The sequence below is a fragment of the Winogradskyella ouciana genome, from assembly GCF_009709615.1.
Taxonomy (GTDB): domain Bacteria; phylum Bacteroidota; class Bacteroidia; order Flavobacteriales; family Flavobacteriaceae; genus Winogradskyella; species Winogradskyella ouciana.
The window spans coordinates 173014-215216 of record NZ_WJYA01000009.1 but is presented as its reverse complement, the minus strand read 5'-3'; the positions used below and the strand labels follow the sequence as shown (position 1 = coordinate 215216).

General features: G+C 34.2%; 35 protein-coding genes and 2 tRNA genes (1 of these 37 running past the window's edge). 19 read left to right on the top strand and 18 right to left on the bottom strand.

Features of this window, described 5'->3' with window-relative positions; all coding sequences use genetic code 11:
• Window positions 1–84 precede the first annotated feature (84 nt).
• Window positions 85–1098, top strand: coding sequence for a PorP/SprF family type IX secretion system membrane protein (locus tag F1003_RS14845; protein WP_155090216.1), 1014 nt, complete (start codon window positions 85–87; stop codon window positions 1096–1098).
• 49 nt (window positions 1099–1147) lie between these two features.
• On the opposite strand, the gene F1003_RS14840 is transcribed toward F1003_RS14845, so the two are convergent.
• Window positions 1148–2314: a vWA domain-containing protein gene (locus F1003_RS14840; protein ID WP_155090215.1), complete on the bottom strand. Its 1167-nt coding sequence runs from the start codon at window positions 2312–2314 to the stop codon at window positions 1148–1150.
• Between the two features lie 5 nt (window positions 2315–2319).
• A complete protein-coding gene (locus F1003_RS14835; protein ID WP_155090214.1) occupies window positions 2320–3351 on the bottom strand; it encodes an SIMPL domain-containing protein in 1032 nt (343 codons plus the stop codon).
• Between the two features lie 220 nt (window positions 3352–3571).
• Between F1003_RS14835 and F1003_RS14830 the strand changes: the two genes are divergently transcribed.
• Genes F1003_RS14830 through F1003_RS14820 form a run of 3 tightly spaced genes read left to right on the top strand, consistent with a single transcriptional unit; the run spans window position 3572 to window position 7004 of the window.
• Window positions 3572–5746 carry a tetratricopeptide repeat-containing sensor histidine kinase gene (locus F1003_RS14830; protein ID WP_162306991.1) on the top strand — a complete coding sequence of 725 codons (2175 nt, stop codon included), beginning with the start codon at window positions 3572–3574 and terminating at the stop codon, window positions 5744–5746.
• 1 nt (window position 5747) lies between these two features.
• Window positions 5748–6482, top strand: coding sequence for a LytR/AlgR family response regulator transcription factor (locus F1003_RS14825; RefSeq protein WP_155090212.1), 735 nt, complete (start codon window positions 5748–5750; stop codon window positions 6480–6482).
• Between the two features lie 6 nt (window positions 6483–6488).
• Window positions 6489–7004, top strand: a complete 516-nt coding sequence (locus F1003_RS14820) for a gamma carbonic anhydrase family protein (RefSeq protein WP_155090211.1) — start codon at window positions 6489–6491, stop codon at window positions 7002–7004.
• A 12-nt stretch (window positions 7005–7016) separates the two neighbouring features.
• On the opposite strand, the gene murI is transcribed toward F1003_RS14820, so the two are convergent.
• From murI to F1003_RS14780, 8 genes are all read right to left on the bottom strand, one after another.
• Window positions 7017–7796: a glutamate racemase gene (gene murI, locus F1003_RS14815; RefSeq protein WP_155090210.1), complete on the bottom strand. Its 780-nt coding sequence runs from the start codon at window positions 7794–7796 to the stop codon at window positions 7017–7019.
• A 63-nt stretch (window positions 7797–7859) separates the two neighbouring features.
• Window positions 7860–8405 carry an OmpH/Skp family outer membrane protein gene (locus tag F1003_RS14810; protein WP_155090209.1) on the bottom strand — a complete coding sequence of 182 codons (546 nt, stop codon included), beginning with the start codon at window positions 8403–8405 and terminating at the stop codon, window positions 7860–7862.
• Window positions 8406–8436: 31 nt separating this feature from the next.
• Window positions 8437–9525, bottom strand: a complete 1089-nt coding sequence (locus F1003_RS14805; RefSeq protein ID WP_306461435.1) for an OmpH family outer membrane protein — start codon at window positions 9523–9525, stop codon at window positions 8437–8439.
• Window positions 9526–9678: 153 nt separating this feature from the next.
• Window positions 9679–12264: an outer membrane protein assembly factor BamA gene (bamA, locus tag F1003_RS14800; protein ID WP_155090208.1), complete on the bottom strand. Its 2586-nt coding sequence runs from the start codon at window positions 12262–12264 to the stop codon at window positions 9679–9681.
• Window positions 12236–12976: an undecaprenyl pyrophosphate synthase gene (uppS, locus tag F1003_RS14795; protein WP_155090207.1), complete on the bottom strand. Its 741-nt coding sequence runs from the start codon at window positions 12974–12976 to the stop codon at window positions 12236–12238. The genes bamA and uppS overlap by 29 nt, the downstream gene beginning before the upstream one ends.
• Window positions 12977–13666: a type IX secretion system protein PorG gene (gene porG, locus F1003_RS14790; RefSeq protein ID WP_155090206.1), complete on the bottom strand. Its 690-nt coding sequence runs from the start codon at window positions 13664–13666 to the stop codon at window positions 12977–12979.
• 99 nt (window positions 13667–13765) lie between these two features.
• The gene (locus F1003_RS14785; RefSeq protein WP_155090205.1) at window positions 13766–14644 is read right to left on the bottom strand and encodes an NAD kinase; all 879 of its coding nucleotides are present in this window, start codon (window positions 14642–14644) and stop codon (window positions 13766–13768) included.
• 1 nt (window position 14645) lies between these two features.
• Window positions 14646–15302, bottom strand: coding sequence for a CBS domain-containing protein (locus F1003_RS14780; protein ID WP_155090204.1), 657 nt, complete (start codon window positions 15300–15302; stop codon window positions 14646–14648).
• A gap of 91 nt (window positions 15303–15393) precedes the next feature.
• Between F1003_RS14780 and F1003_RS14775 the strand changes: the two genes are divergently transcribed.
• From F1003_RS14775 to clpX, 7 genes are all read left to right on the top strand, one after another.
• Window positions 15394–16107 carry a pyridoxine 5'-phosphate synthase gene (locus F1003_RS14775; RefSeq protein WP_155090203.1) on the top strand — a complete coding sequence of 238 codons (714 nt, stop codon included), beginning with the start codon at window positions 15394–15396 and terminating at the stop codon, window positions 16105–16107.
• Complete coding sequence (locus tag F1003_RS14770; RefSeq protein ID WP_155090202.1) at window positions 16104–16868, top strand: alpha/beta fold hydrolase; 765 nt, start codon at window positions 16104–16106, stop codon at window positions 16866–16868. Before F1003_RS14775 ends, F1003_RS14770 begins: the two co-directional genes overlap by 4 nt.
• 19 nt (window positions 16869–16887) lie before the next feature.
• Complete coding sequence (locus F1003_RS14765; protein ID WP_155090201.1) at window positions 16888–17961, top strand: energy transducer TonB; 1074 nt, start codon at window positions 16888–16890, stop codon at window positions 17959–17961.
• 15 nt (window positions 17962–17976) lie between these two features.
• The gene (locus F1003_RS14760; protein ID WP_155090200.1) at window positions 17977–18324 is read left to right on the top strand and encodes a phage holin family protein; all 348 of its coding nucleotides are present in this window, start codon (window positions 17977–17979) and stop codon (window positions 18322–18324) included.
• A gap of 81 nt (window positions 18325–18405) precedes the next feature.
• The gene (tig, locus tag F1003_RS14755; protein WP_155090199.1) at window positions 18406–19728 is read left to right on the top strand and encodes a trigger factor; all 1323 of its coding nucleotides are present in this window, start codon (window positions 18406–18408) and stop codon (window positions 19726–19728) included.
• Between the two features lie 86 nt (window positions 19729–19814).
• Complete coding sequence (locus F1003_RS14750) at window positions 19815–20489, top strand: ClpP family protease (protein WP_155090198.1); 675 nt, start codon at window positions 19815–19817, stop codon at window positions 20487–20489.
• A gap of 83 nt (window positions 20490–20572) precedes the next feature.
• Window positions 20573–21802 carry an ATP-dependent Clp protease ATP-binding subunit ClpX gene (gene clpX / locus F1003_RS14745; RefSeq protein ID WP_155090197.1) on the top strand — a complete coding sequence of 410 codons (1230 nt, stop codon included), beginning with the start codon at window positions 20573–20575 and terminating at the stop codon, window positions 21800–21802.
• 264 nt (window positions 21803–22066) lie between these two features.
• Here the strand turns inward: clpX and F1003_RS14740 are convergent, their stop codons facing one another.
• On the bottom strand, window positions 22067–23275 hold the full coding sequence (locus F1003_RS14740; RefSeq protein ID WP_155090196.1) for a carboxypeptidase-like regulatory domain-containing protein: 1209 nt from the start codon (window positions 23273–23275) through the stop codon (window positions 22067–22069).
• A 145-nt stretch (window positions 23276–23420) separates the two neighbouring features.
• A complete protein-coding gene (locus F1003_RS14735; protein ID WP_155090195.1) occupies window positions 23421–24938 on the bottom strand; it encodes a GH3 auxin-responsive promoter family protein in 1518 nt (505 codons plus the stop codon).
• Between the two features lie 103 nt (window positions 24939–25041).
• On the opposite strand from F1003_RS14735, the gene F1003_RS14730 reads away from it, so the two are divergent.
• Window positions 25042–25833, top strand: a complete 792-nt coding sequence (locus F1003_RS14730) for a DUF2797 domain-containing protein (protein ID WP_155090194.1) — start codon at window positions 25042–25044, stop codon at window positions 25831–25833.
• Between the two features lie 58 nt (window positions 25834–25891).
• Here the strand turns inward: F1003_RS14730 and rpsU are convergent, their stop codons facing one another.
• The 4 genes from rpsU to F1003_RS14710 form a co-directional block, all read right to left on the bottom strand.
• Complete coding sequence (rpsU, locus tag F1003_RS14725; RefSeq protein WP_008269492.1) at window positions 25892–26086, bottom strand: 30S ribosomal protein S21; 195 nt, start codon at window positions 26084–26086, stop codon at window positions 25892–25894.
• Between the two features lie 101 nt (window positions 26087–26187).
• On the bottom strand, window positions 26188–27051 hold the full coding sequence (locus F1003_RS14720; protein ID WP_155090193.1) for a sigma-70 family RNA polymerase sigma factor: 864 nt from the start codon (window positions 27049–27051) through the stop codon (window positions 26188–26190).
• A 112-nt stretch (window positions 27052–27163) separates the two neighbouring features.
• Entirely contained in the window at window positions 27164–29821 is a 2658-nt protein-coding gene (locus F1003_RS14715) for an AsmA family protein (protein WP_155090192.1), read from the bottom strand.
• Between the two features lie 98 nt (window positions 29822–29919).
• Window positions 29920–30624 (bottom strand): queuosine precursor transporter, encoded by a 705-nt coding sequence (locus F1003_RS14710; RefSeq protein WP_155090191.1) that lies wholly within the window; start codon window positions 30622–30624, stop codon window positions 29920–29922.
• 71 nt (window positions 30625–30695) lie between these two features.
• On the opposite strand from F1003_RS14710, the gene folK reads away from it, so the two are divergent.
• Window positions 30696–31826: a 2-amino-4-hydroxy-6-hydroxymethyldihydropteridine diphosphokinase gene (gene folK, locus F1003_RS14705; RefSeq protein WP_155090190.1), complete on the top strand. Its 1131-nt coding sequence runs from the start codon at window positions 30696–30698 to the stop codon at window positions 31824–31826.
• A gap of 11 nt (window positions 31827–31837) precedes the next feature.
• Here folK and F1003_RS14700 read toward each other — a convergent pair whose 3' ends face one another.
• Together F1003_RS14700 and F1003_RS14695 are read right to left on the bottom strand one after the other, a co-directional pair.
• Window positions 31838–32497 carry a class I SAM-dependent methyltransferase gene (locus F1003_RS14700; protein ID WP_235898391.1) on the bottom strand — a complete coding sequence of 220 codons (660 nt, stop codon included), beginning with the start codon at window positions 32495–32497 and terminating at the stop codon, window positions 31838–31840.
• A 24-nt stretch (window positions 32498–32521) separates the two neighbouring features.
• The gene (locus F1003_RS14695; protein WP_155090189.1) at window positions 32522–33085 is read right to left on the bottom strand and encodes an RNA methyltransferase; all 564 of its coding nucleotides are present in this window, start codon (window positions 33083–33085) and stop codon (window positions 32522–32524) included.
• 212 nt (window positions 33086–33297) lie between these two features.
• Here F1003_RS14695 and mutS point away from each other — a divergent pair, with 212 nt between their 5' ends.
• The 6 genes from mutS to F1003_RS14665 all read left to right on the top strand — a co-directional run.
• Window positions 33298–35910 carry a DNA mismatch repair protein MutS gene (gene mutS / locus F1003_RS14690; RefSeq protein WP_155090188.1) on the top strand — a complete coding sequence of 871 codons (2613 nt, stop codon included), beginning with the start codon at window positions 33298–33300 and terminating at the stop codon, window positions 35908–35910.
• Between the two features lie 97 nt (window positions 35911–36007).
• Window positions 36008–36079: transfer RNA gene (locus tag F1003_RS14685), tRNA-Gly, on the top strand.
• Between the two features lie 43 nt (window positions 36080–36122).
• A tRNA-Leu gene (locus F1003_RS14680) sits at window positions 36123–36207 on the top strand.
• A 326-nt stretch (window positions 36208–36533) separates the two neighbouring features.
• Window positions 36534–38786, top strand: a complete 2253-nt coding sequence (locus F1003_RS14675) for a DUF8693 domain-containing protein (protein ID WP_155090187.1) — start codon at window positions 36534–36536, stop codon at window positions 38784–38786.
• Window positions 38787–38985: 199 nt separating this feature from the next.
• Window positions 38986–41790: a triple tyrosine motif-containing protein gene (locus tag F1003_RS14670; RefSeq protein WP_155090186.1), complete on the top strand. Its 2805-nt coding sequence runs from the start codon at window positions 38986–38988 to the stop codon at window positions 41788–41790.
• 235 nt (window positions 41791–42025) lie between these two features.
• Window positions 42026–42203: the beginning of a SusC/RagA family TonB-linked outer membrane protein gene (locus F1003_RS14665; RefSeq protein ID WP_155090185.1), read on the top strand. The gene runs 2840 nt beyond the window's last position; 178 of the gene's 3018 nt are visible here — the first part of the coding sequence; it begins with the start codon at window positions 42026–42028; its stop codon lies off the right edge, out of view.

Below are 42203 nucleotides of genomic sequence, written 5' to 3'. Positions count from 1 at the left end.
GTTCACCATTGAGTACGACGAACCGACCAACGGACAGAGAAAGGAGTTCAGAGCCCATTTTACCTTGAAACGATAATAAAGATTATGAGATTAAAAAAGTTTTGTTTAGTAGCATTTACAGCTTTAGTAGCAAATTTTAGTTTTGCCCAAGAAGGAATGCCAATTTATTCGGATTATTTGACGGATAATTATTATTTAATACATCCTTCTATGGCTGGTGTAGCAAATTGTGCTAAAGTTAGATTAACAGCTAGACAGCAATGGTTTGGTGTCGATGATGCACCAAGCCTGCAAACTCTGAGTGTAAATAGTAGACTTGGAGATTCACCAGTTGGATTGGGAGGTATTATATTTAATGACGCCAACGGTTATCATTCTACAGTTGGTGGATATGCAACATTTGCGTACCATTTAATGTTTTCAAGAAACGAAATTGACTTAAACATGTTGTCATTTGGTTTAAGTGCTGGGTTTATTCAATATAAATTGGATGAAACAGATTTTTTAGCACCAGGGGAGTTTGACCAAGCTGTAGCAGGTATTGAACAAAGTGCAACTAATTTTAACGTTGATTTTGGGTTTTCTTATCATTTCTTAGACTTTTATGCACATTTTACTGCAAAAAATATTCTTGACAATGATGGCATTAACTATAATCAAAATGGCGAATTTGAATTTAAGAATTTAAGAACTTATTTAGGTTCTATGGGTTACACTTTTAGTAAGTTTGGAAGTGATTGGAGCTATGAGCCTTCTATTATGTTTATGTATAGAGACGCTACGGAAGAGTCTTCAATAGATATTAATGCTAAGGTTTATCGTGAAATGGATTTTGGTAAAGTATGGGGAGGTTTATCATACAGACGAAGTTTGGATGGTGCTGAATTTGCTAGTGGAACAGGTGTAAGTAGTCAAAAATTACAATACCTCACTCCATTTGTGGGAGTTGATTATAATAATTTTGTATTCGCATATACATATTCATACCAGGCTAATACAATTAATTTTAATACAGGAGGTTTCCATCAAATTACTTTAGGGTACAACTTTAACTGTAGACGAGAGAAATATGAATGTAATTGCCCTGCGATAAACTAATAGATTTAAAAAGGCTCAATTTATAAATTGAGCCTTTTCTTTTTTTAACCTAATCCCATATATAGTTTTTCTTATTCGCTTGGGATTTGATAGCCCTTAACATGGCGTTTTCTAATCCATTTTCAGGGCTTTTGGATTGCTTGGCAATATAATCTCTTCGCTTTTGGTTTAAATCGTTAATTGACTTTTGAAGCGCTTCTCGTTCTTTTCGTTTTTTATTAATGTAAGATTTAATTTCAGTTTTTGACTTGCCTTTCAATTCTTCCGGAAGTTGCTCTTCTTTCAAATCATCATACGAAAAACTTTTTTCTGCTTCGGCATCTACCAAATCCCAAGAACTGTTTTTGTAAAATTTAGAACTCTTACTTACAGTCCTACTTACAGCATTTGCTTTGTCATAATCCATGGCATTAGAATCTTGTTCTGCCTGTAGTTCCATTTTAGATCGACCTGCTTTTCCGTAAGCCACATAAGTTTTATTTAGTTTTTTATTGAGCTCTAAGATTTTATCATCATAAGGCGATGCTATGTGTACTGTAGACTGATTATGGTTTATAGCCATATAATCGCCATGTGTTAAGTCTGCACCATCTTTCCAATAGCTTGAAATTCCTTGATTATAATCACCACAGTAGATTGTATTAACCGTAACATCATTTTTATGTGCCAGTTTAGAAGCATCTTTATAGCTGACATTTCCCTGAGTGTAAGGCTCATTTCCGGCAATGAAAATAAACTTTAAGTCATTATCATTATTTCCCCAATCTAATTGGTTTAATGCGGTCTGAATGACTTTTCCGCAATATTCATTACCACCATTTGTGGTTAAAGAGAATAAGGATTTTGAGATTTCGTCCAGGTCGTCACTAAATGCAATGACTTGCCTAAGGTAGCCTTCATCTGCATTAAGGTTGTCGTTGCCGTATTCATAAAGTGCTATTTTAAGATCTGGACTTTCCTCTTTACATTTTGCATAAGATAATTCGTTGACAATTTGCCAAAGTTGTGCTTTAGCTTGATCTATTAACCCATCCATACTGTTACTGGTATCTAGTAGAAGTGCCACTTTTATTTCTGGTTTTTCAGTTTTTAAAGTGGTTTCAAGTTTTGTTTCTGCAACTGCAAAATTCTGTTTTTCTTGCTTGGTATTTGCGTTACAAGCCGTAAAACTTGCAATACTAACCGTAATAACGAGTGTTCTGAATAATGTTTTCATAGTTATTAATTTTTTGTGTTTAATTCTTTTACGTCAATAGTTCCGTTAGGTGAAATGACGTAGTACTTATGGTCTATTTTTGTTTTAGTGATAGGTTCCGTTTTCTTTTCTTTAGGTTTTGGTGTAAAAACCAGTTTTATATGCATACCTATTTGCACCACAGGTTCTAAAATCGATGGATTTACGACGACATCAAAAGTCTCATAAGTCAGTGGTTGATAATAATAGGAAGTTTGTTTCTTCGCTGAAGTCACGCCTTTATTTTTATCTAAAGCTTCAAAAGAAACGCTATTATAGGCTTGGTAGCTTTGATAAAAATCTTTTGGGAAATAGCAATATTTGTCATCTGCGATAGCAACATCATATTGAGATAGATCAAAACCTAGACTATTGTAATATGCTTTTTTATCTTCAATGAGCTTTAGAAGCTGATCCTGTAGATTTTTGTAAACCTCTTGAATGTTTTCAATAAAATAATCCACCTTAACCAAGTTATATACTTCACTTTTTGCACAAGCCTCGAGAATGGCTTCAAATTGATTGGTCTTGGTAAATTGAATATGAATATTCTGTTGCAACTCAAACCCCTTAGGAACTTCAGTATAGGTCTTGCTGAATAGCTTTTTGGTGACTTCAACTTCATAAACAGGTATAAAGGATATGACATCTATGGCGAAATTTTTCGGTGAAATTCCAATAGCATTCAATCTCAGTTTTATGCTATCTACGCGTTGTTTCATAAGTGCATTTGTAGTTTCTGCAGAAGGCCCAATTTGAGATAGATTAAAAATTGCCGTGTAAGTTGTAGCATTTACATTTTGAAGTGCTTTTACATCAATATTTAAAACATTGCTGGCGTGTAGCACTTTATTAATTTGTTGCAGTACCACTGGATTGTAAATAGTGGCATTTCCGGCAGACAAAATATTTTGTCTCGAAATATCTTGTGTAATTTGATTGTAATTCCCTTTGTGCTGAGCAATTGCGGTACTCCCCAAAACAAGAAGCAGCAAAACAAATAGATTGCTTTTTTTCATTATGATTTATTTTTTGATTAATGATGCCGTAAAGCTCCATGTAAAAAACAGGAAAAAAAAAGCAGAATGAGTGAATGACCTATATGGATGAGTGAAATAAATTGCCGCTTTAGTAATTAGGTCTATTTAGTAGTTTAAAAGCCCATATATTGCGTTATGCTATTTTTTGAAACCAAATAAAGTATGTAAGTTTATTCCAATTTAAAAATTGTTCACAAAAGTGAAACTAATCTATAAATACATATTCATTGTCCTTTTTTGTTTTGCGGCTTCCTTAAGTTATGGGCAAAACAAAAAAGAAGCAGTTGTCCCAGTTGAAGATGAAATATTTACCATCAGAGGTTCTGTCTATATACAAGGTTCTCGTATTCCTATAGAACAGGTGGATATTGAAGTCAATAATGGAACATATACAACAACAAATAAAGATGGAAAGTTCGTCATTAAGGCTAAAATCGGTGATCAACTTACGGTAATGCACAAGGATTTTGAAACCATATTCCATACCATAGAAAGTGGAGAACGAATAACCATTGAAGTTACTTCTGAGGATAGTTGGAGTTCCGGAAGAACGAAAACAGCCAATATTACTAAAAGATTTAATCAAATGATTGACTCTGCGGATGCCTATTTAAAGAAAGATGCAGAGAAGAGTATAAAGTTTGTGGGTGATGCTCTTAATGTCAATGTTTCTCCAAGTCAGAGTGCTGAGGCGCATGAACTTTTGGGAGATATCTATATGTATTGGAAACAGTATGACCTTGCTATTTCGGCATATAAAATTAGTATTCAGAATACGGAAATACCATCTGCAAAATTAAAATTGGCAAAAGCTTATGAGTATAACGGCGATCTTAAAGAAAGTATTTCTACTTATGGAAATCTCAACGAAAAGGATTTGTCAAACTATCAAAAAGCTCTACTGTACGAAGGTGTTGGTGATGCTAATTTAAAACTTAAAAATATACCCAAGGCAATAACATCTTACGAAGAAGGTTTGAAAATTGCCAAAAGACATTTGATAGCTCCTAAAGTAACCGACTTAAATTCTAAAATAGCACAAGCCTATAATGTAAAAGGGGACATAGTTAAAGCTAGAGGTTTTTTTGACAACTCTCTCGATTTAGCGGCTAAAGAAAACAAAAAACGCTCTGTAGAAGAAAAGATAAAAGTGGCAGAGTTTAATAGTGAAAATCAGGATTATGAGAGCGAAATAGAATTGAGAAAACAAGCATTGGAGGACATTGAGGATATTGAAAAGGATTCTATAATTCCAAACGAAAGTCCACTCACTTCCCAGAAACAAAATTATAAAATCGGAAATGCCTTGATATTACAAAACAGGAATGATGATGCCATACCGTTTTTAGAAGAAAGCAGAAAAGAGGCTGATAAAAAAGGAGACTTAGTGGTAGGTAAGGATGCCACACGAAAACTATCTGAAGCGCTTATCAAAAAAGGAGATACAGAAGAAGGCCTTGCCATGATTGAGAATTATGAAAACATAGTTGATGAATTATATGCAAAAAAGGAACAAGAAATATCTCAAGCAGCACGTTTTAGTAGAAACCTGGCAATACAACAGAACAGAATTACGGCATTAGAGAGTGATAGGGCATTATCTAGAAGCACTTATGAGTTAACCCAAGAGAAGAACAAGCGTCAACAACTAATAATTTACTCACTCATTGGTGGTTTGGTACTGCTTTTAATTACAGGCTTTATGATGTACAAATACATAAAGCAACAGCGTTTGGCGAATAATCTATTGGCTTTAAAATCACTGAGAAGCCAAATGAATCCTCATTTTATTTTTAATGCGTTAAATTCCGTAAATAGTTTTATCGCTACAAACGATGAGCGGACGGCGAACAAGTATTTATCTGATTTTTCGCATCTAATGCGCTCGGTTTTGGAGAATAGCGAAGAAGATTTTATTCCGTTAAAGAAAGAAATTGAATTATTGGACTTATACACCAAGTTAGAACATTTTAGGTTTCAAGATAAATTTGACTACTCCATTAAAGTTGATGAAAGTATCGATGTAGATGAGTTTCAAATTCCGCCAATGCTACTGCAACCTTATATTGAGAATGCAGTGTGGCATGGTTTACGTTATAAAACCGAAAAAGGACACCTTAGCATAGAGATACTTCCCAAATCTAAAAACGAAATCGCAATTGTTATAACTGATGATGGTATTGGTAGGGAGCGTTCTAAAGCCTTAAAAACGGCGAATCAAAAGAAACAGAATTCTAAAGGTATGAACAACATCAAAAAACGTGTTGCCATTTTAAACGAAATGTATAAAGACAAGGTTGATGTGACTATAGAGGACTTTCAAGATTTAACTGATGTAGGTACCAAGGTTGTAGTGACTTTAAAAAAAGATTGATATGAAATTAAGCGCCATATTAGTAGAAGACGAAGAAAAAAGTAGAGAGATTCTAAGAAATTATCTCACTAAGTATTGCCCAAATATTTCAATTGTTGGCGAAGCCGCTAATGTAGATGAAGCTTTGATTTTAATTAGAAATAATGATTTAGATGTTGTGTTTTTGGATGTAGAAATGCCTTATGGTAATGCATTTGATTTGTTGGATAAAGTAGGTAATATTGACTTTGAAACTATTTTCGTTACGGCTTATAACCATTATGCTATTGAGGCTTTAAATGCTCATGCATCGTACTATTTGATGAAGCCCATTTCCATAGATGAATTGATAAAAGCAGTGGATTATGTCACTGAAATTAGAACCAAGGAAGATGCTTTACAAGACCAGGTTTTAGTGCCAAAGACAAATTCTGTAAATGGTAAAATTACCATTCCGCAACAAAACGGATTTGAGATTTTGGAGACAGACAACATTATGTACTGTAAAGCTGATGATAACTACACAGAGATTTACCTTAACAACAACAAAAAGAAACTGGTAAGTAAAACTTTAAAGTATATTGAAGAAAGTTTAAAGGATGCCAATTTTGCTAGAGTACATAAGAGCTATCTTGTGAATGTCAATGAAATTGTTAAGTATGTAAAAGGAAAAGGGGGAAGTGTAGTGTTAAGTAATGGCAAGGAAATTATGGTGTCTGCTTCTAAAAAATCTGATTTGTTGTCTTATTTTAAATAGTAAACTATGCCAATAATAAAACCAGTAAGAGGAATACACCCACAAATACCAGAAGATTGTTTTATCGCAGATAATGCTACCATCGTTGGCGAAGTCACAATGGGCCATAATTGCAGTATTTGGTTTAATGCTGTAATCCGTGGTGATGTTCATTTTATAAAAATGGGTGATAAGGTCAATGTACAAGATGGTGCTGTTATACATGCTACGTATCAAAAATCACCAACAACCATAGGGAATAATGTGTCTATTGCGCACAATGCTATTGTACACGGCTGTACAATTCACGATAATGTACTGATTGGTATGGGAAGTATTGTTATGGATGATGCCATTGTACACTCTAACAGTATTATTGCGGCAGGCGCAGTGGTTACTCAAGGAACTATTGTAGAATCTGGTAGTATTTACGCAGGTATGCCAGCAAAAAAGATTAAGGATATTAGTGAAGAGCTAATTTCAGGTGAAATTGACCGTATTGCCAATAACTATGTGAAATATTCGGGCTGGTTTAAAGAATAGAGCATTTTTACTCTAAAAGTCTAAATAAGCAGTTTCAAATTTATTATCTAAGATAGAATTCAGCACTTCTATATTTCCATTGGAATATAATGAAATGGTGGGAGTCTTCGTCTCAAGATTCAACAAATCATTTGCCTTAAGTATAGCTTTAGTCTGTTTGGCAACTGCTAATCCAGAATCTATAATCGTAACTTTCTCAGGTAATAATTCTTTAAGTATAGGAATAAGATAAGGGTAATGTGTACAGCCTAAAACCAAATAGTCGATATTTTCATTTATCATTGGCTTTAGGTATGTCTCCAATAGTTTTTTCATTTCATCGGAATGTAATTTTCCTGATTCAATCAATGGGACTATACCATCTCCATCTTGCTCAATAACTTTAATGCCACTTGCGTAGATATCGGATGTTTTGTGAAATAAATGGCTGCTTAAAGTACCTTTGGTCGCTAAAATGCCAACAGCTTTAACTTTGCTTTTTAAAGCCGCAGGTTTTATAGCAGGCTCTATACCAATAAAGGAAGCATCATAATTGGCTCTGAGGTAATCTATAGCATTTGTTGTAGCAGTATTACAGGCCACGACTATAATTTTACAATCTTTACTCAGTAGCAATTCGGTGTTTTTAATACTGAGCTGAAGTATCTCCTCTTCAGACTTATTACCATAAGGTGCATTTCTACTGTCAGCTAAATAAATACAGTTTTCGTTTGGTAAAAGGGCATGTATTTCCTTAAAAATAGATGTACCACCAACACCAGAATCGAATATGCCAATAGATTTTTTACTCATTGTTACAAAAATAAAAAGTCGCTTTGTTAAAAGCGACTTTCTTAAAATTTATTTAGAAGGTCATTATATTTTTAAATGAGCCTTTACATCTGCCATAAGGTCTTTACCGTCTGCCATAATCAACATTGCTGAATCCACAACGTAATCAAATCCTTGAGCCCTAGCTACAGTTTGTATAGCCTTGTCAGCCTCTTCTAAGATAGGCTTAAGTAAATCAAATTCTTTCTTCTGCATGTCTTGCTGTGCATTTTGCTGAAACTGAGCGATGCTCTGCTTAATACCTTCAACTTCTTGCATACGTCTTTGGTTCTCTTCTTGCGTTTGCGCTTCTGCCTCAGAATTATACTGCTTTAATTTCGCGTCTAATTCTTTTACAGAATCCTGGATCTGAGCTTCGTAAGTTTTACCTAATTTAGTAATCTCACCTTGCGCTGCAGTGTATGCAGGCATAGCTTTTATCAATTCTTCCTTATTAATATGTGCAACATTACTTTGGGCAGATATAAAACTTGTTGCTCCAATGAAAAGTGCAGCTAATAATAGTGATTTTAAATGTTTGCTCACTTGAAATTTATTTGTTTTAGTGAGTTTGTGAATCTGTGATTTCATTTTTCTAAATTGTATTTGTGTGTTATAATTATTAATTGTTTTCTCCTTCGTTTTTCCTAGCCTTAGCTATAGAATCTCTCTTTTTTAGTTGTTTTTCACGCTCTTCACGTGCTTTTTTTCTTTCTTCTAGTATTTTTTTCTTTCGTTCTTCTAGAGCTTTTTTTCTATTTTCTCTATCTCTGGCTTTGATCTCAGCTGCTGTTAAAGGCTTCTTTGTATTTATTGAGTCCTTTTTTACAGTTGCCTTAGTCTTTGTAGTGTCAGTTTTAACTGTATTCTTAGCTTTATTGGCTGTACTGTCTTTAGCAGTAGTATTAATGTCTTCAGTTTTTTTGTTGCGTGCATCTAAAACTTTTTGGCGACGCTCATCAGCTTCTCGCTTTTTTGCAGCTCTAATAGAGTCTTGCGTTGCTCTTCTTGCTTCTAAAGCTTTTTCTCGCTCAGCACGTTTGGCAGCTAATTCTGCCTCTCTTGATGCCTTACGTTCTTCTAAAGCTTTTTGGCGTTCATCCTTTTCTTCACTAACCACAGGAACAACCTCTTCTTCCTCAAGTTCCTTAAGCTCTTTTTTGTTTTTAGCTTGGCTTCGCCTAGACGTTCTTGTAATTGTTCTTAGAACTTGTTCGCTAATATCATAACGTTCAGCAGAATAAAGCATCACTACATCAGCGGACTTATCAAATACGAAATCGAATTTTTTCGTTTCAGCGATTTGCTGAACAGCTGCAAAAATTTGATCTTGGATAGGTTCTATTAATTGGCGCTTCTGAATGATTAAATCTCCATTTGGGCCAAAACGCTTTTGTTGATAGTCTAAAATTATAGCTTCTTCAAAAGAAATATCCTCCATGCGTTCCTCATATAACTCTTTGGTTAAAAGAACACTTTCGTTTTCAAGTTCTTTTTTCTTTTGCTCTATGACACTGAGTTTTTGCTCAACCTCACTTTTCCATTGTTGAACTTTTTTATCCAACTGTGTAGAAGCTTCTTGATATTCTGGTACATTCTGTAAAATATATTCAGTATCTATATACCCTATTCTAACACCACGCTGTGCGTTAACACTAAAGCTCATTAGACCAATTACTGCCAGTAAAAAAAGAACTTTAAATTTCATCATGTTTGTTTTTGTTTTGAGACATTATCGTTGTAACCCAAACGTTTTTTATCTTATTTAGTGTTACTAATCTTCAAATTTAACGAAATATATCTTTAAAAATTTTAACACCATGATGAAATCCTCATTTAGCAATTAGAAAATATCGTGCCAAACTTAAAATTGCTGACCAATTATAAAGTGTGTTTCCCATTTTCTAGGCACAGTACCATCTGGTAAATCATCGAAAGCATGACCGAAATCTATACCCAATAAACCAAAGGCTGGCATAAAAATTCTCAACCCTACACCTGCTGATCTACGTAAGCTAAAAGGATTAAAATCCCTAAAATTATTTACAGATTGACCACCTTCTAAGAAAGTAAGCGCAAAGATTTTAGCTTGTGCTCCCAAAGTTATAGGGTAGCGTAACTCTAATGAAAATTTGTTATAGATAGAACCACCATCTGTAGAAGATAATGATTGGTTTGGGTAACCACGAAGTTGGATAACCTCTCTGCCATCTAAGGCGAAGTTTCCGAGACCGTCACCACCAACAAAGAATCGCTCAAAAGGAATAACTCCTCTATCGTTGTTGTATGCTCCTAAGAATCCAAACTCTAAACTAGGTCTTAATACCAAATCTTTATTGCCTAATTTAAAAAGAGACGTATACCAATCTGCTTTGAACTTTATTTTATAGAATTCTAACCATTTAAAGCGTTCCTGGTCAATTTCTCCGATACGTTCAAAATCATCCTGATCGGTAGGATCTAGCTGATCTCTTTCGTCCTTTAAAGCTTTATAATCTACTCCATTAACTAGTGAATAAGGAAATGAGAATTTAGCTGAGGCTGTAAAATTAGAACCTCCCGTTGGGAAGATAGGGTCTGTATATAAATTATTTCTGCTTAAGCCAATAGTATATGATAAGTTGTTAGACGTTCCGTCTCCAAAAGTAAATAAACCAGTGTTATAATTTCTAAGGTCATAATTTTGATAACTCAAGGCTTGAGACAGCGTAAAATAATCGTCTGGTTTGGCAAGTCTTGTAGCTAAGCCAACGGTAACACCGAAAATGTTAAATCGTCTACTTTTATCAGCTCTTCGTGTTTGAGAGTTGAATAAAAACTGCTTTGAATATGAAACCGATGTAGATAATTGAAACGGTTTTTTACCACCTAACCAAGGTTCGCTAAAAGAGAAGCTGTAAGTCTGAAAAAACTGACTAGCTTGCAATCTTAAAGCTAAACTCTGTCCATCACCTCTTGGTACAGGCTTATATGCTTCTTTCTTAAAAATATCCTTTATGGCAAAATTATTAAAAGATAAACCTAACGTACCAATGAAGCCACCTCCGCCATAACCACCTTGAAGTTGTATTTGGCTAGAACCCTGTTCAGCTACTTCATATTCAATATCCAATGTGCCATCAACTGGGTTAGGGTTTTTAATGTTGGGAACTAACTGTTGTGCATCAAAGAAACCTAATTGCCCTAATTCCCTTAATGTTCTAATAATTTCAGACTTACTGTAAAGTTCACCAGGACGTGTTCTTATTTCTCTGTATATTACATGGTCATTTGTAACATCATTACCAACTACTGTTACATTGTTAAAATAGGCTGGTTTACCTTCAGAGATTCTGATCTCCATATCAATAACATTACCTTCAGCACTAACTTCTACAGGGTTAATAGTAGAGAACATATAACCCGTATTTTGGTAAGCATTAGATAAACTAAGCGCATCAGGATCATTAGGATCATCGATTCGTTCTCTGAGCTCAACACCATTATAAGTGTCACCTTCTTTTATACCTAATAAATTTGACAGTTGCTGATCTGTGTATACGGTATTACCAACAAAATCAATTTTACCAAAAGTATATTTCTCTCCCTCTTCAACTTTAATGTCTAAGTTGATGTTTTTTTCATCTAAATAACTAATAGAATCTGATATTATTCTGGCGTCCCTGTAACCATTTTCTTTATAATAATCTATAACGTTTACTAAATCCTCTCTAAAGTCTTCTTCTATGTATTTTGAACGCTTTAGAACTCTAATAAAGTTTTTTTGCTTCGTATTTTTCATTGCTTTACGAAGCTTTTTATCTTTTACCTTTTCGTTACCTACAAAATTGATGTTTTTGATCTTTACCTTTTCGCCTCTGTCTATTTTAATGCGCATATTAACACGCTCTTTTTCTACAGAGTCGATAACTTCAGTTGTAATAATATCTACATCGGTATTTAAATATCCTTTCTCTTTGTATTTATCAGTAAGATAATTACGCGTAGTTGCAATAAGGTTTTCTGTTACTTTTACACCGCTTTGAAGCTTATTTTCACTTATTATCTCGGCTTTCTTATTCTTCTTAACACCTTCAATAGTTAAGTCTAAAAGTTCTGGTAAATCAATAAGGCGGATTTCTAAATCCGCAGTATTACCCTCTATATTAGTAATGTATATGTCAATACTACTAAAGAGGTTAGATTTCCATAAGGTTTTAATGGCATTCGCAATTTTTTCTCCGCCAACCTGTATTTCTTCGTCTTTTCTAAGCTTAGAATAGGCAATAATAGTTTGAGGGCTAAAATTTGTATTTCCTGTTACGGTAATGTCTTTAATCAAGTATTTTGCACCATCTTGAACCTGTGCATTACTTTTTAAGGAGATTGTAAAAAATAATACAATACAAATAAGTTTAGTAAAAGTGTTCAATACTTTATTGTTAGGTGAGTTGTTCGCTTGTTTTTCCAAATCTTCGTTCTCTATTTTGATAGTCTATGAGCGCTTCGTATAGGTTTTCCTTCTTAAAATCTGGCCATAAAATATCCGTAAAATACAATTCTGCATAGGCAATTTGCCAAAGCAAAAAATTACTTATTCTCTGTTCACCACTTGTGCGAATAAGTAGGTCAACGTCTGGTAAATTTTGCGTGTAAAGATGCTTATTTATAATGGATTCATCAATACTTTCTGTAGAAATTATATTATTTTTAACTTTAAGTGATAATTCTTTAATAACATTAACAATTTCTTCACGAGAACCATAGCTTAAGGCTAGGGTTAATGTCATGTTCTCATTATTTTTCGTCTTTTCTATAACATCTAAAAGTTCTTGGTGCGCTTTTTTTGGCAAATCGTGTAGACAGCCAATAGCTGATAGTTTTATGTTATTGTCTTGAAGGGTTTTTATTTCTTTTTTCAGGGATTTTACTAAAAGTTTCATTAATGTTTGGACTTCTAGTTTTGGTCTGTTCCAGTTCTCAGTCGAAAAGGCATAAAGAGTTAGATTTTTTATACCTAGCTCTGCACTGGCTTCAACAACTTGTCTAACGGATTTAGTGCCGCTCTCATGACCAATTACACGCATAAGGCCTTGTTGCTTTGCCCAACGTCCGTTGCCGTCCATAATAATGGCGACATGGTTAGGAAGCTTTTCTTTATTTATTTGTTCTTTAAGGCTCATTTAAAAATTACAATAGCAAGGTCTTCTGCCAAAGGTGTAAGTTAATGTAATTCCTGAAAATACATACCAATCATTGCTATTAGTATTTCCAAAACTCAATTGTTGTCTGTCTTTATTGTCTGGTACACTACCGTCTAGTTCATCAGAAAAAGTATAGCGCGCACCAATTTCTAACGCTAATATAAGATGATTGCTAATGTTGGTTTTATAACCTAGCACCATGGGAATACCATAAGCCCAACTCGATGTGTTTTCTGAAGTGTATTCGCCAGCAGGCGTAAAGTAATAATTATCGTGATTTGCCAAAGTAATACCAGAATATAAATAGGGTGTGCCTTGTATACCTATTTCGTGTAGGTTAAAGTCCCAGAACGTAAATTCCATACCAGCAGAGATTTCTAAAATACTAGTGTTGAAGTTGTAACCACGTTGTCTTCTCCTTGGATCATCTGATTTACCATCGATACCTTCTAAATCTGAAAAAATTACAGAAGCTCTAAACGAGTGTCTTGGGCTTCTATTCCATTTAAAGATGGCTCCAAACGCACCTTGGTTTGGGGAAATATAATCGGTTGCCCCAACATCTCCTATAAAATTACTCCCACCAGCAAATACACCAACCTCATAGATTTGAGCATTGGTAGTTTGGACGAAAAATATACTTATTAGAATTAGGATTAAATACCTCATAAATTTTTCAAAGTTTGCAAATATAATAATAATGATTAGCCTATAACAATTTGATGCTAATAGTCTTACAGATAAACAGAATTTGCTCGTATTTATTGCCTAATTGCGACGATCTTCACCCCAAAGTAGTTTTTTTCTTAGCGTGTCTAAAAAGGTTTCGTCTAAGCGCTCTACCATCTTAATTACAAAATCAGCTTTTTTAACGGTGACTGTTGTTGTATTTGGTAAGGTTACAATTCTAGAGTCTAAGGACATTAGAAATTGATCTTCTCGACCATCAACCCTAAAGGTAACTGTTGTATTGTCTGGTATAATTAAAGGGCGCGCACTTAAATTATGAGGTGCAATAGGTGTTAAGACAAAATTATTGGCATCTGGTGCTATTACAGGTCCGCCACAACTCAAAGAATATCCTGTTGAGCCTGTTGGAGTCGAAAGAATAAGGCCGTCTGCCCAATAGGACGTTAAATACTCATCATTGAGGTGTGTTTTTACCGTAATCATTGATGTGGTATTCTTTCTACTTAAAGCGATTTCATTTAGTGCAAAGTTGGTGTCTGTAATATCACTGTTGGTTGGCGAAGTGCTAACACTAAGCAATGAACGCTCGGATATTTTATAGTCTCCTTTAAATATTTCAGAAAGTGAAGCTTCTATCTCATCAGTTTGAATAGTCGCTAAGAACCCTAATCTACCTGTGTTTATACCAACGATTGGGATGCCCAAGTCTCGTACAAAGGTTATAGCTCTTAAAATGGTTCCGTCTCCACCTATACTTATTAGTAAATCAAAAGTATTATCTAATTCTTTGAACTTTGAAATAGCAGAACTAGTTTGAATAGCTTCATTTTGAAGTTTTAAAAAATCTTCTTCAATGTAAACACCGACCTTACGCTCTAAAAGTACATCGAGTAGAATTTCGAATGCCTTTTGAGTAGATTCTTTGGCATAATTCTGACCGTAAACTGCTATTTTCATATTACATGTTTAGGTATTTGTCAAGATATTGAGAGCGCTCTCTTAGGCTTTCGATATAAGAATCATCTTCATGACCCGATACAATATTATAGCTGTAGCGTCTAAAGGTTTGAATAATTTCATTAAGACTGGCGTTGCCAATTTTTAAAGTAATTCTTACCAAATCACTGTCCATTTTAGAGATAAATGCTCCCATCAATTTAGCATCATTGGATTCTACAATCTGACTAATTTCACTAAACGAATAATCGTGTATCCCTTTTTCAACAATTAGAATGCCTCCAGGTTCAGAAAAAAAAGGTGTTTCATTAAACAAGTGCATAATATCATTGAGCTCATAATAGCCAAGATACAGATTGTTCTTATCCAAAACAGGCATTATGTTAGAGTCGTTTTGTGCAAAAGCTTCCAATACATCTAACCAGTTAGTGGTAGGTCTCACAAAAAAACCTTCGATAGTATAATTGCAGTCCCCAATGATTTTTGCACCATCAAAACAATGGGCATCAGTTTCAGAAATACAGCCCATGTAAACTCCATCTTTCTGTATAGGAATGTGAGAATATGTCAACTGATTAAAAAGCATTTGTAAATCGCTGATTTTATCAGTAATGTTTAATGGGTTTATGTCATTTATAACTAAATCTTGTAACTGCATAATTCGGGTTTCAATATCTTGCAAATTAATCAAAAATAAGCATAATAACCCAAGATGAGTTCTGTATTTTTGTAATACAAAACCCAATGGAATGACAAAGTTAAGCGTTAATATAAATAAGATTGCTACACTTAGAAACAGCAGAGGAGGAGATGTGCCAAATGTTGTGGAATTTGCAAAAGATGTACAACGATTTGGTGCGGAGGGAGTAACGATTCACCCAAGACCAGATGAACGCCATATTCGTTACCAAGACGCTTATGATCTAAAGCCAGAAGTTTATACAGAATACAATATTGAAGGCAATCCTATCGCTAAATTTGTGGATATGGTCTTAGAAATAAAACCTACCCAGGTAACCTTGGTGCCAGATGCAGAAGATGCCATTACCTCTAATGCAGGTTGGGATACCGTAAGGCACAAAGATTTTCTTATTGATGTGATTAAGGAATTTAAGAACAATGGTATAAGGACTTCAATTTTCGTTGACCCTGATCTGCACCAAATTGAAGGAGCAAAAGAAACAGGAACAGACAGAATTGAGCTTTACACTGAGGCATATGCACATCAATATAAGTTGGGAAATAAAGAAGGTATAAAACCTTATATGGCTTGTGCAGGTCTTGCCAATGCACTTCAATTAGGCATTAATGCAGGTCACGATTTATCTTTAGATAATATCAAATACTTTAAAGAAAACATTACAGGATTGTTAGAGGTTTCCATCGGACATGCCTTAATAGCAGAAAGCCTTTACTTAGGAGCTGAGAATGTGATTAAAATGTATTTAGAAAAGCTGAAATGATTTTATACTCCAATATTATAGGTAAAGGAAAACCCTTTGTGATTTTACATGGCTTTTTGGGTATGGGCGACAACTGGAAAACCTTGGCCAGGCAATTCTCAGAATCTAATTTTGAAGTCCATCTTGTGGATCAACGCAATCATGGTCGCAGTTTTCATGCTGATGAATTTGACTATGAACTCATGGCTGAGGATCTGAAACGGTATTGTTGTGAAAATAACTTGAACGATATAGTGCTATTGGGACATAGTATGGGAGGAAAAACAGCTATGCTTTTTGCAGCAAAATATCCAGAGTTGGTAAATAAACTATTGGTTGCTGACATTTCACCTCGCTATTATCCTGTACACCACGATGCTATTTTAGAAGGTTTGAGTAGTTTAGATTTTACTGAAATTAAGAGTAGAGGTGAAGCCGATGAAGCTTTAAGTGCTTATGTCCCAGAAATGGGCACACGCATGTTTTTGCTCAAAAACTTGTATTGGGTCGAAAAAGGCCAATTGGGATTAAGAATGAATCTTGAAGTTTTAAAGGAGCAAGTATCTGAAGTTGGTGAAGCTTTGCCTGTCCATGCTACTTTTGATAAAGAGACGTTGTTTTTGCGTGGAGACAAATCTGAATATATAGGCGAAACGGACGAAACGATCATTAATAGACATTTTCCCAATTCTAAGATCGTTACCATAACAAACGCTGGTCATTGGTTACATGCTGAGAACCCTAAGAAATTTTATGATGTTGTAATGGAATTTATTCAATAAAAAATAACTAATTTTCAATATGAAAAACATTTTTATACTTACACTTTTTTTATTCAGTATTCAATCTTCAATATCGCAAAACCGACCAGATGGACCATTTAAAGATTATCATGACTCGGGCGAATTGATGTTAGAAGGTCAATATAAGGACGGTAAGCGTGTCGGTGAATGGAAAGGTTATAATAAAAACGGACAGGTTGTTAATATTTCAAGCTTTACAAAAGGGAAAAAGGATATTCCTGAGATTTCTTTTTTTGATGACGGTTCGGTAAAAAGAAAAATCGAAAAAGAAGGTGATATTCATGTAGTAAGAGAATATTATGAGTCTGGTGGTTTGTTTTATGAACGTGCCTATAAAAGCGGATACTATAAACAATTTACCGAAGAAGGGAAGTTGAAAATTGAAGCGAATTATAAAGATTTTCAGCTCTATGGTAAATGGAAATTATATGATGAAGATGAGAATTTAGAATGGAGTATCAGTTATGAAAATGGATATAGAAACGGGATGTATCAAAATTATCATAATAATGGTGAGATAAAGATTCAGGGAGTTATTCTTAATGACAGAAAAAATGGTGAAGAAAAACGTTACGATAATAATGGAAACCTAATTTGGAAGGGTTATTACGAAAATAATGAGTTTGCCAAAACATGGATTAATTATAACGAGAAAGGCAAAAAAATCAGAAAAATAAACACTAAGAAAGAAGATTTAGATATATTACCTACTGTTGTCCCAGATGGTGTGATAGAAAAATTTCCGATTTTTCCAGGTTGCGAAGACGTATTCGGAAACATGGCGAAACGTAAGTGTGCAAACCAGAGAGTAGCTGAACATATTGTTTCAAACTTTGACAAGAAAAAGATTGAAAAATTAGGGTTGTCACCCGGAAAAAAGCGCATTTATGTCATGTTTAAAATCGATAAATCAGGAACCGTTAAAGACATTCAAGTGAGAGGGCCACATCCTGAATTAGAAAACGAGGCTCAAAGAATTATAAAAAAATTACCAAACGTAGAGCCAGGTACGCAAAGAGGAGAGCCGGTAACTATGCCTTTTTCAATACCAATCGTTTTTATGGTAAATTAATAAAAAAATAAGACTATGAATTTAATAATCAGACTTTTACTAAATGCCTTAGCTGTTTTTGTTTTGGCACATATCCTAAACGGAGTAACTGTAGATGGCTATGTCGGTGCTATCATAGTAGCAGTGGTACTATCAATACTAAATTTATTGGTAAAACCGATTTTGGTAATATTTACCTTACCAATAACAATAATTACATTAGGTCTTTTTCTGTTAGTTATTAATGCCTTAATCATACTTTTGGCAGATAAACTTATAGACGGATTTGGCGTAAGTAGTTTTTGGACAGCACTTCTTTTTAGTGTTTTATTATCCATACTACAATCGTTGCTACAATCCTTCTTAAAAGAAGACAAAAAGTAACTTAAATTCAATCACTTAAAACAATTGTTGGGTTGTAAAAAATATTGTATTTTTGCAGCCCAATTTTTAGTTACAAAAATAATGAACATTACAAGAGAAGACATTGATGCATTAAATGCAGTTGTAAAAGTGGATATCGCTAAAGAAGATTATAGCGATAAAGTAGAGAAAATCTTAACGGATTATCGTAAGTCTGCTAACATTCCTGGGTTTAGAAAAGGACATGTGCCAATGGGAATGGTTAAAAAGCAATATGGTAAAGCTGTATTGGTGGATGAGGTGAACAAATTGCTTCAAGATGCATTGGGTAAATATCTCGTTGAAGAGAAGCTTGATGTTCTTGGTAATCCATTACCAAAACCACAAGATGATTTAGACTGGGATGCAGATGCCTTTTCTTTTGAGTTTGAATTAGGTTTGTCACCAGAATTCGATGTTAAGTTAAAAGGAAAAAAAGCCATTACGCATTACAATATCGTCGCGGATGATAAGATGATTGATAATCAAGTTAAGCACATCCAAAAGCAATATGGTAAGCTTATTTCTCAAACCGAAGTCACTAAAGATTCTGAAGTAACAGGAAAGTTCACTAACGAGGAAAAAGGCATTGAGAATGTAGCGACATTCACATTAGATAAATTAAAAGGAAAAACAAATCCAAAGAAATTTATTGGTGCTAAAGTTGGTGATGTTATTGAGTTAAAGACTAAAGGCTTATTTAATGACGATCATGATTTAATGACGTTCTTAAAAGTGCCTCATGATGATGCTCATGGATTAGATATCGACGTTAGTTTTGAAGTTTCTGAAATCAATGAGCGTGAGTTGGCTGATTTAGACCAAGAGTTGTTTGATAAATTGTTTGGCCCTAAAGCGGTAACATCTGTAACTGAATTGAAGGAAAAAATCAAGGAAGATTCTGAAAAGCAATTCAAACAACAAAGTGACCAAAAATTATTGAATGACGTTACTGAATATTTGGTTGAAAGCACAAAGTTTGATTTACCTGCAGAATTTCTTCAAAAATGGATGCAAACTGCTGGTGAAGAACCAATGACAGAAGAACAGGCTAAAGAAGAATATGAGAAGTCTGAAAAGAGTATGCGTTACCAATTAATAGAAGGTAAATTAATTACTGAGCATAACTTACAGGTTCAGTTTGAAGAATTGAAAGCTTACGCCATGGAAATGATAAAAGGGCAGATGGCACAGTTTGGTCAAATGAATCCTTCAGAAAAAGAATTGGAAGACATTGCAGCTCGTATACTTGGAAATCAAGAAGAGGTAAAACGCCTTTCTGAGCAGTTGATGAGCCAAAAATTATTAAACCTATATAAAACTGAAGCAAACCTTAAGACAAAGGAAATCACTTATGATGATTTTGTTAAAGAATTCTACAGTTAAGGGTTATTGAATAAATTAGTATCTTTAAGGCGTAGAACTGAAAAGTTTTACGCTTTTTTTTTAATCAAAAAACAAATTGAAATTAAATGGATTACGGAAAAGAATTCGAAAAATTCGCTATAAAGGATCAGGGTATCAATAGTAACTACTACAGCAAAATAATTGATAGCATGTACCCTTCAAATTTAACACCTAATATTATTGAAGAGCGTCAGATGAATGCCGTTGCTATGGATGTGTTTTCACGTTTGATGATGGATCGTATCATTTTTCTTGGCACTGGAGTCAATGATCAAGTTGCAAACATCATTCAGGCACAACTGTTGTTTTTGCAGAGTGCGGATGCTTCAAAGGATATTCAAATTTATATTAATTCCCCAGGCGGAAGCGTATATGCTGGTTTAGGGATTTATGACACTATGCAATTTGTGAAACCAGATGTAGCGACAATCTGTACGGGTATTGCGGCTTCAATGGCTGCAGTTTTATTGTGTGCTGGTGAGAAAGGGAAGCGCTCTGCGTTAAAACATTCTCGCGTCATGATTCACCAGGTGAGTAGTGGTACACAAGGTCAATTAAGCGACATGCAAATTGCCCTTAAGGAAACGATACGTGTAAAGGAAGAATTATATAAAATCATTGCGGACCATTCAGGCAACCCAATAGAGCAAGTAGAGAAGGATTCTGATAGAGATTACTGGATGCGATCTCAAGAAGCCCTTAAGTACGGAATGATTGATGAAGTTTTAGAACGCAAGTAATAGTATTTACTTACGACTAAAGTATTTGAAGATAAAATAATGAGAAGATTTCCATTGTTGTGGAAACCTAAATGAAATTTAAAATGGCCAAAGAAGAATTAGAATGTTCGTTTTGTGGTAGGAAAAAGCCAGAAACAAATTTGTTGATTGCAGGACTAGATGCACATATATGCGATCGTTGTATAGAGCAAGCGCATGGTATTGTTATTGAGGAGTCCAAGCAAACAGGCAATTCTGAGCTCAGTGCAGAACTGATGCTAAGAAAACCCAAAGAAATTAAAGCATTCTTAGACGAATATATAATTGGACAAGAATATACAAAGCGCGTGATGTCCGTTGCTGTTTATAATCACTATAAGCGTTTATTACAACCACCTTCTGATGATGATATTGAGATTCAAAAGAGTAATATCATTATGGTTGGGCAAACAGGTACTGGTAAAACCTTAATGGCAAAAACGGTGGCTAAAATGCTCAATGTGCCTTTGGCAATTGTTGATGCAACTGTACTTACTGAAGCAGGTTACGTTGGTGAAGATGTTGAAAGTATTTTAACACGTCTATTGCAAGCTGCTGATTATAATCTTGAAAAAGCCCAACGCGGTATTGTATTTATTGATGAAATAGATAAAATTGCACGTAAGAGTGATAACCCATCCATTACTAGGGACGTATCTGGTGAAGGTGTGCAGCAAGCCTTGTTAAAATTATTGGAAGGGACTGTAGTTAACGTACCACCAAAAGGAGGTCGTAAACATCCTGATCAAAAATTTATTGAAGTTAATACTGAGCATATCTTATTTATAGCTGGTGGAGCGTTTGACGGTATTGAACGTGTTATAACCAAACGACTCAATATGCAAGCCATAGGATATAGTACCGTTAAGGATGATACAATTGATAATGATAACATTTTACAGTATATCATACCAAAAGATTTAAAGGATTTTGGATTGATACCAGAAATTATTGGTCGATTACCTGTGTTAACTCACATGGATCCTTTAGATGCAGACACGCTTAGAGCCATTTTAACTGAGCCAAAGAATGCCATTATCAAACAATACAAAAAATTGTTTGCCATGGATGAGGTTGAATTTACCATTACTGAAGGAGCATTAAATTATATTGTAGAAAAAGCAATAGAATATAAATTAGGTGCTCGTGGATTACGCTCGCTATGCGAAGAGATATTAACGGAAGCGATGTTCGATTTACCAGGTTCTGGTGAAACCAAACTAAATGTCACCAAGGCTTACGCAGAAGACAGATTGTCTAAATCTACTTTAAAGAAGTTGAAGGCGGTGTCTTAGATTAAAAAAGTTTAATAAAAAAAGAAACCACAATCTCAAGATTGTGGTTTTTTTATTGAATTAGGATTGATTAATATAATATTGCTGGCAATATTTTATAATTATTTAATTAAGGTTTAAATAAACTTAATAGCACATTTATTTACTGCTAATATAGAGTCAACTTTTAGAGTAAAAGGCTTTTAGTTTCTTTTTTGGTTAAAGGTGTTTTAAATCTCGTTGTATGAAATTTCAATGCACTAAATGTCGTTAAATGGTTCACAACTATTTTTGGTTATAACTTACCTTAGAGGATAGTTTTAATATGGCCTTAAATTGGCTTTCCTCAGATTGAAATTTTAAAGAATAATCTTTGTAACCATCTTTAACCACCTTTAGTTGGTAGTCTTCAAAAGCTTTGATTTTAAAACTGTAAGTGGCATCATTACTTGTAACTTGTCGTTCTATCTCTTGCCCTTCACCGTTTAACAATACAACGGTTGCATTTGGTAATATTCTATCATCTTCAGTTATTACAATACCATTAAGCTCTTGATAAATTGCTCTCGACTGAAATCTATACAAGTTAAACGCATTGTTCTCATTGTCTTTGTTAGATGAGAATACGCCTTTCTTATGATCAATAAATATAAACGCCACTTCATCTTTCTCTGAATTAACAGCATACCCTAAATTTCTTGGAATTTTATAGTCCGCATTGGTCACTGTAGAAATAAATATGTCATAACCACCAATACTGTTATGTCCTTTGGAAGAGAAAAACAATTCTGTACCATCTTTGGATGTATGCGGATATTTTTCGTCTTCAGAAGTGTTAATTGTACTTCCCAGGTTTTCAGGATGACCAAGAGAGCCATCAACTTTAATTTCAGCTTTATAAATATCAAAACCTCCAAAACCAGATGACATATTAGAAGAGAAATAGAGGTGCTTTCCGTCAGATGATACATGCGGATTTTCTATAGAGTAGTCATCACTACTAATAGAAAGCTCCATTTCATTGATCCAATTACCATAAGAATCTTTTTCCAATTCGGCTTTAAATAATTTATAGTTCAAGGAATTGGTACGCGTACTTCGTGTGTAATAAATGGTATGTTCGTCTGGCGAAAAAGCAACTTGACCTTCATTGGCCTTAGTGTTTAAAATACGACTAAATAATAAAGGTTGCGATAATTTGCCATAAGCTTCAATGTCCGTGCAAAACAAATCAGTGAAAGGTTCATTGGTAACAGGATCTACTCCGTTGCCTAAACCGCCAATTTTTTTTGAGGATACCAAAACCAATTTATTTCTAAACGTGGTACAGGCAATTTCAGAATACTTGGAGTTAATTTTTGAAATATTTACAGTGTAAGTGTAGCCACTTTTGTTTCGGTCATCAACACTGTCTTTTGCAGGGTCTGTAGTATCTAATGAAGAGTAAGTACAGATCATAAGTGCCGATAACAGCACATGAATCGTAGATTTCATAACGTAGGGATAATGGATTAATAGCAATAGCAAATTACCAACAATGTTACACACCCTATGTTTTTGTCACTTTTTTTAGATAATAATCGTATTTATCCGACAATTATTAAGCAAATACTGATTTCTTCGATGAAATTAGGCAGTTTTAGACTTCATTTAGACGCAATAACTCATCTACATAGTCCCTAGAATTGGATAAACGAGGGACTTTATGTTGTCCTCCCAGTTTATTATTTTCCTTAAGCCAGTCATAGAAAAGGTTGGTTCTGGCACAGTGAATTTTTGGTTTGTTTAACGTCATATTGTTATAACGCTTGGCTTCATAATCAGAGTTTAATGACTTTAAAGCGTTATCGAATAACTCCTCAAAATAAGACATGTCCTCAGGTGGCCTTTTAAATTCAATAATCCACTCATGAGCCCCTTTTTCTTTACCATTCATAAAAATTGGAGCTGCAGTGTAGTCCACAATTTCTGCTGAGGTTCTTTTACAGACTTTCTTTAGGGCATCTTCAGCATTTTCAATAATCAATTCTTCACCAAAGGCATTGATATGGTGTTTTGTTCTGCCCGAAACTTTTATTCTATGCGGACTTAAACTCACAAAACGAATGGTGTCACCAATTTTATAACGCCAAAGTCCGGCATTTGTAGTGATAATTACGGCATAGTTTTTATTGAGTTCAACCTCACTTAAAGGAATTACCTTTTGCTCGCTTGTACCATAAGAATCCATAGGAATAAACTCATAGAAGATACCATAATCTAGCATTAGCATTAAATCACTAGAATTATTTTGGTCTTGAATAGCGAAGAACCCCTCTGAAGCATTGTAGATTTCGTAATATCTAAAATTATTTTTAGGTAATATGGCTTTGTATTGGTCTTTGTAAGGATTAAAACTGACACCACCATGAAAATAAACTTCAAGATTTGGCCATATATCAAAAATACTTTCCTTTTCTGTCTTATCTAAAACGTTATTGAGTAGAACAAGCATCCAGGAAGGCACTCCAGCAAGACTGGTTACATTTTCATTAATGGTCTCGTCAACAATGGCTTGCATTTTGGTTTCCCACTCACTCATCAGTGACACTCTACTACTAGGAGTGCTGCTGAATTCAGCCCAAAATGGCATGTTATCTATAAGAATAGCACTTAGGTCTCCAAATACGGTTCCGTTTTCTTTGTAAAGCTCCTTACTGCCGCCAAGCCGCAAGCTCTTGCCAGTAAACAATTGTGCATCTTCGTTATTGTTAAGGTACATACAGAGTAAATCCTTACTGGCTGCATAATGACAGTCTTCCAAAGAGTCCATACTAACAGGAATGAATTTACTTTTTGCATTGGTTGTACCGCTCGACTTCGCAAACCATTTAATAGGCCTTGGCCAAAAAATGTTCTGCTCACCATTTCTAGATCGTTCAATGAGCGGTTGAATAATCTCGTAATTAACAATGGGAATACGATCGTTAAATTCTGCGTAGGTTTTTATAGAGGCAAAATCATATTGTTTTCCTATTTCGGTATCCTTAGCGAATTTTAATAAGCTAAACAGTAATTCATTTTGTACTTCATTAGGGTATTTTAAAAAGAGTTCAATTTGATGGAACCGCTTTTTTAAAAACCACGAAGCAATAGAATTTACTATGGGAATTGGCATGGATTATTTATCTTTTGGCTAATTTTGAGGTGAACCCATATAAACCTTTTCTGTTTGATAAAGATTTATATAAGTTCAACGATAAAAATACTAAATTTCTTCTATGATTTATACAGGTGTTCTTACTAAAATGCAGACAGAGTTTTTAGAGCCAATACAATATTATTTGGTTTTTGAGAATGATTTTATTCATATGAATCAGTTACTGAACAAACCTATTACAATGAAACTTGTCGGTCACCAGTGTTTAAGCTGTGGTTTGGACAGGCCAATATACAGACAAGGTTTTTGTAAGACCTGTTTTTTTGACAAACCGATTGCAGGCGATTGGATTATGCGACCAGAGTTAAGTACAGCACATTTGAATAAAGAGGATAGAGATTTAGAATATGAAAAACAGGTACAGTTGCAACCGCATATTGTGTATTTGGCAAACTCAAGCAATGTAAAAGTAGGAGTCACAAGAAAAAGCCAAGTACCGACACGTTGGATAGATCAAGGAGCACATGAAGCTATTGAAATCGTTGAGGTCCCTAATCGTTATTTAGCTGGAATCACAGAAGTAGCCTTAAAAGATCACGTAGCTGATAAAACCAACTGGAGGAAAATGTTGAAGAATGATATTGAAGATGTGGATCTTATAGAATGGAGGAACAATTTAAAAGAATTCATTCCAGAAGAAGCCAAAGATTATTTTATTGAAAGCAATTCAGAAACTCATTTAAAATTTCCTGTGGATCAGTATCCTGTAAAACCTAATAGCTTAAATATAAAAAAGGAAATTAATTATTCGGGTAAACTTGTTGGGATTAAAGGGCAATACCTCATTTTTGAAGATAATAGAGTCTTTAATATTAGAGCAAATGAAGGCTTAGTAGTTGAGTTGAGTTTATAGAACAAAAAAAGAGCAATATTTCTATTGCTCTATATATGATAGGGACGTATAAAAAAAATTATACGTTCTCCGCGTCTCTTAATCCTTGGATATACTCAGCCTTCTGAATTTCTCTTCTTCTCTTAACAGATGGCTTAGTGAAATAACGAGACTCTCTTAGGTTTTGCATAATCTGCACATTTCTATGCTTACGCTTGTAACGCTTAAGAGCTCTCTCTATATTTTCTCCTTCTTTGATTTCGATTTTAATCATTATATCGATATATTTTGTTAACTAATTCTTGCAAATGGTCGGCAAATATATGCCAACTATTTGAAAATAAAAAATAATTATGTTATTAAAATAAGGAATTTTTAACCTAAATATGTCTTCAAGATTTTACTCTTGCTGGCATGTCTTAATCGTCTGATTCCTTTTTCACGTATTTGTCTTACACGTTCTCTAGTTAAATCATAAATACCACCAATCTCCTCTAAAGTCATTGGAGGTTGATCACCTATTCCAAAATTAAGACGAATGACGTCACTTTCCTTTTGGGTTAGAGTTTCTAAAGCACGCTCAATTTCAGTATTTAATGACGCTTTCATTAAATTTTTATCTGGCTTTGGAGATTCACTAGCACTTACCACATCATAAAGACTAAAAGTTTCTCCGTCCTTTAATGGTGCGTCCATAGAGAGGTGACGTCCAGAGTTTTTCATGGATTGTTTTACCTCACGTACGCTAATATCTAATTCTCTCGCAATTTCTTCTGCATTTGGAGGTCTTTGGTGTATTTGCTCTAAATGCGAAAAGGTTTTGTTGATTTTATTAATTGTACCAATTTTATTCAATGGTAATCTTACAATACGAGATTGCTCGGCCAATGCCTGTAGAATAGCTTGTCTAATCCACCATACAGCATAAGATATAAACTTAAAACCTCTTGTTTCGTCAAATCGCTTAGCTGCTTTTACCAAACCAGCATTACCTTCGTTAATTAAATCCGGAAGTTTTAAACCTTGATTTTGATATTGCTTAGCAACAGAAACAACGAACCTTAAGTTGGCTGTTGTTAATTTATCTAAAGCTTCTTGATCACCCTTTTTTATTCTTTGCGCTAACTCTACTTCTTCATCTGCGGTTATCAACGGAATTTTACTGATGTCTTGTAGATATTTGTCTAAAGATTTGTCTTCTCTGTTGGTAACCTGCTTGGTGATTTTTAATTGCCTCATGTACTTATTTTAAAATTAGTGAACCTACAACATAACTTTATTATTCAGAAAAACAAGAAAATGGCTAATTATTAACAAATTTTGGCAAAAATGTATGGTTTTTGCGTAAAAATCAATTGTTTTTTGTCGAATCTTGGGCTTTTTTGTCTTTTGATTTTTTCTTTCCACCGAACAAATCGCCTATGGCATCTTTTACGCCCTCCTTAATTTTATCCTTTGGATCTGTTTTACTGCTATCTGTTTTTACAGTTGTAGAATCTGTTTTTGTGGTGTTTGAATTTCCACCCAGGACTCCTCCTAACAAGTCGTTGATTTTGTCCTTGCCTTTGCCAATCAGTTTTTGCTTTTCAATTTCAATGAGTTGCTTGGTTAAATTAGAAACTCCACTCGTTAAATCTGTTGAAATATTTGGACTGGAAAAACTACCATTAATATTTGCCGTAACAGGAATGGATATTTTATTCACCTCTGGGTCATTGATCTTGCCTATCAAGCGGTTGACTTCGCTTCCCAAATACTTTGCTGGGACTTGAAACACAACATCATATTGTAAATTATTAGAAAATGTGTGTGTACCCGAAACTTCTATAGGAATGTCCTTGTAGTTTATGGTAAATGGTTTTACTGAAACCAAACCATTCTCAAAATTTAGTTTGGTGGCAATATTTTTCTGCAGATTTTGAAGGTCTAAAAAATCTAATTTATTATCCAAACCAGCTAATAAAGGACTTTTAGAAACATCAATATTGGAAGTTAGTATTTCAGCTAATGCGTTTCCTGAAATGGTGCTTAAATCTGGTGAGAAGTTTTCGTCCAAAAATCCGCTTATATCAATGGTAGAGTTCAATTTGCCTTGGAGAACCTTAGCGATTGGCGCAAGTGCTTTTAACATTTCCAAATCTCTAAAGGACTGGGAGATATCAAACTGTTGCATGGCGAGTTTCATATCAAATTTTGGTTTAGCCTCTTTTGTTGAAACATTACCAGATATTCCCAATTGACCATTGAACAAATCCGTGGTCATATTAATAAGATTAGCATTTTGATCTTTTATGCGCATCTGTCCTTTTACATTCTTCAAATTAAGATTGTCGTAAATGACGGTATTGGCATTTGCGGTAATGGTGCAATCCAAAAACTCAGGAATCTTCAGTGATTCTCCATCAGATGTTGTTTTGTTTGATGTTTCTGAAGCCGTTTCATCTTCAACCATAAAATCTGAAATGGCAAACGTATTACTATTCACGTTAAAATTTCCTTGTAATTTTTTATCGCTCAATAAGAATCCAAGCAGATTATTAATGGTTCCTGTTGCTGAAAGATCACTTTTTCCTGTTAAGGCGTCAAAACTGTTAAGGCTCACCGTTCCTGGTTTAAAGGTTAATTCTGCTTTATTGATTTGAATAGGGTTTACAATATCTTCCGACGAAAAAATAAAATCCGTAATCGATACGCTTCCGTTGTTTTTAATACGTTGGTAAGCGTTGGTTTCAATAGCATCCATATCAAAGGAGGTGTTGAGTTTTCCTTTTAGGATACCACTTAATTGATTTTCTATGTCAATAGGATATGCTTTTGTGACATTCGCCAGATTAAGAACGCCATCTAGGTTGGCATTAACCAACATATTGCCGGTTAAGTTTTTAATATGAGCTTCAGACTTAAAGACATCTTGGTCAATTTTAAAATCAAAGGTATTGATGTCCAAATAAGTATCATCCGCATTTCCAGAAGTATTTTTTACCGAAGCATCAATCATTATATTGGTAACACTTTTTGGCAAATCAGGATACTTAAACGACGCATTGTTAGATCGCATATTTATATCTAAAGTCGGAATGGTCTCTTCTGAAATTAATCCTTTGATTATACCATTTACCGTAAAGTTTCCTGTAGTATTGACGTTTTCTATGTTCTTGGAATATGTTTCTGGTATAACCGCTAAAAAGGATTTAAAAGACGATTCAGGATTTTTAAAACTAATGTCTATTTGTTGGCCTCCTTCTACATTTTGCACATAGCCTTGAAACTCTAATGGCAAAGCGTTAATAAAACCTCTATTCTCTTTAAAGGTGTATTTTTCTTGCTCTAAATCGAGATCAATTAAAGCATCTAGCTTAATAATGTTGTTGGTAAGATATTCTACACTATCAATAGACATAGTGATTTTAGCTTCGGTATTGGTGTCTAATTCCGAGAGTTCTCCCGAAAAGATGCCTTTTCCGGTATGGTTAATTTCCGTGGCATATATGTTTGTATCGGTTTGCTCGTCTATATAGGTGAACGCACTATTATTGATTTCGTAATTTTCTATATCAAAACTAAAACCAGTTGAAGTAGTGTCAGAAGCAACAGTTGTGCTTTCTTTCTCTTTTACGATATCGTAATTGGTGGTTCCGTTTTTATTGGTCTTTATGGTTAAGAGCATTTCGTCTGCAATAATTTCATTAACCGTCAATGGCTCTTCAGTACCTTTAAATAATTGACCGATCGGTATTTCAAAAGAAAGGGATTTCGCTGTAGCTAAAGTTTCGTCCTTAAAAGGTGCTCTGTTGGTGATTTTTAAATTTTCAACACTGACCTCAGCTTTTGGAAAACTACTTATGAGGCTTAAACTGATGTCGTCAAAACTTAAATCTGCATCAAGGTTCTCATCCGCATAATTTTGAACGATGGTATCAATTTTAGATTCCAGTACAAAAGGAATTGCAATAAGAGTGGCAACAAAAATGAGTAAAATAATTCCAATAATTTTGAAAATTTTCTTCATGGCGAAAAGTTATAGCTTGTTTAATAGTTACGCAAAAATCCTTAGAAAAGTTGCTTTCATGATTAAGTTTAAGAAGAATTTAATGTTTTAGATAACTCTTATAGTAAACTTATTTCCTCATTTACCTTTAGCTTAAAACGTTTTCTGAAGAGATAAACTCCAAGATATAGAAAAGGGGTGTCCAAAGCTGCCACCAAGACTTTAAATAAAAAACCACTGATTAATAAGCCTTTGAAATTAACCCAATCTATAATGCCGAACGAGCACAATAAGAAAATGATAGTAAACGTGTCAACAAATTGGGAAAACCAAGTAGAGAAATTGTTACGTAACCATAAGTGTTTACCCTTGGTAAGGCGTTTCCAAAAATGATAGATTTGAATGTCCACAAATTGTGCAAATAAATAGGTAAGCATACTGGCAAAAACAGCAATGGCAGAATTGCCAAAAACGGTATTAAACATCTCGTCATCCACATAAGACCAAGAGGTTGCTGGTACCTGAGAGCCTGTATAGATTATTAATAGTGAAAAAAGTGACGCAAAAATTCCAACAATCACAACATCATTGGCACGTTTTTTACCATATATTTCACTTATTAAATCTGTAATGAGAAAGGTAATAGGATACGGTAAGATACCAACTGAAATTTCAAACAATTTACTGCCAAAAATTTCAACATCTACAGGATACCAATAAAAAAACTTTTGAAAAATTAAGTTAGAAACGACTAAGGATGTAATAAAAAGCGCACCAAGCAAGAGGTAAATACGTTGTGCTAAAAGTTTGTCTTTTATTGGCATTAAAAATGGTTGATAAAATGTTGTTGTAAAGATAATCTATTAATATTTCTTTTAGTTATTTTGCTAATTCCATGATATCAACTAAATCCGTTTACATAGCATTAGGAAGTAACAAAGGCAATAAATTGCAGTATCTGCAATCTGCTGTTGATGCTATTTTTAAAACGGTAGGTGCCGTAAAAAAGATTTCAAAAGTTTACGAAACACCAGCATTAGGATTTGATGGTGATGATTTCTACAACACATGTATTAAGGTTGAGACGGAGTTAAAGCCAAAAAAACTTTTAAAAACACTCAAGGATATTGAAAAGGTATTGGGTCGTTCTAATAAGAAAACAGATAAATATGAATCTAGAGAGATAGATTTAGATATTCTGTTTTATGGAGATGAGATGATTGAGGAAAAGGCTTTGGTCATTCCACACCCAGAACTATATAAACGTAAGTTTGTCTTAAAGCCATTGCAAGATATTGCCAAGGATTTTCAGCATCCTGAATTAAATAAATCAGTTGAAGATTTACTTGTTGAATGTAATGATAAATCAGAGATTGAACCTATTAATATCTGGTTGAAGAACCCAAAAAAGGACTATAATTTTAGCGACTATAATTTTATAGCTATTGAAGGAAATATTGGTGCTGGTAAAACCAGTTTGGCGACAAAAATCTCGCAAGATTTTAATGCAAAGTTGATATTAGAACGCTTTGCGGATAACCCATTTTTGCCCAAATTCTATAAAGAGCCAGAGCGCTATGCCTTTACTTTGGAAATGTCTTTTTTGGCGGATCGTTATCAGCAAATCAGTGATGATTTGTCGCAATTGGATTTATTTAAGGATTTTATGGTGAGCGATTACGATGTGCATAAATCATTGGTATTCTCAAAGGTCACATTACCAGAGGATGAATTTAGATTATACCGAAAATTATTCTATCAGGTATATAAGGATATAGCGAGGCCAGATTTGTATGTGTACCTCTACCAAAACACAGAACGATTACAAGCTAATATTAAAAAACGTGGCCGTAAATACGAAAAGGAAATACAAGATGAATACCTTGAAAAAATCAACTCTGGTTATCTGGAATTCTTAAAATCACAAACGGACCTAAATATTAAAATCATCGACGTTTCAGAAAGGGATTTTGTAAAAAACCGTGAGGATTACTTGTGGTTGCTTAATGAAATTGGTAGCCAGTAGCCAGTTTGCAGTTAGGGTAATCTATAAAGTGTTGTTACAATTCTACCTTTGCCAATATCCAAAATGACTTCGTTCAAGACTTTGTCGTCTAAAATTTTCAACTTAAAAGGCTCAGCCAACACATCCACACCACTATTTTGTTTTAATCGTATGCCTTGACCAGAAATAATGTCTTTGTTGGGTTTAAATTCACCATCGGGAAGGTGCTCAGTCAATATAATGTATTTGTAGTTTTTTAGCTTATTTACAATTTGTTGAATTTCTTGGTTGGACAAATGTTGAAGCACTTGCCTTAAGATAATACAATCGGCATTTGGTAATTCGTCCTTGGCAATATCCAAACATTGAAACGTTAGGTTTTTTGCTATAAACTGTGTCCTATTTCTCTCAATGAGACTTTCCACAATATCAACTCCTATATAATTTTTCGTGAAAGGGATGAGATGTTTTCCAATATTAAAATCACCACAGCCCAAATCACAAACCGTCAGTTGATTGTTTTTAGACTTTAAAAAATCAATAACAACGTCTAAATAAGGATTTATGGTCTTTGGATCGTGAGAACCTATACCAGAATAGAAATCATACTCTTTTCCACCCCAAAGATGCTGTTCATAGATCTGTTCCATCACGGCTTTTGTTGGCCAGGGAGATTTTGATTTCTTTTTCAAAGTTCAAAGTTCAAAGTTCAAAGTTCAAAGTTTTGAGTTTTGGAATTTGGAATTTATTTTTTGGAGTTTATTGTGGGCATCCCAAACCACAACACCACAACTCACTGAGATATTCAAAGAATGTTTGGTGCCATACTGCGGAATTTCAATAACTACATCGCTTGCATCAACCACATCTTGAGCCACACCTTTTACTTCATTCCCAAATACAAAAGCATATTTGGTATTGGGATGAGGTTTAAAATCATTTAGCATCGTCGCGTTTTCGGCTTGCTCAATACTTGCGATTTTAATATTTTTAGCTTTTAATTTTTTAACGACTTCTAAAGTGTTTTCAGCATATTCCCAATCCACCGTTTCCGTGCTTCCTAGAGCAGTTTTACGAATGTCGTTATGAGGTGGCTGTGCTGTAATGCCACAGAGATAAATCTTTTCAATCAAAAACGCATCACTGGTTCTAAATACAGAACCAATATTGTTTAAACTTCTAATATTATCTAGAATTATAATGATAGGCGATTTCTCAGCGTCTTTAAATTCTGAAACTTCTAATCGATCTAATTCTTCGTTTTTTAGTTTTCTTTTCATAGTGTATCTGTCATTGCGAGGACGAAGGACGTGGCAATCTTTTCAAATCAAGAGATTATTTCGCTTCATTGCATTTCACTCGTAATGACGTTTCAATTTTTGTTTTAATGTTATCAACACCTGTAGATAACTTATAGCTTTCAGGCTTCAATAAACCTCAAATTATAAGTAAATTAGCGAACTTTCAATTTCAACAAAAATACACAAATCTCTTGGCTAAAAAGGCAAAAAAAGAAACACCATTAATGAAGCAGTACAATGCCATAAAGGCAAAGTATCCTGATGCGTTATTGTTATTTAGAGTTGGTGATTTTTATGAAACCTTTGGTAGTGATGCCGTTAAAGCATCCAAGATTTTAGATATAATCCTAACTAAGCGTGGTGCTGGTAGTGAAAGTGAAACAGAATTGGCTGGGTTTCCGCATCACTCATTGAACACCTATTTGCCAAAATTGGTGAGAGCTGGTGAGCGAGTTGCCATTTGCGATCAGTTAGAAGATCCAAAACAGACCAAGAAAATCGTAAAGCGTGGTGTGACAGAATTGGTAACACCTGGTGTGGCATTGAATGATGATATATTGCATTCAAAATCCAATAATTTTCTATGCGCTGTTCATTTTGATAAAAAATATATCGGAGTTTCTTTCTTGGATATTTCTACAGGTGAGTTTTTAACCTCTCAAGGTAATGCTGAATATGTGGACAAACTACTTCAGAATTTTAACCCAAGTGAAGTCCTCATTTCAAAACAATGCCGAAAGGAATTTACGGAGACCTTTGGTAGCGATTTTCATACTTTTTATTTAGAAGATTGGGTGTTTCAAGCTGATTATGCACACGAAACATTAACCAAACATTTCAATACAAAAACCCTGAAAGGCTTTGGGATTGAAGATTTGTATGAAGGTATTATAGCTTCTAGTGTTGTACTTCACTATTTAAGTGAAACACGACATAATAAACTAGAGCACATTGCAACGATTTCAAGGATTGCGACGGACGATTATGTGTGGATGGATAAGTTTACCATCCGAAATTTAGAGCTTTACCATTCTACAAATGCTAATGCTGTTACACTAATCAATGTCATCGATAAAACCATTTCCGCAATGGGAGGTCGAACATTGAGGCGTTGGTTGGCTTTACCGCTAAAACATGCTGATAAGATTAAACAACGTCACGAAGTAGTTCAATTTTTGTTGAATAATGAAGTAGTACTGCAAAAGATTCAAGGACAAATTAAACACATTGGTGATATTGAACGGTTAATATCTAAGATTGCCACTACTAAGGTGAGCCCTCGTGAGGTGATTCAATTGAAAAACTCTCTCGAAGCCATTGTGCCTATTAAATCCATGGCTGAAAATTGCAATAATGAAGCCTTAAAAGTTTTAGGTGCCAATCTCAACAATTGCGATTTATTACGAGAAAAGATTAAGCAGACACTAAATGAAGAAGCACCAGTTAATATCTTAAAAGGAAATACCATTGCAAAAGGTTTTTCTCAAGAACTGGATGAGTTGAGAGGTTTGTCAAAATCAGGAAAGGACTATCTCGATAATATGCTGAAGCGCGAAAGTGAGCGTACAGGAATTACGTCCTTAAAAATAGCCTCTAATAATGTATTTGGGTATTATATTGAAGTGCGTAATTCTCATAAAGATAAAGTTCCTGAAGCGTGGATTCGCAAACAAACTTTAGTGAATGCAGAGCGTTACATCACTGAAGAGCTAAAAGAATACGAAGCAAAAATTCTTGGTGCTGAAGAACGTATACTGGCCATCGAACAGCAGCTCTTTGCTGAATTGGTAACTTGGATGCATCAGTTTATAGTTCAAGTGCAACAAAATGCACAATTGATTGGTCAATTAGACTGCCTTTGTGGTTTTGCGAGTTTGGCAAAATCCAACAATTATAACTATCCAACGATAGATGACAGCTGTGACCTAGAAATTACAGATGGTCGTCATCCTGTGATTGAAAAACAATTGCCTTTAGGTGAAGCTTATATAGCCAATGATGTGTTTTTAGATAGGGAAACCCAACAAATCATAATGATTACGGGTCCAAATATGTCTGGTAAGTCGGCTATTTTAAGGCAAACGGCCTTAATTGTACTATTGGCACAAATAGGCAGTTTTGTACCAGCTAAAGAAGCTAAAATTGGATTAGTGGATAAGATTTTCACCCGTGTTGGTGCCAGTGATAACATCTCAATGGGCGAATCTACATTTATGGTAGAAATGAATGAAACGGCATCTATTCTAAACAACATTTCAGAACGAAGTTTGGTTCTATTGGATGAAATAGGTCGTGGTACAAGTACTTATGATGGTATCTCCATCGCTTGGGCAATCAGTGAATATTTGCATGAGCATCCTGCAAAACCGAAGACACTTTTTGCAACGCATTACCACGAGCTCAATGAAATGACTGAGACTTTCTCACGGATTAAGAATTTCAATGTTTCGGTAAAAGAGTTAAAAGACAATGTGCTTTTTGTACGTAAGTTGGTTGAAGGAGGTAGTGAACATAGTTTTGGTATTCATGTCGCAAAAATGGCAGGTATGCCGCAACAAGTGATACGACGTGCTAATAAAATATTGTCAAAATTAGAAAAGTCACATTCTAGTGAAGAACTTACGGATAAAGTAAAATCATTAAAAGATGATATGCAGTTAAGTTTCTTTAATTTAGATGACCCTTTGTTAGAAGAAATTAAAGATGAGATTTTGCATACAGATATTGATACACTTACACCTGTTGAGGCATTGATGAAACTCAATGAAATTAAGCGTATGTTGGTAAAGAAAAAGCAAGCTTAGTTAAGTTTAATTTATTTTAAAAAAATCTTTGCATTTATAAGAAATAGTTTAAATTTGCATCCGCTTTTATAGCGAAAAAGTTCTTTAAAAACACTACGCGAAAGTAGCTCAGGGGTAGAGCATCACCTTGCCAAGGTGAGGGTCGCGGGTTCAAATCCCGTCTTTCGCTCTATATAATATATACCAATTAAGTTGCAGTCTGCAACTGGGATGCTGAAGTGGTGGAATTGGTAGACACGTTGGACTTAAAATCCAATGGCCATTATGGCCGTGCGGGTTCAAGTCCCGCCTTCAGTACTGATAAAAAGCCGAAACGAAAGTTTCGGCTTTTTTGATTTTATGATTATCGGAAAGTTGGGTTTTAAACCGTAAGTATTTAAGATTAAAAATCGGCATTTTTTACTTCGGTTTAAAAGGAAACCTTTTGTGGTAAATAATTGACTTTTAGACGATAATCGTAAATTTGTATAGTTTGTCAAATATTTTTTTATTAATTTCATAAAGGTTTTTTTACCCTTTTTAGTAATTGGTTAACATAAAATTACTACCCTCAATTTTCTACTCCTTGTTCCGGGCATTTAATAGGTTATGGTCATTATAATCAACCATAATAATGCTTTATCATGAAATTGAATTTCATCTTTTCATTTTTCACAATCGTCTTGATTTTTCCATTAATTAATGAATCTTCTATAAACCTAAAGCAAAAAAGCAAGGATAAGCCTAGATTAAAAACCGAAGATTTAAGAAGGGTAAATGAATTTACCAGCCAAGGACAATTGCGTCTATCTTTATATGAAAGTAGTGCGTTAGCTAATAATGAGTCGGCTACAGATGCGTTATTAATTTTATTTGACACCGAAGGTAATAACGCTATTGACGCTAATGATGCACTGCATATTCCCAATTTAGACGAAAATTTTGCGACTAATAATAACGGGATTTTATTAAGTGTTGAAAATAGAAATACTCCACAGGATGGAGAGGAAATCCAATTAGAAGTTAACACTTACAGGAACACCGATTATACAATTGTAGCAGAGGGCATAGCTATGCAATGCGCAACGGCATTCTTATTTGATAATTATACTCATATTTCTACTGAGATTCCGCAAAGTGGTACGGTTAACTATAGCTATTCTATTACTTCTGGTACACCTGCTTCTATTGCCAATGATCGCTTTGAGGTAGTCTTTGCCTCCAGTCCTTTGCAAATTACTTGGAATGGTTTTGCCTCTAACAACTGGAACGATCCAAATAACTGGATACCAAACCAAGTACCAGATTTTTGTTCGGAAATAACAATTCCAGTAACAGGAACTTTACCCATATTATCTGGTGATAAAACCATTACAGATTTAAACATCCATAGTGGAGCAAATTTAATCGTTTCTACAGGAGCAACTCTAAACATAGATGGTGATTTAAATATGTATTCTGAATCAGATTCATACTCTGGTTTAATTCTAAAAGGCACAATAGCTGTTTCAGGAACCTCTAAATACCATAGATATACCAATTCGGAACTGAATGGTAATGATTTGATTGCCCCTCCTTTATCAGGACAAAGCTGGACTTCTTTTCTAACTAACGACAATAATTATAATTCAGATGTTCTATTAAGTAATGGAGAAGCTCAACCAAATACAACCTATCTATTTGGTCCGTTTGAAAAAGGCAATACTGATGACTATTTGCTATACAACTACAACACTTCAACAACTTTATCTTCTGGTACGGGTTACAGAGTAGGAACAGATACTTCATTAGATGAAGGTTTAGGGGAGGCCTTAATTTTTACTGGATCAATTGTAACGGGTTCTGTTAATACATCTGTTGAAAATGATTTTACGGGTGATTTTCCGGAGTGGAACCTCATAGGAAACCCTTACCCATCGTACCTAGATGTTGACGCATTTTTGAATCATGTAGGGTCTGTCTCTGGAGTATCAAATCTTAGTTTGCTAGATGAGGATACTGCAGCTATTTATGGTTATGATGCAAATAATACAGACGGATCAGGAAGTAATTGGACGATTACAAATTTGGTGGATGGACCAACTCTAATAGCTCCGGGACAAGGCTTTTTTGTATCGTCAAATTCATCATCTGCTGATTTGGAGTTTACACCAAATATGCAGACTGTGGGTAATTCAGATGACTTTATAATAGGTAGAACATCAAGTGATGTAGATTTTATCAAAATAAGGGCGAGTACAGCTTCTGATAGTTGTTTAACATCTCTGTTTTTTCATGATAACGCAAGTTTAGGACTAGACAGAGGGTTTGATGCAGCTGTTTTTGGTGGTAATGTTCCAGAATTCGCCCTGTATTCACATCTGGTTGCGAACAATGAAGGTGTTCCAATGGCTATACAAACAGTTAATTCTAGTAATCTTTCAGATGTGGTAATTCCATTAGGAGTAAATGTAAATCAAGGAGAGGAATTAACCTTTAGTATTGCTGATATGTCATTGCCAGCTTCTATTAATGTCTATCTTGATGATACGCTCGTAAATACGTCAACTTTGTTAATCAATGATGACTATGTGATGTTACCTACAGCAGCAACCTCTGGGACCGGACGTTTCTTCTTGAGAATATCTGAAGATGCATTATCAACTACTGGAGATAATTTACATACTCTGAATATCTTTGTTTTAAATAGTTCTAAAGAATTAATAGTTAGTGGCCGGTTACAAGAAAACACACAATTAGATTTATTCGATATTCAGGGCAGGAAGGTGCTTGCAACTGAGCTTAATTCATCTATTATTGAGAATCGCATAAATATAGCTTCACTTAGTGGAGGTATTTATATTGTGAATCTTCAATACGAGACAGGACAAAAATCAAAAAAAGTTGTTATTAAATAAAACCCAATCTATTTTTTTTACTTGTCTAATTACAAGATAATTCAGTTTAATTTCACCTATACTATCTATTGCTGATAACACTACATGATGTCTAAAGTCCTTTTATTTATCTATATTAGTACCTTAACAAGTTAGTTATTAATATATCTATTGTTCTTTTTTGAATTATGAAAAGGGCAACTCACTTAAAGAATTAGTAATGGGTGTAATAAATAAAATTCTTTGTTTTTTATTGTGCTTGTTTGGACTAACTGTCCATGGTCAAGAAATTCCACCAATACAGATTTTTACACCGCAAGATTATGCTGCAGAAGACCAGAATTGGTCTATATCCCAAACCAAAAACAGTTTTATTTACATTGCGAATAATGCAGGTTTGTTAGAATACAATGGTGCGTCCTGGGAATTGTATCGATCACCAAATGACGATATTTTGAGATCTGTTAAATCTGTAGGTGACCGAATTTACACGGGTGGTTACATGGACTTTGGGTACTGGAACAAAAACCAATACGGGACACTTGTTTATACTTCACTTACAAAACAAAATAACATTAGCGTTAAAGAAGACGAGGAATTTTGGGGTATAATAAATCTCGAAGACTACGTATTGTTTCAATCTTTTGAACGTATTTATATCTATAATATAACTGATAAAAGTTTCGAAATTGTTGATTCTAAAACAAGAATTAATAAAATATTTGAAGTCAATGGCGCTGTCTATTTTCAAAAAATTGAGGATGGCATATTCAAAATTGAGAACGGTAAATCTCAATTGGTTGTTTCATCACCAAAAATAAATAATGTTGAGTTGGTTAATATTTGCCAGTTAGAAAACGGGTTGATGCTGCAAACCAAAGATAATGGGTTTTATATCTATAACAATGGTGTAATAAGCCAATGGCAGATAACTACCGATGACATACTTTCTGGTTATAGCTTATATAGCAGTGTCAGGTTAAAAGATGGAAATTTTGTTCTCGGAACAATTTCTAACGGAATTTTGGTATTGGATAAAGATGGTGACTTATTGCAGAAAATTGATCAGAAAGATGGACTAAGTAATAATACAGTGCTTTCAATTGATGAGGATAATAATGGAAACATTTGGTTAGGGTTAGATAATGGTGTCAATGTTATAAATTTAGATTCTCCCTATAGAGTTTATAAAGATAAACAAGGCGCTTTAGGAACTGTATATACCTCAGAAAAAGTAGATGACCATTTATATCTCGGAACCAATCAAGGTCTGTTTTATAAAAAGCTAAATTCAGATGACAGATTCGAACTTATAGGAGGAACTCAGGGGCAAGTGTGGACTTTAGATTTTAAAAATGGAACTTTGTTTTGTGGCCATGATCAAGGGACTTTTATAATAGAGCAAAATAGAGCGACAAAGATTTCAAGTATAAGAGGAACTTGGATTTTAAAGTCCATTGAAAATAGAACGGACTTGCTGTTGCAAGGTACCTATAAGGGACTTAATGTTCTAGAGCTTGTTAATGGGCAATGGAGGTACAGAAATAAAATTGAAGGCTTTGATATATCTTCAAGATTCATAGAATTTTCAGGTTTAAACGAAGTATTGGTTAATCACGAATACAAAGGGGTTTACAAATTGACTATTGATAATGATTTTAGGAGGGTTTTAGACTACAAGAAACTCTCAATTGAACACGGAATAAAATCTAGCTTAACAGAGTATAACGATTCAATTCTATATTGTTATAGAGAGGGAGTGTTTAGTTTTAATAAAGATTCAGATACCTTCATAAAAGATTCAATTTTAAGCGATTTATTTACGGGCGACCAATATTTGTCAGGTAAATTGATATATGAAGAAGAGCACAATAGATTATGGGGCTTTACAAAGGATAAAATACTATATGTAGAGCCAGGTATACTGTCTAATGAACCAGAGGCCAATATCATCGAAATATCTGAGGATATGCGAAAAATTAAAACGGGTTTCGAAAACATATTACCTATAAGCGATGAAGAATATCTATTCGGTAATAAGGAAGGTTATATAACGGTAAATATTAACACCCAAAGACCTGAATCTTTTAACATTTATTTGAATGGCGCATCCTATACTTCTCTTCATAATGAATTTGATCCTATAGATTATAGTGAGCCAATTAACCTAGAAAACAAGTACAACAGTGTTCATTTTAGTTACAGCGCTCCATATTATAATAAACTTTCCATAACCAAATACCAATACAAATTGGTAGGTATATATGACGATTGGAGTGATTGGTCCACCGATTCTGAGGTGCTATTTGAAAATTTACCTCATGGAGACTATGAACTTAAAGTTAGGGCAAAAGCAGGCACGGTTTCTGCAGCTAATACCTTGTCTTACAGCTTTTCGATAGATAAACCTTGGTATTTAAAACCAATAGCTATAATAGCTTATGTTTTGGTGTTTTTGTTATTTGTGTTTTTAGTTCAATTTTTCAATAAGAGGTATTATAAAAGACAACAACAAAGGGTCATAGAAAAAAAAGAAAGAGAGTTAGAATTAGAGCAACTTGAGAATCAACGTCAATTAATGGAGTTTAAAAACCAAAATCTTCAGTTAGATATTGATAATAAAAATAGAGAACTCGGTACAGCTACTATGAATTTAGTAAAGCGTAATGAACTACTTAATAATATAAAGGAAAAACTATCTAAAAGTAAATCTTTGGATGAGGTTAGGGGTGTTATCAAAATGATAAACTCAAGTTTAAATAACACAAGTGATTGGAAGTTGTTTGAAGAAGCCTTTAACAATGTAGATAAAGACTTTATGAGAAAAGTTAAATCCTTGCACCCCTCAATCACGTCAAATGACCTGAGGTTATGTGCTTATTTAAGATTGAATTTGTCTTCAAAGGAAATAGCCCCTTTATTGAATATCTCCCATAAAAGTGTCGAAGTAAAACGCTATCGATTAAGAAAAAAGATGGGGTTAGACCACGAACAAAGCCTTACTAACTACATTTTAGAACTATAACACCTATACAGTTCTTATTAACACCTATACATTACCTATACAAATAGATCTGCAGCTTGTATTTTTACTTAGAACTCATTAATTTTTGAATAGTGAAAGTCATGAATTCATTGGCTTTTATTGCGATATTAATAAGAATAACTAACTTTTTTTGTATTGTATGTTTTTTGTATAGTCTTTTTTTGAGGATTCCTTAGTCTTATATTGTAAGTTGCATCATCTAAATATTTAATCGATGAAAATAAAACTTTTTACGCTCTTAGCTTTTGTGTTTTCAATTGCAATACATGGGCAAAATGTAAACGTTACGGGTACGGTTACAGAGGCTTCTACAGGACAACCACTTCCGGGAGTTAATGTTTTGTTGAAAGACACCTCTAGAGGAGTATCTACTGATTTTGATGGAAACTTTA

Coding starts and splice junctions, on each gene's coding strand:
- F1003_RS14765 (WP_155090201.1), top strand. CDS start 16,888: ATGAAAAACATTTTTATACTTACACTTTTTTTATTCAGTATTCAATCT.
- F1003_RS14810 (WP_155090209.1), bottom strand. CDS start 8,405: ATGAAATCACAGATTCACAAACTCACTAAAACAAATAAATTTCAAGTG.
- folK (WP_155090190.1), top strand. CDS start 30,696: ATGATATCAACTAAATCCGTTTACATAGCATTAGGAAGTAACAAAGGC.
- F1003_RS14760 (WP_155090200.1), top strand. CDS start 17,977: ATGAATTTAATAATCAGACTTTTACTAAATGCCTTAGCTGTTTTTGTT.
- F1003_RS14845 (WP_155090216.1), top strand. CDS start 85: ATGAGATTAAAAAAGTTTTGTTTAGTAGCATTTACAGCTTTAGTAGCA.
- F1003_RS14820 (WP_155090211.1), top strand. CDS start 6,489: ATGCCAATAATAAAACCAGTAAGAGGAATACACCCACAAATACCAGAA.
- rpsU (WP_008269492.1), bottom strand. CDS start 26,086: ATGATTAAAATCGAAATCAAAGAAGGAGAAAATATAGAGAGAGCTCTT.
- F1003_RS14835 (WP_155090214.1), bottom strand. CDS start 3,351: ATGAAAAAAAGCAATCTATTTGTTTTGCTGCTTCTTGTTTTGGGGAGT.
- F1003_RS14825 (WP_155090212.1), top strand. CDS start 5,748: ATGAAATTAAGCGCCATATTAGTAGAAGACGAAGAAAAAAGTAGAGAG.
- F1003_RS14750 (WP_155090198.1), top strand. CDS start 19,815: ATGGATTACGGAAAAGAATTCGAAAAATTCGCTATAAAGGATCAGGGT.
- F1003_RS14775 (WP_155090203.1), top strand. CDS start 15,394: ATGACAAAGTTAAGCGTTAATATAAATAAGATTGCTACACTTAGAAAC.
- F1003_RS14715 (WP_155090192.1), bottom strand. CDS start 29,821: ATGAAGAAAATTTTCAAAATTATTGGAATTATTTTACTCATTTTTGTT.
- F1003_RS14720 (WP_155090193.1), bottom strand. CDS start 27,051: ATGAGGCAATTAAAAATCACCAAGCAGGTTACCAACAGAGAAGACAAA.
- F1003_RS14785 (WP_155090205.1), bottom strand. CDS start 14,644: ATGAAAATAGCAGTTTACGGTCAGAATTATGCCAAAGAATCTACTCAA.
- F1003_RS14840 (WP_155090215.1), bottom strand. CDS start 2,314: ATGAAAACATTATTCAGAACACTCGTTATTACGGTTAGTATTGCAAGT.
- F1003_RS14670 (WP_155090186.1), top strand. CDS start 38,986: ATGGGTGTAATAAATAAAATTCTTTGTTTTTTATTGTGCTTGTTTGGA.
- F1003_RS14805 (WP_306461435.1), bottom strand. CDS start 9,525: ATGATGAAATTTAAAGTTCTTTTTTTACTGGCAGTAATTGGTCTAATG.
- tig (WP_155090199.1), top strand. CDS start 18,406: ATGAACATTACAAGAGAAGACATTGATGCATTAAATGCAGTTGTAAAA.
- F1003_RS14710 (WP_155090191.1), bottom strand. CDS start 30,624: ATGCCAATAAAAGACAAACTTTTAGCACAACGTATTTACCTCTTGCTT.
- porG (WP_155090206.1), bottom strand. CDS start 13,666: ATGAGGTATTTAATCCTAATTCTAATAAGTATATTTTTCGTCCAAACT.
- F1003_RS14780 (WP_155090204.1), bottom strand. CDS start 15,302: ATGCAGTTACAAGATTTAGTTATAAATGACATAAACCCATTAAACATT.
- F1003_RS14675 (WP_155090187.1), top strand. CDS start 36,534: ATGAAATTGAATTTCATCTTTTCATTTTTCACAATCGTCTTGATTTTT.
- F1003_RS14770 (WP_155090202.1), top strand. CDS start 16,104: ATGATTTTATACTCCAATATTATAGGTAAAGGAAAACCCTTTGTGATT.
- F1003_RS14735 (WP_155090195.1), bottom strand. CDS start 24,938: ATGCCAATTCCCATAGTAAATTCTATTGCTTCGTGGTTTTTAAAAAAG.
- uppS (WP_155090207.1), bottom strand. CDS start 12,976: ATGAGCCTTAAAGAACAAATAAATAAAGAAAAGCTTCCTAACCATGTC.
- clpX (WP_155090197.1), top strand. CDS start 20,573: ATGGCCAAAGAAGAATTAGAATGTTCGTTTTGTGGTAGGAAAAAGCCA.
- F1003_RS14730 (WP_155090194.1), top strand. CDS start 25,042: ATGATTTATACAGGTGTTCTTACTAAAATGCAGACAGAGTTTTTAGAG.
- F1003_RS14695 (WP_155090189.1), bottom strand. CDS start 33,085: ATGAAAAGAAAACTAAAAAACGAAGAATTAGATCGATTAGAAGTTTCA.
- F1003_RS14740 (WP_155090196.1), bottom strand. CDS start 23,275: ATGAAATCTACGATTCATGTGCTGTTATCGGCACTTATGATCTGTACT.
- murI (WP_155090210.1), bottom strand. CDS start 7,796: ATGAGTAAAAAATCTATTGGCATATTCGATTCTGGTGTTGGTGGTACA.